At 46.6% G+C, this 57671-nt stretch carries 47 protein-coding genes and 1 pseudogene (2 of these 48 cut by a window edge); 11 read left to right on the top strand and 37 right to left on the bottom strand.

Features of this window, described 5'->3' with window-relative positions; genetic code table 11:
- From L5M38_RS10545 to gmk, 31 genes and pseudogenes are all read right to left on the bottom strand, one after another.
- Positions 1 to 656, bottom strand: a pseudogene (locus L5M38_RS10545) (IS256 family transposase) (it extends 369 nt beyond the left edge of the window).
- 544 nt (positions 657 to 1200) lie between these two features.
- Positions 1201 to 1944, bottom strand: coding sequence for a hypothetical protein (locus L5M38_RS10540; protein WP_263179057.1), 744 nt, complete (start codon positions 1942 to 1944; stop codon positions 1201 to 1203).
- A gap of 31 nt (positions 1945 to 1975) precedes the next feature.
- Positions 1976 to 3235, bottom strand: a complete 1260-nt coding sequence (locus L5M38_RS10535; protein ID WP_263179055.1) for a beta-ketoacyl-ACP synthase — start codon at positions 3233 to 3235, stop codon at positions 1976 to 1978.
- Positions 3236 to 3961, bottom strand: a complete 726-nt coding sequence (locus tag L5M38_RS10530) for a 3-ketoacyl-ACP reductase FabG2 (RefSeq protein WP_263179053.1) — start codon at positions 3959 to 3961, stop codon at positions 3236 to 3238.
- A gap of 111 nt (positions 3962 to 4072) precedes the next feature.
- Positions 4073 to 4606, bottom strand: a complete 534-nt coding sequence (locus L5M38_RS10525; RefSeq protein WP_263179052.1) for a hotdog family protein — start codon at positions 4604 to 4606, stop codon at positions 4073 to 4075.
- 4 nt (positions 4607 to 4610) lie between these two features.
- Positions 4611 to 5810, bottom strand: a complete 1200-nt coding sequence (locus tag L5M38_RS10520) for a beta-ketoacyl-[acyl-carrier-protein] synthase family protein (RefSeq protein WP_263179050.1) — start codon at positions 5808 to 5810, stop codon at positions 4611 to 4613.
- Positions 5811 to 5856: 46 nt separating this feature from the next.
- Complete coding sequence (locus tag L5M38_RS10515) at positions 5857 to 6621, bottom strand: DUF3261 domain-containing protein (RefSeq protein ID WP_263179048.1); 765 nt, start codon at positions 6619 to 6621, stop codon at positions 5857 to 5859.
- 4 nt (positions 6622 to 6625) lie between these two features.
- Positions 6626 to 7915 carry an NAD(P)/FAD-dependent oxidoreductase gene (locus tag L5M38_RS10510; RefSeq protein ID WP_263179046.1) on the bottom strand — a complete coding sequence of 430 codons (1290 nt, stop codon included), beginning with the start codon at positions 7913 to 7915 and terminating at the stop codon, positions 6626 to 6628.
- Between the two features lie 23 nt (positions 7916 to 7938).
- Positions 7939 to 10377, bottom strand: coding sequence for an MMPL family transporter (locus L5M38_RS10505; protein WP_263179045.1), 2439 nt, complete (start codon positions 10375 to 10377; stop codon positions 7939 to 7941).
- A 2-nt stretch (positions 10378 to 10379) separates the two neighbouring features.
- Positions 10380 to 11180 carry an outer membrane lipoprotein carrier protein LolA gene (locus L5M38_RS10500; protein ID WP_263179043.1) on the bottom strand — a complete coding sequence of 267 codons (801 nt, stop codon included), beginning with the start codon at positions 11178 to 11180 and terminating at the stop codon, positions 10380 to 10382.
- Entirely contained in the window at positions 11180 to 11611 is a 432-nt protein-coding gene (locus L5M38_RS10495) for an acyl-CoA thioesterase (protein WP_173497420.1), read from the bottom strand. The genes L5M38_RS10500 and L5M38_RS10495 overlap by 1 nt, the downstream gene beginning before the upstream one ends.
- Positions 11608 to 13182, bottom strand: a complete 1575-nt coding sequence (hutH, locus tag L5M38_RS10490; RefSeq protein ID WP_263179041.1) for a histidine ammonia-lyase — start codon at positions 13180 to 13182, stop codon at positions 11608 to 11610. Before hutH ends, L5M38_RS10495 begins: the two co-directional genes overlap by 4 nt.
- Positions 13179 to 15056 (bottom strand): glycosyltransferase family 2 protein, encoded by a 1878-nt coding sequence (locus L5M38_RS10485; RefSeq protein WP_263179039.1) that lies wholly within the window; start codon positions 15054 to 15056, stop codon positions 13179 to 13181. Before L5M38_RS10485 ends, hutH begins: the two co-directional genes overlap by 4 nt.
- Entirely contained in the window at positions 15050 to 15436 is a 387-nt protein-coding gene (locus L5M38_RS10480) for a thioester dehydrase (RefSeq protein ID WP_263168722.1), read from the bottom strand. The genes L5M38_RS10485 and L5M38_RS10480 overlap by 7 nt, the downstream gene beginning before the upstream one ends.
- Entirely contained in the window at positions 15429 to 16793 is a 1365-nt protein-coding gene (locus L5M38_RS10475) for an AMP-binding protein (RefSeq protein ID WP_263140738.1), read from the bottom strand. The genes L5M38_RS10480 and L5M38_RS10475 overlap by 8 nt, the downstream gene beginning before the upstream one ends.
- Entirely contained in the window at positions 16790 to 17338 is a 549-nt protein-coding gene (locus L5M38_RS10470; RefSeq protein WP_263179037.1) for a hypothetical protein, read from the bottom strand. The genes L5M38_RS10475 and L5M38_RS10470 overlap by 4 nt, the downstream gene beginning before the upstream one ends.
- Positions 17338 to 17586, bottom strand: coding sequence for an acyl carrier protein (locus L5M38_RS10465; protein WP_011787696.1), 249 nt, complete (start codon positions 17584 to 17586; stop codon positions 17338 to 17340). Before L5M38_RS10465 ends, L5M38_RS10470 begins: the two co-directional genes overlap by 1 nt.
- 9 nt (positions 17587 to 17595) lie before the next feature.
- The gene (locus tag L5M38_RS10460) at positions 17596 to 17850 is read right to left on the bottom strand and encodes a phosphopantetheine-binding protein (RefSeq protein WP_011787697.1); all 255 of its coding nucleotides are present in this window, start codon (positions 17848 to 17850) and stop codon (positions 17596 to 17598) included.
- On the bottom strand, positions 17834 to 18709 hold the full coding sequence (locus tag L5M38_RS10455) for a lysophospholipid acyltransferase family protein (RefSeq protein ID WP_263168719.1): 876 nt from the start codon (positions 18707 to 18709) through the stop codon (positions 17834 to 17836). Before L5M38_RS10455 ends, L5M38_RS10460 begins: the two co-directional genes overlap by 17 nt.
- Positions 18702 to 19439 (bottom strand): beta-ketoacyl synthase chain length factor, encoded by a 738-nt coding sequence (locus tag L5M38_RS10450; RefSeq protein WP_113941113.1) that lies wholly within the window; start codon positions 19437 to 19439, stop codon positions 18702 to 18704. Before L5M38_RS10450 ends, L5M38_RS10455 begins: the two co-directional genes overlap by 8 nt.
- Positions 19440 to 19776: 337 nt before the next feature.
- The gene (locus L5M38_RS10445) at positions 19777 to 20673 is read right to left on the bottom strand and encodes a DUF3014 domain-containing protein (RefSeq protein WP_219255063.1); all 897 of its coding nucleotides are present in this window, start codon (positions 20671 to 20673) and stop codon (positions 19777 to 19779) included.
- Positions 20674 to 20876: 203 nt separating this feature from the next.
- Positions 20877 to 22952, bottom strand: a complete 2076-nt coding sequence (gene recG, locus L5M38_RS10440; RefSeq protein ID WP_263168718.1) for an ATP-dependent DNA helicase RecG — start codon at positions 22950 to 22952, stop codon at positions 20877 to 20879.
- A gap of 191 nt (positions 22953 to 23143) precedes the next feature.
- Positions 23144 to 23740, bottom strand: coding sequence for a DNA-binding response regulator (locus L5M38_RS10435; protein WP_113941110.1), 597 nt, complete (start codon positions 23738 to 23740; stop codon positions 23144 to 23146).
- Positions 23740 to 24819, bottom strand: a complete 1080-nt coding sequence (locus L5M38_RS10430; RefSeq protein WP_263140726.1) for a sensor histidine kinase — start codon at positions 24817 to 24819, stop codon at positions 23740 to 23742. The genes L5M38_RS10435 and L5M38_RS10430 overlap by 1 nt, the downstream gene beginning before the upstream one ends.
- A 118-nt stretch (positions 24820 to 24937) precedes the next feature.
- Positions 24938 to 25642: a tetratricopeptide repeat protein gene (locus tag L5M38_RS10425; protein WP_263179036.1), complete on the bottom strand. Its 705-nt coding sequence runs from the start codon at positions 25640 to 25642 to the stop codon at positions 24938 to 24940.
- Between the two features lie 250 nt (positions 25643 to 25892).
- Positions 25893 to 26837: a calcium/sodium antiporter gene (locus L5M38_RS10420; RefSeq protein ID WP_105251158.1), complete on the bottom strand. Its 945-nt coding sequence runs from the start codon at positions 26835 to 26837 to the stop codon at positions 25893 to 25895.
- Positions 26838 to 27018: 181 nt separating this feature from the next.
- A complete protein-coding gene (locus L5M38_RS10415; RefSeq protein ID WP_263179035.1) occupies positions 27019 to 28683 on the bottom strand; it encodes an AMP-binding protein in 1665 nt (554 codons plus the stop codon).
- A 226-nt stretch (positions 28684 to 28909) separates the two neighbouring features.
- On the bottom strand, positions 28910 to 29293 hold the full coding sequence (locus tag L5M38_RS10410; RefSeq protein ID WP_006079838.1) for a RidA family protein: 384 nt from the start codon (positions 29291 to 29293) through the stop codon (positions 28910 to 28912).
- A gap of 25 nt (positions 29294 to 29318) precedes the next feature.
- Complete coding sequence (gene spoT, locus L5M38_RS10405; RefSeq protein WP_105251161.1) at positions 29319 to 31424, bottom strand: bifunctional GTP diphosphokinase/guanosine-3',5'-bis pyrophosphate 3'-pyrophosphohydrolase; 2106 nt, start codon at positions 31422 to 31424, stop codon at positions 29319 to 29321.
- A 42-nt stretch (positions 31425 to 31466) separates the two neighbouring features.
- Complete coding sequence (gene rpoZ, locus L5M38_RS10400; RefSeq protein WP_007651394.1) at positions 31467 to 31745, bottom strand: DNA-directed RNA polymerase subunit omega; 279 nt, start codon at positions 31743 to 31745, stop codon at positions 31467 to 31469.
- A 58-nt stretch (positions 31746 to 31803) separates the two neighbouring features.
- Positions 31804 to 32427, bottom strand: coding sequence for a guanylate kinase (gmk, locus tag L5M38_RS10395; RefSeq protein ID WP_105251162.1), 624 nt, complete (start codon positions 32425 to 32427; stop codon positions 31804 to 31806).
- 252 nt (positions 32428 to 32679) lie between these two features.
- Here gmk and L5M38_RS10390 point away from each other — a divergent pair, with 252 nt between their 5' ends.
- The 3 genes from L5M38_RS10390 to L5M38_RS10380 all read left to right on the top strand — a co-directional run bounded on the left by L5M38_RS10390 (position 32680) and on the right by L5M38_RS10380 (position 36488).
- Entirely contained in the window at positions 32680 to 34392 is a 1713-nt protein-coding gene (locus L5M38_RS10390; protein ID WP_263179034.1) for a hypothetical protein, read from the top strand.
- Positions 34393 to 34558: 166 nt separating this feature from the next.
- Positions 34559 to 35431 (top strand): NDP-sugar synthase, encoded by an 873-nt coding sequence (locus L5M38_RS10385; RefSeq protein ID WP_263179033.1) that lies wholly within the window; start codon positions 34559 to 34561, stop codon positions 35429 to 35431.
- A complete protein-coding gene (locus tag L5M38_RS10380) occupies positions 35424 to 36488 on the top strand; it encodes a phosphotransferase enzyme family protein (RefSeq protein WP_263179032.1) in 1065 nt (354 codons plus the stop codon). Before L5M38_RS10385 ends, L5M38_RS10380 begins: the two co-directional genes overlap by 8 nt.
- 48 nt (positions 36489 to 36536) lie before the next feature.
- On the opposite strand, the gene L5M38_RS10375 is transcribed toward L5M38_RS10380, so the two are convergent.
- Positions 36537 to 37370, bottom strand: a complete 834-nt coding sequence (locus L5M38_RS10375; RefSeq protein WP_173497406.1) for a sulfotransferase — start codon at positions 37368 to 37370, stop codon at positions 36537 to 36539.
- A gap of 409 nt (positions 37371 to 37779) precedes the next feature.
- On the opposite strand from L5M38_RS10375, the gene L5M38_RS10370 reads away from it, so the two are divergent.
- The 3 genes from L5M38_RS10370 (at position 37780) to L5M38_RS10360 (ending at position 41584) form a co-directional block, all read left to right on the top strand.
- On the top strand, positions 37780 to 38901 hold the full coding sequence (locus tag L5M38_RS10370) for a Fic family protein (RefSeq protein WP_263179031.1): 1122 nt from the start codon (positions 37780 to 37782) through the stop codon (positions 38899 to 38901).
- A 497-nt stretch (positions 38902 to 39398) separates the two neighbouring features.
- Complete coding sequence (locus L5M38_RS10365; protein ID WP_076497128.1) at positions 39399 to 39629, top strand: helix-turn-helix domain-containing protein; 231 nt, start codon at positions 39399 to 39401, stop codon at positions 39627 to 39629.
- Positions 39626 to 41584, top strand: coding sequence for a DUF2075 domain-containing protein (locus L5M38_RS10360; protein WP_263179030.1), 1959 nt, complete (start codon positions 39626 to 39628; stop codon positions 41582 to 41584). Before L5M38_RS10365 ends, L5M38_RS10360 begins: the two co-directional genes overlap by 4 nt.
- A 141-nt stretch (positions 41585 to 41725) precedes the next feature.
- Here the strand turns inward: L5M38_RS10360 and L5M38_RS10355 are convergent, their stop codons facing one another.
- Positions 41726 to 42637 (bottom strand): LysR family transcriptional regulator, encoded by a 912-nt coding sequence (locus L5M38_RS10355; RefSeq protein ID WP_263179029.1) that lies wholly within the window; start codon positions 42635 to 42637, stop codon positions 41726 to 41728.
- Positions 42638 to 42932: 295 nt separating this feature from the next.
- Between L5M38_RS10355 and yjjG the strand changes: the two genes are divergently transcribed.
- Positions 42933 to 43613: a pyrimidine 5'-nucleotidase gene (gene yjjG / locus L5M38_RS10350; protein ID WP_263179028.1), complete on the top strand. Its 681-nt coding sequence runs from the start codon at positions 42933 to 42935 to the stop codon at positions 43611 to 43613.
- Between the two features lie 316 nt (positions 43614 to 43929).
- On the opposite strand, the gene L5M38_RS10345 is transcribed toward yjjG, so the two are convergent.
- The 3 genes from L5M38_RS10345 to L5M38_RS10335 are packed head-to-tail and all read right to left on the bottom strand — an operon-like array spanning position 43930 to position 48627.
- A complete protein-coding gene (locus tag L5M38_RS10345) occupies positions 43930 to 44811 on the bottom strand; it encodes a hypothetical protein (protein ID WP_263168694.1) in 882 nt (293 codons plus the stop codon).
- A gap of 23 nt (positions 44812 to 44834) precedes the next feature.
- Positions 44835 to 46493 carry a VWA domain-containing protein gene (locus L5M38_RS10340; RefSeq protein ID WP_263168691.1) on the bottom strand — a complete coding sequence of 553 codons (1659 nt, stop codon included), beginning with the start codon at positions 46491 to 46493 and terminating at the stop codon, positions 44835 to 44837.
- 10 nt (positions 46494 to 46503) lie between these two features.
- On the bottom strand, positions 46504 to 48627 hold the full coding sequence (locus L5M38_RS10335) for an AAA family ATPase (RefSeq protein ID WP_263168689.1): 2124 nt from the start codon (positions 48625 to 48627) through the stop codon (positions 46504 to 46506).
- Between the two features lie 356 nt (positions 48628 to 48983).
- Here L5M38_RS10335 and hsdR point away from each other — a divergent pair, with 356 nt between their 5' ends.
- Genes hsdR through L5M38_RS10320 form a run of 3 tightly spaced genes read left to right on the top strand, consistent with a single transcriptional unit; the run spans position 48984 to position 56376 of the window.
- Entirely contained in the window at positions 48984 to 52556 is a 3573-nt protein-coding gene (gene hsdR / locus L5M38_RS10330; RefSeq protein WP_263168687.1) for a type I restriction-modification system endonuclease, read from the top strand.
- 6 nt (positions 52557 to 52562) lie between these two features.
- On the top strand, positions 52563 to 53399 hold the full coding sequence (locus L5M38_RS10325) for a glycosyltransferase family 2 protein (RefSeq protein WP_263168685.1): 837 nt from the start codon (positions 52563 to 52565) through the stop codon (positions 53397 to 53399).
- Positions 53377 to 56376 carry a glycosyltransferase family 2 protein gene (locus L5M38_RS10320; protein ID WP_263179027.1) on the top strand — a complete coding sequence of 1000 codons (3000 nt, stop codon included), beginning with the start codon at positions 53377 to 53379 and terminating at the stop codon, positions 56374 to 56376. Before L5M38_RS10325 ends, L5M38_RS10320 begins: the two co-directional genes overlap by 23 nt.
- On the opposite strand, the gene L5M38_RS10315 is transcribed toward L5M38_RS10320, so the two are convergent.
- Positions 56365 to 57156: a hypothetical protein gene (locus tag L5M38_RS10315; protein ID WP_263168681.1), complete on the bottom strand. Its 792-nt coding sequence runs from the start codon at positions 57154 to 57156 to the stop codon at positions 56365 to 56367. The genes L5M38_RS10320 and L5M38_RS10315 overlap by 12 nt on opposite strands.
- A gap of 69 nt (positions 57157 to 57225) precedes the next feature.
- On the opposite strand from L5M38_RS10315, the gene L5M38_RS10310 reads away from it, so the two are divergent.
- On the top strand, positions 57226 to 57671 hold the 5' portion of the coding sequence (locus L5M38_RS10310) for a radical SAM protein (RefSeq protein ID WP_263179025.1). The gene runs 454 nt beyond the window's last position; 446 of the gene's 900 nt are visible here — the first part of the coding sequence; the start codon lies at positions 57226 to 57228; its stop codon lies off the right edge, out of view.

Genomic DNA, 57671 nt, shown 5'->3' with positions numbered 1-57671 from the left:
TCGATACACAGGCTTTAAATCAGCCATAAATGCTTTCTGATTTTTTGAGGCGACATACTTCATTGAGTTGCGGATCTGGTGGATAACGCATAGCTGTGTTTCCGTATGAGGGAAGATACTGGCTATAGCCTCAGGGAAACCAGTCAAGCCGTCAACACAGGCGATAAGAATATCTTTTACGCCACGATTATTAAGATCGGTCAGTACGGATAGCCAGTAATTAGCGCCTTCATTTTCGGATAAGTGAAGCCCTAAAATTTCCTTTTTTCCTTTCATATTAAGCGCTAACAATGTGTAAACGGCTTTACTGACGTAACGCCCATCCTCTTTGACTTTATAATGTATCGCATCAAGCCAAACGATAGGATAATGGCTATCTAATGGGCGCTGTTGCCACGCTTTAAGTTCGGGGATGAGTTTGTCAGTGATAGCACTTACAGTTGCGTTAGACACATTGATCCCATAATGGTCTTAGGGGTTTTGCCATTTTTGCGATTAGGCTGAGGATCATGCGCTAAATGCTGCTCAAGCTCAGCCTGGAGAGCCGCTTCAGTGAGTTGCTTGATCAGTGGACCAAGAATGCTGTCTTTACCTGTAAGGCTTTTACCTGATTGCAGATCTTTAAGGGCTTGTTCGAAGTTAAAAGGTTGGGTCATGTGTCATTCCTGTTTTTGAATATTTTACTGAAATGACACAGAATTATGAACACTACCATGATAGTGTCAAACTTTTAACCGGAAGTGAGTTTGAGCAATATCTTCATCTTTTTAACGATTTCTCATAATAAAAATATAATAAGCCTCCTACCGTTTAGTATATTAGTTTTTAGTTATAACTGTTCTACTTTCAGATTATTAATGTGACTCTAGCTTTTTAAGCTTACAGATGTTGCCTGTGCTCGAAAGGCAAACCGTGGTGATTGGCGAGACGACCGTCCGCCCCATGGACGGGGCGGTCGAGCATCCAAGGATGGACTGGCTGCGGGTCGTCGAGCCAGTACCATGGTTGGCCTCACTCTGAACAATATCTATGTTTAACTGCCTCTTCGCCTTCGGTAACTCTCGTTTATCAACTTAGAGCCTCTAGGTTCTTTCACAGTGTAGTGAGTGATTACCATGGCAAGCCTGTATAGGCGAATATAAAAATGGCCGAGGATAAGCTCGGCCATGATTTGTTCGATTAAGCGTAAAACGGGTAGGTTTAGTAGTATTTCTTCAAATAACTCTCGGCGTAGTTTTTGAGTTTTTTGTTTGAGCTCGTGGTTGCCATATTTTCAATCACATCGCGGTAAGCGGTATTCCCTGAACTAGCTAGCGCTTTTGCCATGTTGGCATAGGTATCGATGGCGAGTTTGTCATTGGCCATTAAGCGTGGTGTTTTCAATTCGTTACTGAGTACGGCTAGGATAAAATCATCGTACTGGCGGTCATCCATGATGCGTTTAGCTGCGAGACGCATTAATTCTAAATCATTGCTGCGTAGGGCATTGGCAAAGGCATTATTTTGCTGACTTTGATCGGCAGTATATTGGTTTTTATCCGCAAGAATCGCATTCCATTTTTTATATATCGTTATGTTTTCTAAAGCTTGACCTGCGTATTTTTTGAGTTTTTTAGGATAATCACCATTAACAATCTTGTTGATGGTTTCGCTGTACCTATCATTGCCTGAATAAGCTAAGCCTTTGACTAACCAAGCACTGTAGTCAATGGCATTTTTTTCAGTGGCTTGGGGCAAAGATGCGAGTAGCTTTGCTTCGAGCGCATCAAAAATGGCAGGATCGGATAAACCAGCGATGGTGAGTGATTCAATGGCTTCTTTTTGCTTGAATTGGTTATCACCCTTAAAGATTTCTTGATAGGTTTCAACCGTATATTCCTGAGCCAATAAAGGCGAGCTTAATAAACTGATGCTAAGCAGCATACCTGCAAAGAGTGGTTTCATGGTGATGTCCTTATGTGGTTTTTATATGTCGTTATTGGGCCCAGCGTTTAAAAATCAGCGAGGTATTAATGCCGCCAAAGGCGAAATTATTACTCATCACATAATCTGTATCGATTGGGCGCGGCTCGCTGCGGATATAGTCCAAATCGGCGCATTGTGGGTCGATACTTTCAAGGTTGAGTGTCGGCGCAAACCAGCCCGCATTCATCATCTCAATACTCACCCAAGCTTCTAGTGCACCGCATGCGCCTAAGGTGTGGCCCGTGTAGCTTTTAAGGGATGAAATCGGCATGTTAGTGCCAAATACCGCATGGGTCGCGTGACTCTCGGCAATATCACCACGGTCGGTCGCCGTGCCGTGGGCGTTGACATAGCCTATGGCGCTAGGCTCAAGCTGTGCATCTTTGAGGGCTAATCTGATGGCGATTTCCATGGTTTGTGCGTTCGGTTGAGTGACATGTTGGCCATCTGAATTCGTGCCAAAACCGACTAACTCAGCGTAAATCTTGGCGCCACGCGCCTTGGCGTGTTCGAGCTCTTCGAGTACCAGCGTACAGGCACCTTCGCCAATCACGAGGCCATCACGGCTCGCATCGAAGGGGCGTGGCGCGAGTTCGGGTGTGCTGTTTTTAGTGCTGGTGGCAAATAAGGTATCGAATACGACGGCCTCTGTGGGGCAGAGTTCTTCACCGCCGCCCGCCAACATTAAGGTTTGATGACCGTATTTGATGGCTTCATAGGCGTAACCTATGCCTTGGCTCCCCGAGGTGCAGGCGCTGCTAGTGGTATGAATTCGGCCTTTTAAGCCGAAAAATACCCCCACATTCACCGCTGTGGTGTGTGCCATCATGCGGATATAACTCGTGGCGGTGACGCCCGACATATCACCGGTTTTCAACATATCGCCAAAGGCGATGATGGCATCGGTACTGCCAGTGGACGAGCCATAGGCGATACCCATTTCACCCGAGGACACGATAGGATCGTCTAACAATCCCGCATCGATTAATGCAAGTTCACTGGCGCGGGTTGCCATGATAGAAACCCGACCCATAGAACGAATTTTCTTGCGCGAATAATGGCTTGGCACTTCAAAGTCGGTAATGGGGGCGGCTAAGCGGGTATTGAGGCCATCGTATTTATCCCATTCGCCCATAGTGACAACACAGTTTTTCTGCGCCTTAAGGCTCGCCGCTATCGCCTCCCAATCATGGCCTAGGGCGGTAATGCCGCCAATGCCAGTGACAACCACTCGTTTCCCTAAGCGGGTTTGATTTGTCGCTTCGCTCATTTAGATCATGCCTCCATTGACCGATATCACTTGGCGAGTGATATAGGCGGCATCGTCAGACATTAAAAATGCGGCTAAGGCGGCGATTTCACTCGGTTTACCCATGCGGCGCATCGGCACTAATTGCTCGACCATATCCTTAGGAATATCGGCCACCATGTCGGTTTCAATCAAGCCGGGGGCGATACAGTTGACGGTGATTTTGCGTTTTGCCAGCTCTAATGACAATGCCTTAGTCGCACCGATAATACCCGCTTTTGAGGCGCTGTAATTGACTTGGCCACGGTTGCCCGCAATCCCAGAAACTGAGGCTAAGGTGATGATGCGCCCGCCCTTTCTACCTTGTACCATAGGCATGACACAGGGGTGGATGACATTATAAAAACCGTCCAAGTTAGTGTGGATCACGCTGTCCCACTCGCTTTCTGTCATGGCAGGAAAGGCGGTATCGCGGTTGATGCCAGCATTGAGGATCACGCCATAATAGGCACCATTGGCCTCGATATCGGTTTCGATGGCGCCTCTGACGGTTGCGCGGTCGGTGACATCAAATTTCAGCAGGCTCACATTCACCCCAAGCGCGCGGATTTGCGCGGCAGTGTCATCGGCAGCTGCTTGGTTACTGTGGTAATGCAGGGCGATATCGAAACCTGCAGCGGCGAGTTTTAGGGCGATGGCTTTACCAATACCGCGGCTCGAACCGGTAACTAATACTCTGTTATTCATCTGTTTTCTCCACCCCATTTTATCGTTATGTGTCGGTATGGGGTTTCATGTATTTATGGTAAAAAGGTCGCTTGTTAAGGCGCTTTAACGCTTTTTATCTACATCATTGCTTTAGTGCCCAAGGCTTCTATTTGCCGCGTCTTGATTGCCTGCAAGATAGGCTTGTGTGTCCTGAGGCTGGAACACATTCACATTGGCTTGGGCCACTAAGCTCTTTTCTAGCTCAGTGCCGGCTTCGGGCAGCAGATAAATTTGGCAATCGAATACCGCTAATCCCGATTCCTCTTGATAGAGGCGGCTGACTTGGGTGCGATAGGTGCGCCCGAGCTCATATTGCTTTGCATACAAGGTTAATTTGCGCGATCCCAATAGAAACCCGACGCGGATTTTATCATTGCGAAGCTTTGCCTCAACCCCTGCAAGGGCGGCAATACTTTGGGCCATATATTCGATACCCACATAATTGGGTACGGCTTGATATTTATCATTGAAATAGGGGCTCTTGGCCGTGATAGTGACTTCGGTCTCTAGGTTATCGCGCCGATAGCCAATGATTTTATCGAGCAAAATCATTGGTGCCCTATGGGGAATAAAATCGGCAATATTCTGTTCGGCAAAGGGTTGGTTAATCTTAAGTAACTGCATGGTACTAGGCCTCGTTACGGCAGAAAATTAGGCTGGCATTGCTGCCGCCAAAGGCGAAGGAATTGCTCATCACATAATTAAGCGCGCCCTTAGCGGCGACTTGATGGCGCTCGACCAAGGCAATGGACGGATCCTGTGGATCGACTTGTCCGTCCCATTGATGGGGCGGCAGGGCTTGGCGGTGATTATGTGCTGAAAGTAATAAATAACAGAAGGCGGCTTCAATGGCGCCAGCGGCACCTAAGGTATGGCCGACTAAGGGCTTGGTCGAGCTACAAGGGGGCGTGTTCACGCCAAACACTTCAACCACGGCGCGGCTTTCCATCGCATCATTTTTAGGCGTGGCTGTACCGTGTAAGTTTATGTAACCAATGTCTTTTGTTGCAATGTGTGCATCTTGCAACGCCGCGTGCATGGCTTTGATCGCGCCTTCGCCTTCGGGGTGTGGCGCCGACATATGGTGCGCATCGCTCGACTCTCCAATACCCGCTAGCATGACCTCTGACTCGCCCAACGTCAGGACAAAAAGCGCCGCGCCTTCGCCGATATTGATGCCATCACGGTTGATACTAAAAGGATTGCAGTGGCCTTTCGAGACAGATTCTAAGGCGTGAAAACCATTGACTGTGAGTTGGCATAAACTGTCGACACCGCCGACAATCACCATATCGCAGAGGTTAGCCTGTAATAGGCGTTTGGCACTGGCAAACACTTTGGCGCTGGATGAGCAGGCGGTTGAAATCGTGTAGCAAGGACCATCTAGCTCAAAATATTGGCGTAAAAAGTCGCTGGTGCTGCCGAGCTCCTGCTGGAAATAGTGGTAATCCGCGGGAAAGTATCCGTATTGATTGCGGTAGCTCAGCGCGGCTTCACCTTTTGAAATCCCTGACGTGCTTGTGCCTAGCACAACACCAATACGGGCATGACCAAAATCCCGTTTCGCTTGTTCAACTGTGGTCGCAATTTGCAGTGCGGCGCACAGCAGTAATTGGTTGTTACGGCAATCAAACTGAATGAGTTTTTCGGGAATGGTTGGTAGCGCTGCCGTCACGGGTGCAACTAAGGTTGGGTGCTCGAACAGGAGAGTGTCACTGCGTAGCATCGCACTGGTATCACCGGCGATCAGGCGGTCTAAAACCTGCTGGGGATCTTGCCCTAGCGGGGTACACAATCCAATCTGTGTAATAGCTACTCTGTTCATCATTGTGTGTCTTTTTACCATGGCACAGTTAAGTGCGGATGCTAACAGATTAAATAGGTTCGATTTCTAGCTCAAATTTAGCTTGTGGCATAGTTAAGCTGATGTGGGCTTGCCAAAGAGCATCGCCGATATTTTGTTGATAACGGATTTGCACCACATGGGTTTGCTGGCCGCTTTTACTGATCAAGGTATCTTGACTATAGATCTGGCGACAGGGGATTGTATTCACTCGGGTGCCTATAAGCGTATCGCCCTGATTTCCCCCAACCGTATCGCAAAGGCCTGTGACTAAATGACCACCTTCTAAATGGGCGCGAATACTCTGTTCAGGCCAATAGATCAGTTGCATCATCGCCATTAAATACTCAGCTTTAAAATTGTCCCCTAGCAGCACGCTTTGTTCACTGCTGAGTGTATTACCATCATAAACTAAGGTAAACAAAGCCTGTCCGAGTGGCGCTAAGCCAACGAGCGTCATGCGCTCATTCTCTAACTCTAATTGAGTGAGCAGCTCGTGGGATTTATCACCCACTTTAATGCTGACCTTTTGGCTAAAGGACTGGGGTGAGGATACGCCCGTTTTGCTCTCGGTTTGCGGGCTGCTAATGTCGGCAGGTTTGGCCGTCGGCTTAGTCAGAGGCTTATCGGCTGCGGGGGCAAAATCATGGGGCAGTGGCGCCAAGCAATAACGCATGTCTTTAGCGAGGCCGACACAGGTTTGCCTGAACAGCAGTTCGCTACATCCAGTCAGCCCTAGACTGATGATCAGTAGCGCGGGGAACACTCGCCATTTCGCGTTAAAGTTAAGCGACATGCGGTTACGCCTCTGCAAATTCAGGAATGGCAACTTGGTTTTGGCACAATTCGACCACCATGTTCAGGCGGCGCTCCGAGTCTTTAACGAAGGGATTATTGAGGTCCCAAGCGTAGCCAGCCAGAATCGAGCAAATCATTTGCTTGATGCGTGGATTCGGTTCTTCATAGAAGATCACATCCTGAAAGCGGCCATCATACCAAGCTTGCACATAGGTGCGGAAGGTATTCACCCCCTGCATTAAAGGCGCTGAGTAATCGGCTTGCCAGTCAACCGTTTCACCATTGAGTTGTTTAGTCACACATTTTGCTGCCATCGATGCCGATTGCATGGCGATAGTGACGCCGGAGGAAAATACCGGATCAAGGAACTCGCCGGCATTACCCAGTAGGGCGAACTTGTCGGTCGCAAGCCGTGACACATTGGCTGAATAACCCTTGAGTGTGGCGCATTCTTGCACCACCTTAGCGTTTGCCAGTAGGGCTTTTAGTCCTGGTTCTTCATTGACTATGTTCATCAATTGTTGCTCAAGCGAACCTTGTAAACGCGCAAGTAATTGCGGTTCGGCAACCACGCCGAGTGAGCAACGGCCATTGCTAAAGGGAATGAGCCAATACCAAATGTCTTTATGCTCTGGGTGGACGCTGATTAAAATTTTATTTCGATCAAAGTTAGGATCGCTGATGTTGTCTTCCACATGGGTAAAGATGGCGCTACGCGGTGGTAGGCAAGACGGACTTTCTAAGTCGAGCAAGCGGGGTAACACACGGCCAAAACCACTGGCATCAAGCACATATTGGGCGCTGATTTGATAAAGCTCGCCCTGTTCATTGCGCACCATTAAGCATGGATTCTCGGTTAAATCTATCGCCTCGACGGTTTCGCCATAGCGGATGTCGACCCCTTGGCTTTGGGCGGTATCGGCTAACAGTTTATCAAAACTGGCGCGCTGCACTTGGAATGTGGTGCCCGGCCCTGGGGTAAATTTATCGGTAAAATCGAAGGTAGTGTAAGTGCCATTGCGACGAAAGGCGGCGCCATTTTTATGCTGGAATCCAGCGGCATTGAGTGCGTCTAACATGCCGGCTTCTTCGATGAATTGCATGCAGCAGGGCAGTAAACTTTCACCGATGGAAAAACGGGGGAAATGTTGTTTTTCTAACACCAGCACGCGCTTGCCTTGTTGGTGTAGCAAGCTGGCGGCAATGGCGCCTGAAGGTCCTGCGCCGATAATAGCCACATTGACGGCAAGTGAATTTGGCATAGCTGATAAATCGTGAGCGGGTGTAGTCATGTAAAGTACGTTCCTTGTCGTTATCAGGACTTTTTAGTCGTTAAAATCAGTGGCGAAAGTAAAAAGGTTAAACCTATACCTAGTGACAGGGTTAAACCAAAATAATGAATCGCTTGGGTCTGGCTAAAGGCGAGTAAACCAAAGGCTAATAGGGTCGAGCAGGCGGACATAAATACCGCCATCATCACTGCCTTGCCGTGGTTTTGAGCAGAGGCAAAGAACAAGCTGTAGTCTATCCCAATCCCGAAAACTAAAATGAGCGCGAGTGCATGGAACAGACTCAGCGGCGAGCCTGTTAAGCCTAAGGTTGCAAGCGTTAGCAAGGCCGCAAGGGCTGGAACGGCAACCACAACCGTGGCTTTTTTAATGCCAAAATTCAGGCTAAACAACAAGAGTGCGATACCAAGTGCGAGCGCTAACAGCTTTAGGGTTAACAGTCGGTAATGGCCCATGACGGCGGAGATATCCGCGACTTTATCGATAAGTTGTACGCTTTGATCATTGGCAAAGCGCGCCTTGATCGCGTCGATCTGTTTAATGCCGCCAAGCAAGACAATTGCACCATACTCAGCGCTCGCCCCATCATTTAGAACGTCATAGTCGGTGGCCTTGCCATTTGGTGCTAGCCACAGCGGTGCGAGTTGCTTGCCTGCCTCTTGCGTAAAGAAATCTGCTGGACTGATATATTGCTCTTTAGCTGCTAAGTAGCTTGCTTGCAGCTCTGGCTTTAAGTTCTCATCCAACCCAAGGCTTGTGAGCACAGTATCTATCTGAGTTTGATAGATTTCACCCTGTAAGCGATAAGCCGTGTCTTGCCTTTGATGGCTGGGAAGATATCGGCTGAGGCTGACGTAGTTGCCTAACTCTTGATTCGCAATAGCGGCATCGAGTAGTGGCGACACTCGCTCAAGTTGTTGTAGTAGTGCTTCTTCATTCGCGGCGCGTACCAGTAAGAATTGATTATCTGTGCCGCCGCTGAGTAGCTGCCTGAGCTTATTTTCAGGTTCAGTCACGCTCGCGGGGCTTTGCTGTAAATGGCGAATATCGTCATCGACGGTTAACTTGGTTACGCCAACCAGACACCACATTACTATCACTAAAGCAAACATGCTCATGCCTAAAGGCGTGGTCAATCTGTTGGATAACTGAGTGAGGTTGGCAAGGTACTTCCCCGCTAACGCTAATGGGCGGGAGCCAGATGGCAAACGACTTCCCGCTAACAGTGGGTAGGCGAGAATGAGGGTGAGATAAGCCCCGAGCAGCCCCGCGGCGCAGAAAATCGCCACTTGCTGCATTCCTGGAAACGGCGCTAAACCTATGCCCACATAAGCTAAGGCACTGGTGATAAAGGCAAGTGTCACTGTGGGGAAGATATACGCGACCGTCGCCTGAGCGCTCCGTTCGGTATCGCTTAAGCGCTCGCAGTAAAAATGAAAGCTGTAGTCGATGGCAATGCCAATCAAGCTAGTACCAAACACTAAGGTGAGTAAATGCAGCTCGCCAAATACGCTTAAGGTAAAAGTCACTGCCAGTAACAAGCCGCTGGAAATGGTAACGATGGCCAACAGTAGTGGCATTACGGAGCGAAACGCCAGCCAGACTAGGGCTATGACCCCAAGTAAGGATGCAAGACCAAGAATCGAGATTTCACTCTTAGCCGTTTGGGTCGCTGCAATCGCGTGAAACAGGGCACCAGCCTTAAGCAGGGTAATATCGGGATAGCTTTGTTTAACCGCATCCAATCCTAGGTTTAATGCCGTCATCTGCGCCAATTGCGCATTGGGGTTAAAAGCACTTTCTTGGCCCTTTGCCATAACAACCGCAGCGACATTATCGCCTTGATTAGCCAGCAGAATACCTTGGCTGACCCTGACTTTTGAACTCGGCGTGAGGGCGAGTAAATTGGCGGGGAATAACAGCAGCGGATCTTGGGCAAGCAAGTTGCTATTGGCATAACCAAAAGCGTTGTAAAGCTGCGCTGTGGCCGCTTCAATCAGATTTCCAATGTCTTTCGTTGCTAACGCCTCAACTTGTGGCGCTGTCAGTAATTTAAATCTGTGGGGGAAATAATATTGCCCCAATGCTTCACCGAGCTGCATATCGGCGCTGCGAATATCTGTAAGTGCAGCATTTTTTCCAGTAGCAACAAGGTCAGTTTCAAGCTTTTGCATCAAGAGCTTAGCCGCAGCGATTGCCGTGGTTTCATCCTTGGCGACGAGCGCAATATAGACTTGATCGGCGAGCGTCGCTTCAACTTGGTTAAGGGCGCGCTCTGTGAGTTTATCCTGCTGTAAATGCGGCAGCATGGCGAGAATATCGCTCTGCACCCTTGCGCCGTTTTGCCAGAGTTGCAACGTCCATAGACTGGCAGACAGCATCAATAGCAACCAAATGGCGAGGCGCCATTTAGGGGATGATTGTATTAGCGCTTGATTGGCGCGCGCGGTGAAATTGGCGGCCATGGTTAAGGTTTATTCGCCTCTATCGCCACAGCATACTGCGTCAATTCGGTTTCGCTGAGTTTACCTTGGGAAAGCGCACTAAAGTCGATGCGGGTCATATCCTGCGGGCTCACACTCGGCGCGGCGCTCAGCAGCACTAAGGATTGCAACACATCGCTACCTTCTAACACCATATTGGCGATGGCTTTTTTCATTAAGGGATCTTTGGGCGTTAGCCCTAATTGCCATTGGCCGTCTGTGCTCAAGCCTTCTATTTTTAACCTGTCTGTGATGAGGAAGTGCAGCTCGAAGTTTTCGCTTAAACCGGAAATATCGCCGCCGAGCATAGCGCGCACTAGGCTGGGCAATAAATCGCCCATAGCGGCGGCGCTCGCCGATGCATCAGCCTTGCTGACTTGTACTCGACCTTGACTATCGCGCTGAATAAGCTGCTTATCTTTTAAAATAAGCAGGGATTCGAAGGGCTTTATCTGTTGCCATATCAGCCCTTGGGTCTGATCGAAGATAAACTGGCCTTGGCTGATTAACGGCTTTTTGAGCACCTTTAATTGCCGATATTGCACAAACTGGCCTCGCACCGTTTCGCCCAAGTTAAGTTTTTGGCTCAGGGCGACAAGCTGCGCGGTATCCGCACTTTGGCTAAAGAGTGTTTGATAAGCGCCGGGCTCTGCTAAGGTTTCTGCCTTGAGTGGCAGGGTTATCAAAGCACAAGCCAAGCCGCAAGCAAGGCAGAGGAGTAATGCACACTTTGCCAGCACAGGATTATTCGCCAGCACAGAGCTCTTCGCGAGTACTGAGTTCATTAGTCTTCAACCTTAGCGAGCAGGATGGCTATTTTGTTACGGAACACCTCTGGGGTAACAAAGCACAATTCTTGGGTGCTCATATCGACCGCTGCCTGAATGGTATAACCCTTAGTGATGCGCGCACCCGTTTCAACGTCGCGAATTTGATAATTGATCTTTAAGCGGTTTTCCCACTCGACTAACTCGGCGCGCACTGTGATTTTTTGCTCGAAGGTGCTGGCTTTGACGTATTTAATCTGTAAATCGATAATAGGCCATGCATAGTTAGATGCTTGCATTTGGCGGTAGTTGTAGCCCAGCTCATCGAGCAGTTTACAGCGGGCAATTTCGAAATAACGCAGGTAATTGCCATGCCAAGTGATTCCCATGGAATCCACATCGTGGAAGGGAATTTGCATTTCCATATCGATAGTGAGCAATGATTTCATCGGCACACTTCCCATTCGCCCGCTTGGATTTTAGCTATGGTTTGGCGCAGCACGGCTTCAAGCGGTCGGTCTTCGATTAAGGTTTCAAAATCGGCGCGCACTTGAGCGAGGGTTTTCGCCAATGAAGGCGTGAGCGAGGCTTCGTTCAGCTCATTCTGTGCGATACGCAGGCCAATACCTTGGGTCATGGCAAGCAAGGCGGCCGCGGCGACTTGCTCGGTTAATTGCAGCACACGCATACAGTCGCGGGCGGCGATAGTGCCCATGCTCACCTTGTCTTGGTTGTGGCATTCGGTCGAGCGTGAGAATACGCTGGCGGGCATAGTGTGCTTGAGCGCTTCTGCCGTCCACGCCGACACACCAATTTGCACCGCTTTAAAGCCATGATTAATCGCGCGGCGTGGGCCAGTTGAGCCGGATAAGTTGGCAGGTAAGCCATTGTTAAACTTAGGGTCCATCACTAGCGCCATTTGGCGATCGATAAGATCGGCTAAGTTAGCCACAGTATTCTTAAGTGAATCCATCGCAAAGGCGATATGGCCGCCGTAAAAATGGCCACCGTGGAGAATATGCTCGCCTTCGCCGTCGACAATCGGGTTGTCGTTGGCGCTGTTGACTTCGGTTTCGATAAACTGACGCATAAACGGCAGCGCATCCTGCAACACGCCGATAATGTGCGGCGCGCAGCGGATGGAATATCTGTCCTGCAGCCTGTCAGAATTACGTGGATGTTCGTGGTGATTTAAATCTTCCCGTATCCAAGTGGCGATTTGGTTTTGCCCCGGATGCGGTTTAGCGGCAAATAAGATTTCATCAAAATGGTTCGAGTTGCCTTTTAGCGTTAACGAAGCCATAGCGGTAATGCGGCTACTTAAGCGGGCAAGATATTGGGCGCGATCAAAGGCTAAACAGGCCAAGGCCGTCATTACAGCCGTGCCGTTCATCAGGGCTAAGCCTTCTTTTGGACGCAGGACATGCGGGATAATGTTGAGCTTAGCGTACACAGCTTGAGTCGCTTGGCGCTCACCTTGGTAAATCACTTCGCGCTCGCCGACTAACACGGCGGCTAAATATGACAGCGGCGTTAAATCACCGCTGGCACCGACCGAACCTTCTTCTGGGATTACAGGGACTATGTTGAGATTGAGCAAAGTTTCGATGCGCTTTAATAGCTCATAGGTCACGCCAGATTTGCCAATGGCTAAGGAGTTTAAACGGCAAGCCATCACAGCGCGGGCCTGCATTATGCTTAAGGTCTCGCCTAAACCGCAGCCGTGAAAGCGGGTTAAATGCAGTGGCAATTCGTGGACCAGATCTAAGCTCACATTGACTGTGCAAGAGTCGCCATAACCTGTGGTTACACCATAAACCACGCCTTCTTCGTGCAGCAGGCTATCGATAAAGCGCGCACCTTTTTGAATGTATTCTTGATAATCCGCATCATCACAGAGCTTAACTGGTGCGCCCTTGGCGACGGCAACCACTTGTTCTAAGGTAAGAAATTGACGGCCGAACTCAATAGTCTTTAAGTCTGATTGATTCTTTGAGTCGGCGGCTTGGGTGTGGCTCATGAATGACTAGTCCTGTCTGTCTTATGATCCTGCTCTGGGATCTGCGGTGATGTTGACTCTGCTGTTACAGCATCGGCTTGTACTGAATTGGCTGATACGCGTTCTAACTCGCTGTCTTTACGCCAAAAATCGAAGAAGTTAAACCATTGCAAAGGCTCGCGTCTGGCAAAGTATTCTAAACGTTCGCTGTAGCGATTTACCGCCTGCTGTAATCTGTCCATTCTGCCCGCCCTTGGGCCTTTAAGTGTTTCGGCGAAGTGCTCTAAATGCACCCGATAACGGCCCTGTTCCCGCAGGCAAAACATTAAAAATACAGGGCAATCGAGTAAACCTGCCAAAATAAACGGCCCTTGGGGAAACGCTGCGTCTTGCCCCATAAAGGGCGCGTACAGGACGCGACCTTGGGTATTCGGTGAGGTTCTATCGCCCGCTATCACCACCAGTTCACCGTCTTCTATTTTTTGCTGCAACAGCATAGACGTCGCGGGGTTAAGCTCGGTCACTTGAATAAGATTAAGCGTGCTATCTGGATTTAACTGTTTGAGTACCTTATTGAAATTTTCCGCATGGCTCGTTAACACCATGACATTCACTTTGACTTTGCGCTGGTGGATCGAAATGGCGCGGCAGAGTTCTAAATTGCCAAGGTGCGACACCAATAACACGGCGCCTTTACCGCTTTCGAGTTGGTCGGCCAGCACTTGGCGATCGGGGAAATCCACTTGGCTCAATTGGATGCGATCGCACCATGCATCGATTCTATCGAGTGCGGCATTTCCAAAGGCTAAAAAGTGATTCAGGCTATCGCGCCAGCCTATGGGCTGATTGAGCTTAGGGTGTTGCGGCTCAAGCATTTGCACGCGGCGCAGGAAATCTAACGAGGCTTCGCGGGTGACTTTGCCCGTGAGAAAGAAATAGCAAATCACCGGATACATAATGGCGCGGCACAACCAATGGCCGCCAATACGATAGCTCTCGGCGAGGAGTTTGATGCCCCAGTAACTGCCGCGCTCCTTCATGCCCGACCAATGGGTGGCTGAAGTTGATGATGTTGCTGAAGTCGATGATGTTGCTGACGAGCAATGGGAGTTTTGCGCGGCTTGTCGCTGTGATTTACGCTTCAATAGCCAAGGCAGGCGTTTGAGCATGCCGAAAAACAACTTGGTATGCAGTTTAGTGATGCGCACATTGTCGGCCACACCTTGAAAGTGACTAACACCACCTTCGGGATAAATCACTTTAGTCGGCTGGAATAAAATTTCCACCCCTTGCCAGTAGAGTTTGACGAGGATTTCAATATCAAAATCCATTCGCTCCGTTAAGGCTTGCTGGCACAGTAATCGCTCGGTGGCGGCGAGGGGATAAACGCGAAAGCCACACATAGAATCTTGAATATCAAAGCTTAAGGTTTCGACCCACACCCAAAAATGGGTGATATAACGGCCATAAAGCCTGCCCTTAGGCACGGATTCATCGTACTCGGGTTTGCCTGAAATCAGCGCATCGGGTTTAGCCTGCGCCTTGGCTACCATAGCTGGAATATCGGCCAGATTGTGTTGACCATCGGCATCGACCTGCAGTGCATGACTAAAGCCATCGCGGTAGGCTCGGCGTAGGCCCGTCATCACAGCAGCGCCTTTACCACGGTTGTAAGGATGCAGCAGCAAAGTCACCCAAGGATAGGTTTGGGCTAAGGATTGCAGCAGATAACGGGTTTCATCATTGCTGCCATCATCAATTAAATAACAGGGCAGATTAAATTGGGCGAGTTCGGCCAAGGTCTGGGCAATTGCGGCACTGTGATTGTAATTGGGGATCACTAAGGCGAGCTTAATGGGCGCCGACTCAACTAAGTCGCTGGGAGGTGTTAGCACTGGCTCGCCCCATCGCTGCTGTTAACTGGCGAGATATCGAAGGCGATACGACCTGAGGCGTAGCGGTTTTCACCATCGCTATAGGCGAAGGTGAGTTTCCCCTTAGCCGCATTATTGCTAATGCTTAGGGTGACTTCTTGCCCCGGCAGTATGAGTTGCTGAAACTTAAGCACTTCTAAGTTAGCAACCGCCTCTGAATAACCAAAATATTGGCAGCCTAAACGCACCGCCCAATCTAATTGCGTCACGCCTGGCAGTACGGCTTGCTCGGGAAAATGTCCCTTAAAAGATTCAAGGTCGGCCGCCACTAACAGACGTAATTCAATATTATCCATGCCGATATTGGAATGCAGGATCGGCGGTAAACTCGATTTAATCATGATCAAATAACTCGACTAACTGGGCAGTGACACGCTTACCCTGAGTGTTCAGCGGCAAAATATCGGGATAACGCCAGCGGCGTGGCAGCGTGACTCGCTCAAATTGCGTCAGTAAATGTGCTTTTAACGCATTGTTGATACTGAGTTTTCCCTGCTCTTGATGCACACTGCGGCCAAGTGCGGAGAGGGTCACTACCGCGCCCAGTTGGGATTTAAACTGCGGCAATACGACAAGTGCCGCTTGCTCAACATAGGCGTGACTGCAGAGCAGCGTTTCCATTTGTGCCAGTGATAGACGTTTTTCCTCTATCTTAACAATGCGATCGAGTCGGCCCTTGAGTCTAAACTGGCCATTTTCGGTTGGTTCGATTTTATCTTCGCAGCGCAGCCATTCATCGTCGGCCAAATAGGGTGATTTAAGTAGCAAGGCTCCATCGCTAGGATCTTGATCTATCGATATTCTGTCAAACACTTGCCAAGGTTCATCGGCCTCATGCTGACGGCGATAGGCGATGCCGCCCGTTTCTGTGCTACCAAAAATTTCGATGGGCAAGTGACCATAGCATTGGCTGATCCCTTGAGCCGCCGCAAAACTTAAGGGCCCGCCAGAGCTAAACACTAAGCTAGGTGAGCGCAGCTGCCGCTCGTGCTCTAAAGCCTTAGGTAAACGCGATAACTGGGCAGGGCTACTGATCAAACACAGGTTTGGCAGTAAGGCAGTGTAATAGCTTAAGGTTTCTGGGTATTCAATCTGTTCACTTAAAAACGGCCGGCTGGCGGCGAGTGGCCACAAAATCTTGAATAACAGGCCATAGATATGCTGGTGGGAAACCGTGGAAACCACACTGCAATGGGGTAAATGTTCGGCAAAGGTATGTTCGAGCACTGAGACTTCAACGTCTAATTGCTGAAGTGTTTTACGGATCGCCTTAGGTTCGCCGCTGCTGCCGGAGGTAAATAGCACAAGTTCGCCGATAGCCTCGCTCGCCGGCCAAGGTTTACTCGGCAGGCTCAGCTCTTTTCTCAGTAGAATAAAGGCCTGACTTTCACACAATGGCTTGTCCGACAATATACCTTCAAACTGGTGGGTTAATTCGCTCAGCGTGCCCGTTTGGGTGTTGGCTGGTAAGATAATTTCCTTGCCTGCTAACAGCGCCGCACATAAACCCACAGCAAACAGATCGCTGGTATCACTCGCGAGCAGCCATTTTTTCTCTGGCGCTGCTAGCAGTTGCTCGTAAAAATACGCCACCTGATTGGTAAATAAGGCACCTGTGACTATGTCGTGGTGATTAAAGCTGATCAGTTGTTGGGCAAAGGGCCCTTGGGTTAACCAGTTTTTGAGTAGCTGTGTCATGTTTTCTTCAACCAAAAGCTGCGATATAACCACTCCCCACCGAGGAGCAGTCCCATGAGTACGTATGCAATCAAACCGTTATACAAGGTCCAGGTTGCTAAGCTAGTAAAGCCAGCGGTGTAAGCCGCCATAGTGCCATTGAAGATAAATAAGCCGCACCAAAGTAGCGTGACTTTTTTAAGATACCCAGTGGCTTCATCCGGTAAATCGGGTTCTTTCAAACGGGCTAAACGTTCGATCATGCTAGGGCCAGTGTGCAGTGAATAACTGAACAGCGCCAGCATAGTGAGATTTATCACTACTGGGTAATACAGCAGCCAGTCACTGCGCTTGGCAAGATAACTGCCTGCCGTGAGCACAATCCCCACCAATAGTGGTAAAACTAATGTCTTAACCTTTTGCTTTTGTAGCATTAGCCGCATTATCAGCAATAAACACAGCACGAGCGCTAAGGTGCCAGCAGGCAAGTAACTGAGCCCTAAATACACGGCAACGGGGTAGGCCAGCAAAGTTAGGGCGGTTAAGACCTGTAGCAAGGCTCGCATTAGGTTTTAACTAAACCTTCGATAGCATTAATCACATCGTTGATTGTGCGAACTGATTTAAATTCATCGGGTTGGATCTTTTTACCTGTCAGTTGCTGCAGTTTTATCACTAAGTCGACTGCATCAATACTGTCGAGATCGAGCTCTTCATACAGGTTGGCCTCAGGCGTAATCGCCTCGGCATCAATTTCGAATTCGTCCACTAAAATAGTGGTCAGCATAGCGAGGATTTGTTCACGATTTTGCATATTCCTCTCCTATGGACGCTGTGATTCGATAAAGCGAGCTAAGCTGGCAACACTGTGGAAATGGGCCTTAGTGGCATCCGAATTGGCTTCGATTTTGACATCAAATTTTTTCTTGATGGCTAAGCCGAGCTCGAGGGCGTCGATAGAATCTAAGCCTAAACCTTCGCCAAATAGCGGTGCATCGGTTTCAATATCATCAATGCTGACGTCTTCTAGATCGAGACAGTCGATGATTAACTGCTTTATTTCATTGTTTAAGTTCATAATTATTTTCGAGTTGTTGTTTATAGTAATGTTCAAGATCCCGCGTCAGCTGCCGGGCCATTTTTGCATGCTCACCTAAAGCCGCTTGGTACTTCTGGTAAGAAACGATTGTGCCGATTTCAACGGCCATTCCCATGGTTTGCCTTGGGATTTCATACCAAGGTTGCTCCTTTGTCAAACCACGCACATTGGTACGTAGTACCACAGGTAAAATATCCGCTTCGGCCCTTAAGGCGATATTGGCAGCGCCGCGGGCAAAGTGGTTAATGGTCGCGCCGACAACCGTGCGCGTCCCCTCGGGGAAGATAATCAAATTGGTGCCTCTTGCGAGCACTTCGCGGCAATCCTCTAGCATGAGTTCGGCGCCGCGATTGGGAATATAACCCGCGCAGGACACCACACCACGCAAAAATGGATTACGCCACAAAGCTTGTTTGACTATGCAGCCCGCATTGGGCATGAGACTTATCAATACCACCACATCCACTAAACTGGGGTGGTTGGCAATGACGATAACGCCTTTGGCATCATGTAATTTTTGGGCATCGTGGCTGCTGACCTTAATCACACCAGCCCAAGTGAGCATGGCGACAAAGCCTTTGAACATTAAATGCACGGCCTTTTGTACCCGAATAATCCGCGCCTCTGGTGTGCCTGGCCAAAAACGTAGTAGCGGCAGAATGGTCAAGGAGCTTAATAAGCCGCCTAAGCCAAAGGCGATATAACAACTCACGCCACCTAGCCAACGTGGCACATAATTCAGCCCTTTGCGGCGAGTTTCCGGCAAGGTATAAGCGGCATTGAGCATTGAATCTTGATGATCCTTAGCGGCGTCATGGCTGTGGGCTACATCAAACATGCTCAAGTCTCCAATGCCATTGGGATAAGCAGCCTGAAATATTTTGTGCCGTCGCTAGGGCGTGGATAAATGCACCATAGGTCAGCGGATTTAAAGCTGTTGCTTTAGAAATGCGGCTCACCGTGAGCTTGGCCGAAGCGGGTGTATCGAAGGGCGCGAGCTGTAGGCCTAGGGCCAAAGGTAATTCAAATTCTTGGGTAAACTCATCGTACACAGGAGGCACTGGATCATCACCGAACACCAATAACAATGGTTCTGGCGATTGATGTAATTGGGCGAAGGCTTCGACCATAGCTTGGGACAGGGTTTCTGTGCCCGCCGCAACTGAAGTTGAAGGCGCTGTATTGGCCGCCACTATGCCAAAAATGCCGCTGGCGGTGTTGTGCACCGACTGACTAAAACCTAAGGGCGATAAGGGCTGTTTGGCGATAATGTCTTCGAGCAGGCCAATGGTGCGCTGCAACTCTCCATGGCGCGAGGCAAAAATAGAGCGACAATTTGCAGGCATTTCGCACTGAAAACTCACCTCTAACATCATCTTAGTCAAGCGACTAAAACGGCGGCGCTGCATGGCGGGAATTTGTTTGAGTGCGGGAGCGGTGGTATCCGACTGTGGTGGCGTATCGAGATTGAGCTCAGCCGAACTCTCGCACCAAGTTTGCCAACTTTGATGGTGCTGATATTGGGGGGCCCAAGCGCCCCAAGAGAGAATGCTGAATGTTAGTTGCACTACTTTGCCTCGACACTAAATTTAAGCTGTCTTAGTTATCCCTAACTAAGTTAGAACATTAATGGATTGTCATACCATAGTGAGGAGTATACGCGTTAGAAGAATGACGCTCGAAATGCCCTCTACAGCGTGGTCATTCTACACTATGCCCCTTCTTTTTATGAAGCCATTTGCATTGTGCGGGTTAACGGAATGGGATCAAGTGCTGTGATTTACAGCACTTATTCGACATTGAGTAACAAATATCGCAGTGGCTATCTGATTTCGCATACACTTTAACTTACAGGTTAAAATGAAAAAAGGCGCACTGAGCGCCTTTTGGCATGAGCTTGATAACCTATTGCGACAATTGATTCTCGATTTTACGCAGCGCTACTTTCAACTTGCGAGTATTTTCTGGACCCATACGGATCAACAGTTTTTGGGCACTGGGTAGTGCCTCTAAGTTAGGGTCAACGAATTGATAGTTAACGCTAATTGAATTCAGCTCAATCGGATCTTCAATAATAGGTGCTGCGAGTAACATTTTAATCGCTTGCAGCATTCTGTCGTTAAATTTGGCGTTGCTGTAGCCGAGTTCGGTAAAGGCTTCCTCTAGGAGCGGCGTCAGTTGCTTGTAAGTTGTGATTAAGCTCTGTTCGTCCATTTTGGCAATCGAGTCAACATAGGCGTCGTATCTGTGGAACCCCTCAGGATTTAAATACACTTTGTTGGTGATTTCTGAGACTGAGAACAGCTTCTCTGGTCCTTTAAGTGGGCTAACTTTACGGGTTAATTCACCCTGAGCTAGGTTATCCACGAATACCACAAATTGGCGGACGAGATCTTGCTGCACTAACGAAGAACTCAACACATTGTTATTGATCATGGCGAGGGCTTTTTGTTGCACAAATGCATCACTTTCAGCCAGCACAGGCACAGGTTCTACGACAACTTCAGGCTCTGCCACTGCAGTGGTTTCAGTGCTATTGGTGTTCGTTTCTGTAACGGCAGGCGTCGTCTCAGTGGTTTCAGGCTCTGGCGCACTTTCGAGCGTCATAGGTTCAGATGGCGGTGTTTCAGGCAATACAATAGGGGCGTTAGGAATGAGTTTAGGTGAGTCAGAATCACCGCTGTAGTAATAATATCCTCCGGCAGAAAGTAGCACGACGAGCACTATCGCAAAAAGCGCAAAGCGATTGCTGCTAGAAGACGTCTCTTGAGGTGTTATTCTATCATCTTGATTAACTTGCATTTTACATCCTTCGCTTGAGTGTCAAGGTAACTTGGTGAATACATGCAGCTAACATTAAAGTGCAAGAGCGGGCTATTTGAAGGCCGCAGGTTCATTTTGCAAGTTTCCATGCGCTTGTCTATAGCGCTTAGCTGAACATAAACAATTTATTTCGAGTAAAGGCTGATGTTACGCCTCGTTCTTTACCCTTTAATATTTGCGGCCTAAGCCTGCACATAGTGCTGTCTGTGCCCGAGCCAACGTAAAATAATTGCATCGACTTTTTCGGGAGCTTGCGCCATTACATGGCTCGCTAATTTCTGAATGTGTGGGATCAAAGCTTGATCGCGCACCAGATCGGCAATTTTGAGCTCAGCCAGTCCTGTTTGCTTAGTGCCAAGCACTTCACCCGGGCCACGAATTTCTAAATCTTTCTGCGCTATGATGAAACCATCATTGCTTTGTCTGAGTACGCTCAGTCTTTGGGTGGCGGTATGGCTCAACGGCGCCTTGTAGAGTAACACACAATGGCTTGCGATGGCGCCTCGACCGACTCGTCCGCGCAGTTGATGTAGTTGTGCTAGACCTAAACGTTCAGGGTTTTCAATGATCATCAGGCTGGCATTAGGCACGTCGACGCCCACTTCAATCACGGTTGTCGCTACCAGTAGATGAATAATGCCTGCCTTAAAGTCGGCCATGATTTGCTGTTTCTCGGCGCTCTTTAATCTGCCATGCACTAGGCCAATATTGAGCTCGGGCAGGGCGAGGCGCAGTTCTTCGGCCGTGTCTTCGGCGGCTTGGCATTCGAGCACTTCGGATTCTTCAATCAGAGTACACACCCAATAGGCCTGACGTTTATCTGTGATGACGGCGTTACGCACCCGTTCAAGCACTTCGTTGCGGCGTGAATCGGCAATCGCCACTGTGGTTACTGGAGTTCGTCCCGGCGGCAATTCATCGATAATGGACGTGTCGAGATCCGCATAGGCTGTCATCGCTAGCGTGCGCGGGATCGGCGTTGCCGTCATGATCAATTGATGCGGATGGAAACCTTGGCTCACGCCCTTTTCCCGCAGACCTAAGCGTTGGTGTACGCCGAATCTGTGCTGCTCATCTATGATAATTAACGCGAGTTTATTAAAGACCACATGCTGCTGGAAGATGGCATGGGTGCCAATCACCATTTGGGCTGCGCCGGATTCAATATCCGCAAGGGATTGCGCTCTTGCCTTGCCTTTAAGTTTACCCGCTAGCCAACCGACTTTAAGCCCGAGTGGTTCAAACCAAGCGGCAAAGTTAGTTGCATGCTGTTCGGCCAATAGCTCGGTCGGCGCCATCATGGCGACTTGATAACCGTTTTCAATCGCTTGCAGCGCAGCCATCGCCGCGACTAAGGTTTTACCCGAGCCCACATCCCCTTGCACTAAGCGCATCATAGGGTGCGGCTTTTCTAAATCTTTGCCTATATCGGCCACCACTCTTTGCTGGGCGCCTGTGGGCTTAAAGGGCAAAGCGGCAAGGAAGGGATTGAGCAACTGCCCCGTGGCCTGCATGGTCACTGCTGCATCTAAATTACTGCGCTGCCTTAGGCGTAGCATGCTGAGATTATGGGCGAGCAACTCTTCCTGCACCAGTCGCTGCTGGGCTGGGTGTTGGCCTAACTCTAAATCGAACTGAGAGCTCCCCGCAGGAGGTCGATGTAGCGTCTGCAGCGCTTGTTTAAGGCTGATGTTATTCGGTTGCAACTGAGGTGGTAGCAGCTCAGTTAAACCGCCATCTTCCAGTAATGCCAAAGCTTGCTCGGTCAGCTTTAGCCAACTCGCCTGTTTTAAGCCCTCAGTCGTGGGATAAATCGGCGTTAGGGTATCGCTTAGGTGAACATCTTCACCGGGATAGACGACTTTATATTCTGGATGCACTATCTCAGCTTGATGACTACCACGGCGCACTTCACCATAGGCTCGGATCATTAAACCATTTTGCATGGCATTACGCTGGGCGACAGAAAAGTTAAAGAAGCGCAGACTTAAGCTGCCCGTATCGTCGCGCACATTGCAGACCAGCATGCGCTTGCGGCCTTGGATGATTTGTGTCGATTGGATTTCAGCTTCTATAGTGCCATAACCGCCTAGGCTGAGGGCGGCAATGGGATAGATTTGGGTTCTGTCTTCGTAGCGCAGGGGTAAGTGAAACAGCAGATCTTGTACTGTTGTGATGCCGAGCTTTGCGAGTTTCTCCGCGACCTTTTTGGCGACGCCTTTGAGGTCGGTGATCGGAACAAGATCCAATTGCTGCAAGTCGTTAGCACTCAATCACTGTGAATTTATACATATATTAACAGAGAATAAGCGTAAGGCAATCTCAAGGGGAATTAGGGTGTTATCAAATTTTGTTTGGAAGCATAGCTAATATCCTTCTGTGGCCTTAAGACCACAAAATTGTTGATAAGATATCGTTAGGCTGAAAGCGTGGTTAACAGTGAGTGTTATTACAACCAGCCTTTTTGCTTGGCAATGCGGGCTGCATCGATTCGATTACTGGCATTGAGTTTGGCTATGGCTTCAGAGAGGTAGTTGCGAACAGTCCCTTCGGCGATAAAAAGAGTTTCGGCGATGTCGGAGGTGGATTTGCCTTCGCTAGCGAGGCGAAGAGCGCGGCGTTCTTTGTCGTTGAGTGGGTCGACATCGCCAATCGCCATCATCGCAAGTTCAGGATCGATCACTCGTTTTCCCGCCATTACTTGTTGAATCGCGTTGACTAAGGTTTCCGAGGGCGCATCTTTAAGCAAAAAGCCGCCCACACCCGCTTCGATGGCACGTTTTATATAGCCTGCACGGCCGAAGGTGGTAATGACCACTATCTTGGTTTGGCTATGTTGCTCCTTTAACCATGTGGCCAGCTCTAAACCTGTGCGGCCGGGCATCTCGATATCTGTTAGTAAGAGATCAAAACTTTGCTGTTTGAGTAAGCTTAGAGCTTCGTCGCCGTCACTCGCTTGGGTGATACTAAAACCCCCTGCAAGCGTAAGGAGTGCGGCGAGTGCTCCTCGCACCATGGCTTGATCTTCCGCCAATAAAATCTTCATTAATGTGTTGCTCCCTGCAAAGGTAAACTGACGGTAAATCTATATCCCTGTTCGAGATTATAGCTCAAGCTGCCGCCTAAACTGTCGAGACGCTCGCGTATACCAGTGAGGCCATTACCCTCTATAAAAGGTTTGGCCGCGGCATTGTCTTTGACTTCTAGCAGCAGGCGGTCTGATTGCTTAGAAAAGTGGATAGAGCATTCACTTGCACCGCTATGGCGAAGAATATTATTAATGAGTTCGGTGAGGATCAAACTCAGTTGGCTTTCTGTGCTTGCACCTAGCTTGGGTAGCTCACCACTGAGCTCGACACTTAAGCCTTTATCCCTTAAGGATTTACAAAGCTGCGTCACGCAACTCTCTAGGCCCTTGTGTTTGTAGTCTGACACGGTGTGGCGGATCTGGCTTAAACTTTCCCTCGCAATTTGTCCTAGCTCAGTCAATTGGGTTGATGCGAGTTCATATTCTTGTTTTGCGATTAGCTTTTCGGCTAGCTCAGCCTTAAGGGCGATGGAAGATAGGCTATGCCCCATAATGTCGTGTAGATCCCGCGCGATACGTTCACGCTCAAGCATAGTGGCCAAGGTGGTAATTTCTTGGGCACTTTGCTGTTCTTTCAATTTATGCCGATAACGTCTGCGTTCGGCGACACCAAACATGCCCACGCCGAGCACTAATCCCGAGCCGTAAAGCGGAAAGTAGTAACTGTTAAAGTGGTAAATCTCATTGAGGGCAAACAGCAGGCCGATGAGGGCTGCAATAGCCAACAGACAGGTCCGGAGAGGATAAAAAAAGCCAATGAAGAAAGCGGCAAAGGTAAATAGCGAGATAGAGCCTGGGTTGATTGGTGTGATCGCTATTGCTATGGCCACCATAATGAGAATGGGCAGATAGGCGCTACGGCTATTGCACTTATAGGTCCAAAAATAACTGGCAATAAAAGGGATTAACACGGCAAAACTGAGGGCGATTTTCCAGCTTGGATAGGGATTTATGGCAAGTGGGATCAGATAAAACACTAAGTTTATCAAATACACCCAAGCAAGTTTTCGTTCGAGCTGAAGCGGAGTGCTTATCATGATGCCTCTGTGTCACTGAGTTGGTTGTTGAATGCCCACCGATGGCATCTGTTTTAATTTATTCTTTTTAGGGATTGGCGCTATCGTCAGCGCCATAGATCCCCGTTAACAACTTTGTCTATTTTGCACTTAATTGCTGATTTTGTTGAAGCAAAAATTTTGCCCAACCGTAATCTGCTTGTACTTTGATCGCTTGTTGCCAATCTTCAATCGCGCCTTGGCTATCGCCTAATTCCTGTTTAGCGAGCCCGCGCCACGTGTAGGCTTCGGCTTCACCCCAGCAAATGTTGTCGCAAGGCTGGGCGAATCTTTCTATGGCCGTAGTGGCTAAGGTCTTAGCATTTTGCATGCTGCCGCCAAACATAGCTGGCGTGTTATAGGCGGCGATGGCTTTAACCAATGCGACCCGTGGATTTTGTGGTTCTAATTGTTCGGCACTGGCAATCGCCTTGGCGGATTTCATGCCGAGCGTTGCACCTTTACTATTATCTAAGGCGATTTGCATGCCATAAACCGACGATAACAGGGCAAGGGATTCTGCATTCGCTTGGCTGGTTTCGAGTGCTTCTAATGTGGTTTGCGCTGTAGTCAGTGCGCTGCTAGCGAGTGTTTTCTGCCCCATTACATTGGCACTGATGGCTAAGCGATAGTTCGCATAGGCTTTATCATAATCTTGAGTGCTACCGCTCAGTTGTTGTAATTGCGTTAGATTCATCGCATTCGAGGCCGCGTCTACATTGGTGATGTTAGTGTTTGATGACGTTGCTGCAAACGAGTGAGTACTGATAAGCAAAAAGCTGGAGGCGAGGAGTAATGTTTTCATGGTATTTCCTTATTGAGTGAGTTTCCCAATGTTTGGGTACGGGCTCATTATCAGAAATTCGATAGAAGAACTGCAGACACAAAGGTCATGGCTTTGGCATGACAAATGTCATCAGTTGAGTTGTGTGCTTATATTCTTTATTAGGTGTGCTTTAAAGAAGGTGCGTGATGAATAAAGGACAGCAATACCTAGAGAGCAAAACACCGGAGAGGCTCCGGTGTTTTTTTTATCGCAAATGATCAGCTAAGTGTTATACCACAGCTTGAGTGCTCGCTTGGTTTATTAGGTAGCCCAAGTAACCTAAGTAGCACAGTAGTAATACTGAACCTTCGCGGCGGCCAATACGAAATCCTGTCCAAGCGAAAGGTAAAATCATGATGGCAAATGCCAACATCACTATGAAATCAAAGGGTTGGAAGCCAAGTGATGATACTGGCTGTACTATTGCAGTAATACCTAAAATACCCAAAATATTGAATATGTTAGAACCGACAACGTTACCTATGGCTATGTCACTCTGACCTTTCAGTGCCGCTAGAACAGAAGTTACTAACTCTGGCATACTGGTACCAATCGCCACGATCGTTAAGCCGATAATGACTTCACTGATACCGAAGGTCTTGGCTAAATCTACCGCGCCGTTGACAAACAAAATACCGCCACCGACTAACATACCAATACCGACTAAGATAAATAGGGCTGAAAGTAGCGGATTATTTGGACCTGCTTCAATCTCTTCCTCTTCATTACCATTTTTCGAGCTGATGTAACTAAAGGCTAAATAACCGAACAGTAGTGACAGTAATATCACACCGTCAATTAGGCTGAGCTCGCCATCTAACAAGAGTGCCCAGAACAACATGGAAGCCAATATCATCAAAGGGATATCACGCTTTACGACTTGAGATTGCACTTGAATAGGGCGGATAAGTGCCGTGATGGCTAAAATCAAACCTATGTTAGCAATGTTAGAGCCAATAACGTTACCTAAGGCGATACCGCTGTTTCCTGCTAGAGCAGACTTTACACTCACAGCCAGTTCTGGTGCACTAGTACCAAAGGCTACAATAGTTAAGCCTATGATAAGTGGCGTAATACCTAAACGTAGAGCGATTGAACTCGCGCCACGAACTAGGGCTTCTGCGCCTAAGGTTAAAATAATAAAACCGCCAATAATCGATAGTGTAATTAGCATCGTTAGACTCTGTTAAACCTAATATTGAATGGAAAAGTACAAGGGAATTGCCCCTTGGCCGACTGGCGCACATGATACGTGGTTTTATCGGATTTTGACAGAATATGTCATAAAAAAGCACACCCTAGGTGTGCTTAGTTTTAGCTGATGACCATACTCGCCAACTGATTGTTTGGCCTAGTTATTTTTGAGTCAATTCATCTTCCCAGCGGACTTGGGCGCCACGAATGCCGTCAACTCGTTCGCTAAAGGCTTTTTCAAGCACATGGCGTTTGATTTTGAGGGTAGGCGTGAGCGCATCATTCTCAATCGTCCAAGGATCACTGACCACGACAATCGCATCGACATGTTCGTGTGACTCTAAGTGCGGATTAACGCTATCGAGTGTCGCTTTGAGTGAGGTGCGGACTTCTTCGCGGGCTTGTAGATTGGCCCCTTCGGATAACTGCACTAGTGCGATGGGATGTGGCAGACCAGAACCAATCACGCAGATCAGTTCAACATGGGGATCCTGTGCCAGTTTACGTTCGATAGGCACGGGCGCTACATATTTGCCCTTGGCGGTTTTAAAGTTGTCTTTCACTCGGCCAGTAATAGTGACACAACCATCGGCATCAATTGAGCACAGATCGCCTGTGTGGAAGAAACCATCAGCATCGAATGCCGCTGCGGTAGCTTCTGGCTGCAGATAATAAGCAGTCATTAATCCCGGACTCTTAAGCAGTAGCTCACCATCCTCGCCTTGGCGGATCTGGCAATCCTCAACTGGGCGGCCAACAGTGCCAATTTTACGCGCATCAAAAGGATAGTTGATGATCGAATAGGCACAGTTTTCTGTCATACCCCAAGCTTCGCAGATATTAAGACCAATACTGTGATACCAGTGGATCAGTGATGGTGGAATTGGCGCCGAGCCAGAGCCGAGTAGACGACAATGGTTCAAGCCTAAACCCTTATGGATTTTGTATTTCACAAAGCTGCTAAGCAGTGGGATTTTCAACAATAGATTAAGTTTACTGACCCCAATTTTGTCGATAATGTTTTTCTGAAACAGGCTCCATAAACGTGGTACCGAGAAGAATACCGTTGGTTTTGCCCGTTGAACATCGACAACGAAGGAGTCGAGACTTTCAACGAAAGCCACCACACTACCTGAGTAGAAGGATGAGCCTTCAATCGCAACGCGCTCTGTGATATGGGCTAAGGGTAAATAGGATAACAGTCTATCGTCGCCATCGGTGCGCAGGTCACGCACTACCGCTTGGCAAGTCCAGCCATAGCTGGCGAAGGTTTGAATCGCGCCCTTAGGTTGGCCAGTCGAGCCAGAGGTATAGATGAGTGTCATCACTTGATCTGGAGTAGGCAGCGGGGCGTTAACTAAGGGATAGCCTAGCTTAAGCAATTGTTCCCATTGATATTGTGCTGGCATCGTATCATAGGGCATGGCAAGGCGTAGTAGCTCGCCACCGACACCTGCCTCTTGGTCAGCCCAATGGTCAAGTTTGCCGAGAAAAATGGCTTTTGCGCCACTGTGTTGCAGCACATAGCGAATAGTATCTGTGTTGGCGGTAGGGTAAATAGGTACGCTGACATAGCCGCCGTGCATCAACGCGAGGTCGGTGATAAACCATTCGGCACAGTTTTTAGAGAGAACGGCAATTTTATCACCACGCTCTAAGCCTAAGTGATGTAAGGCACCGGCAAGTTGTTGAACTTTTTCTTGAACTTCAGCCCAAGTAAAATCAAGGAATTGACCCTTGATCGGTTGGCGTAAATAGACTTGGTCCCCCTGAGTCTTAGCCCAGTGCGCCAGCATTTCAATTGGCGTCTTAATCGCTGTATCCATTGGCAATTCCCTGTTATTTATTGTTCTTTTGGCTGTACCCAGTATGGCGAGTTTTGTGAGCCCGCGCAAATAGTTTACAGGATTGTAAAATATGAGAATGGAGCCAAAGCCTACAAGCTGAGTATGAAAATAAGATGAAGAGAATAGTAAGCTGGAAAGAGGAGGGTGGCGGCAACAAAAAAGGCGCCGCAGCGCCTTTTTGTTGGTTGAAGGGCAATGTGAGAGCTTACAGCTCCATCACGCCATCCATTTCAACTTGAGAATCCTTCGGCAATTGCTTCACGCCGATAGCTGCACGGGCAGGGTAGGGCTGGCTGAAGTAACGGCTCATGATTTCATTCACTTTTGCAAAGTGGCTTAAATCAATCAGGAAGATGTTGAGCTTAACGATATCGTTGATTGAACCGCCCGCAGCAGTACAAACGGCTGTTAGGTTTTCAAATACTTGCACCACTTGCGCTTCAAAATCATCGCTGACAATTTGCATTGTGCTTGGCACAAGCGGAATTTGGCCGGATAAATACACTGTGCTGCCGACTTTGACGGCCTGTGAATACGTGCCGATGGCCGCAGGGGCGTTTTCGGTCGCTATGATGATTTTTTCTGCCATGACGCTCTCTCTAATGTTGAGTTAATTAACGATTACGGGACGTACGCAGCACTTCGGGCAGTACCCTAATTCGGCGCATCACGTTGGCTAAATGGATCCTGTCTTTCACCGAAATCCGCAGATTGATCAAATACACGCGACCATCACGTTCTTCAGTGCTGAGGTTGTGAATGTTTGAACCTTCGGCGGCAATGATCGAGGTGATCTTCGCCAGTGCACCTTGGTGGTTAACGATTTCGACCCGCAGATTGGCTTGGTAATCAACGCCTTCAACATTATCCCATTGTACGGGAATATACTTGTCTGGCTCGCCTTGATAACCACGAATATTGGCGCAGTTTTCCATGTGTACCACTAAGCCCTTACCTTGGCTCACGTGGGCAATCACGGCATCACCTGGGATAGGGCGGCAACAGTTCGCGAAGGTAACGAGCATGCCTTCGGCGCCACGAATTGGCATCATGTGGCCGTCGCGGCTCTCTTGATTCTCAAGATTATCGCCAATCAAACGCTGGGCGATAACAATACTCATGGCATTGCCAAGACCGATATCGGCGAGCAGCGAATCGAGCGTCGTATGTTTAGTATCGCGGATCACTTTTTCAATCTGCTCAGGCGCAATGCTGTCGAGTTTAGTTTTGCCTAGCGCATGGTTGAGCAGGCGGCGACCGAGTGCAATCGCATCATCACCTTTAAGGCTTTTCAGCACTTGGCGGATTTTAGCGCGGGCCTTACCGGTTACCACAAAGTTCAGCCAAGCGGCATTAGGACGCGCGCCTTTAGCGGTAATGATTTCAACGGTTTGGCCTGAAATTAACGGTTGGCTAAGCGGATACGCTTGGCGGTTAACACGGGCGCCGACGCAAGTATTACCTACGTCCGTATGCACTTCGTAGGCAAAGTCTACCGCGGTGGCATTGACGGGTAATTCCAGAATGCGACCTTCGGGGGTGAACACATAAATCTCTTCAGGGAAGAGTTCCGTCTTCACGTTTTCAACGAATTCGAATGAGGTGCTAGCGCTTTGTTGTAGCTCCAACAAGCTTTGCATCCACTTACGGGCACGCACTTGAGTCGTCGTGCCTTGGCCTGTTTGTGCACCGCCTTTGTAGGCCCAGTGTGCGGCAACCCCTTTGTCGGCCATCTGATCCATATCTTCGGTACGAATTTGGATCTCAACGGGCACGCCATGTGGACCAAATAAAGAGGTATGGAGTGACTGATAACCGTTGGCTTTAGGGATAGCTATATAATCTTTGAAACGACCGGGACGAGGCTTGTACAGTCCATGCATGGCGCCGAGTACGCGATAACAAGTGTCGATGGAATCGACTATCACCCTAAAGGCGTAGATATCCATCACTTCTTGGAATTGCAGCTCTTTACTCTGCATCTTGTTATAGATGGAGTAGAGGTTTTTCTCGCGACCTTTGACTTTTCCTGGAATACCCGCATCGTTTAAGCGCGTATACACAGCGGCTTCGATGCCTTGGATCAATTCTTTGCGATTGCCACGGGCGGCTTTAACGACTTCTTTAAGCACTCGATATCGCATGGGATAATAAGCTTGGAAACCTAAGTCTTCTAACTCTGTCTTGATGTTATGGATACCAAGACGGTTAGCGATGGGCGCGTAGATTTCTAAGGTTTCGCGGGCGATACGGCGACGTTTGTCGGGACGCAGTGCGCCTAAGGTACGCATGTTGTGGGTTCTATCGGCAAGCTTGATGAGGATAACGCGGATATCCTGCGTCATCGCCATCATCATTTTACGGAAGTTTTCAGCCTGAGCTTCTTTCTTGTCGCGAAATTTAAGCTTATCGAGTTTTGACACGCCTTCGACGAGTTCGGCCACCGCGACACCGAATAATTCGGCTAAATCGTCTTTGGTGACATGGGTATCTTCGATAGTGTCGTGGAGCAGTGCTGCCATCAGCGTCTCATGATCAAGACGCATGTCAGCAAGGATGCGGGCAACCGCAACCGGATGAGTAATATAAGGTTCGCCACTCGTGCGCATTTGCCCTTCGTGGGCATCGCGCGCAATCTGGTACGCCTGCTTGAGCAATTCTACCTGTTCAGGTTCTAAGTAACCGGAAGCAGACTCCTTTAGACCTTCAAACAGATACAAGTGGCAGCTCTCCTTTTACCTAAATAGGTTTTTACTCAAAAACTATAATGAACGACCTTCAGCAATGGCTGCAACCGCTGCAATTTCAGCGGCTTCACGTTCACGCACCGTTTGACGCTCATCGGCATCTAAGGTGTGAGCATTAACTAAACCTAGTTCGATTTCACGCAGGGCGATAACCGTGGGTTTGTCGTTCATCTCTTCAACCATAGGGTCTTTACCCTGCACGGCGATTTGGCGAGCACGACGCGCCGCAACCAAGATCATATCAAAACGGTTGCCGATTTGTTCTACGGCGTCTTCTACAGTTACGCGAGCCATGTGTTGAAACTCCAGTTTATCTAGGGAAAAAATGACGCAAAATTGTACACTATGACAGCTATCCTGCCAACAGATCGTGAAGCATATCATTTTGCGCGTGGATCTGACTAGCACCTGTTAAGCGCTGACTGCGAATGATGGCACGCAAATCGGCTAAGGCAGTGTCAAAATCGTCGTTGACGATAATAAAATCATATTCTTTATAGTGGGACATTTCCGATACGGCTTGTGCCATACGGCTGGCGATAACATCGCTACTGTCTTGTCCGCGACCTGTGAGGCGGCGCTCTAGCTCGGCTTTAGAGGGTGGTAGAATAAACACACCAACGGCCTCTGGCATCACGGCTTTAACTTGTTCGGCACCTTGCCAGTCGATATCGAGGAAAACATCGATACCTTGGGTGAGCGTATGTTCGATCACATGGCGCGAGGTACCATAGTAATTGCCGAACACTTCTGCCCATTCAAAAAAGGCATTTTCAGCAATTAAGGCTTTGAATTGCTCAACATTAACGAAGTGATAGTGTTGACCATCAACTTCACCTGGGCGTGGTGCGCGGGTGGTATGAGATACCGAAACCTGCATGTCGGCTGGCTTGTCTTTAAGCAAGGCTGAAATCAACGAGGATTTACCTGCGCCACTTGGCGCCGACACAATAAATAAATTTCCGCGTGCGGTCATGAGCTAAATATCCAATGGGTTAACGCAAGAAGGGCCCAGAAAGCCGAGTATTATACCGATTTTGACCATAGAAATACTAGGGCTTGTTGGCTGGCAATTTAAGCCTATTTTAGATTTACTTCGATATTATGTGCATTTTTATCCGACTTGGGTCGTAGGCACTGACAATTGCGGGTAAATTGGTTACGCTCGTGCGAATAAGGCAATGAGTGTCTTTTTGTATCTCGTTTTTACAACAATAAAGGAAGGGTCGTGCTGTTAAAATCTCTTTTCTGCCTTCACGGGCGTGATTCTCGTCCCCGTTTTGTCGCAATCAGTGTTGGCGTTTACGTCTGTATTGCATTTGCAGCCGCTGCTTTTGGGGCTAATTTTCTGATGTATTTGCTGGCATTGTTGGGTCTACCTTTATTAGGGCTCACCAGTTTGCGTCGTTTGGCCGATGCCGATAAGTCAAAAGGCTTGATTGGCGTATTTCTATTGCCGTTAATAATTTTCATCGGCCTGTTAGCGGCCGGTGTGCATATTGTCTTAATTGGATTGAGTTTAGTGTTAGCCGCGGGACTGACATTTTGGGGCTGGCGCTTTCCTGCACCAACGATAGTGGATTATCGCTACGGTTATTTCGGTCCTGAGCTGGATGCACCAACATCACAGGCAATGCCTAGGCGCCGTGTGGAACCGACTATCGTTCCTAAAACCATCGCACCTAAAACCATAGATCCTAAAATCGTAGATCCTAACACTATAGACCCTAAAGCCATGGCATCTAAAACTGCCATAGATCCTAACATCATTGACCCTAAACCTATTGTTGCTCAAGACGTTGCCGTAAGACAATCGGCAAAATCTACCTCTCATATTCAAGCACAACCTCAAGCTGAAAGGCATGAGCCGCATGTTGAGCAGCTTCATGCCCAAACCATTAGCGCTGAGACTGTGTCTGAGCCAGAGGTCGATTTATCGACCCATGTTGAATCTGTTTTAACATCGCCGAGGGTTGAGCCGAGTGTTAGCGCGGCGGAGGCAGAGCGAGAGGCGTTGCGTCAAGATGAACTGCGCTTCGATGCCCTTACTCGGATGACGCAGAATCCTGCCGATTTTGTGGTGCCAGACAGTCATGCAGATTTCCGTCCTGCTAATACTAGCCGCGTTGAACAGACCCACATTGAGTTGGTCGATGTCGATGTGGACAATGTTGATTTGAAACATGTCGACTTTACTGCGGCGCAATTAGATCCTGCCGAGCGTAGTGCTGAACCCGGTTGGCGTTTTACCGCCGAAGAAGATGACGAGCCTGACAGCTTTAACGATCGAGATCATGCCGAAGAAGTGCGTCAACGCCGCGCCGAAGCGAAAGATTCTGGCTCGATGACTGAGCTATTTCGCGGTTTATTTGAGTTTTTGGCGCCACTAAAGCGTTTCTTGGTGTTGCCTAAGATTAAACTGCCGAAAGTGGAACGCCGTTATTGGCGCCCAGCAGGAATTGGCTGTGGCGTGGTGCTCTTGATTGCCTTGGTGTGGGGCCTTTGGCCAAATGGCGACGCAGAAACGGGTGATGGTGCAGAAGTTGTCACGGTTAACGCGATTGCGCCCTATGCGGGTGAGCGGGTGACGCTCGCGTTACCGGACGGTTTTTCTGTGGCGCTGGAGGATGACATCTTGATCATGCGTTGGCTCGGTGAGAAAGGTAAAGCACAAAATCTGTGGTCCTTAGCGACGGCAAAGGGAGATAAAACTTGCAGCGTCTTATCCTTTAACAATGGCACTGACTATCGCCCTGTGACTGTAGATCTGAAAGCGGATTCCGCTTCAGAGGCGCGATTCTCACCACTCGATACTCAGGCCATCATTATTGATCTCGCCCGTCGAGGTAATATTAGCCTGTGTGGTTATAAGTTCAGTCTTAAGGGCAGCCAAGCGATATTGGAACAAAATCGCACCTTTGGCGATTATATTGCTCGTTAAAAAAGTCTGCAGCTAAGTCGATAAAAATTCTGCTTAAATGCTAGTCACAATTAGAGGGGTAGATTACACTTTTGCTCCTCTTTTTCTCAAACCGTACTTTAGGTTGTTTAGGTCGATGCGGTTTGGGGAAACACCTTTAAATTTGAACTGAATATATCAATCCAGCATGAATACAGAATTGACCTTAGTCATTATGGCTGCGGGGCTAGGTAGTCGTTTCGGCGGCGATAAGCAATTGGCGGCACTCGGCCCCGCGGGTGAACCCATGTTGGTGCTATCAATCATGTCGGCCATTCGCAGTGGTTTTCAGCGTGCTGTGCTGGTGATCCGCCCAGAGTTAGAAAGTGAATTAACTGAGATCCTGACACGATTTCTGCCAGCCGATTTTGAATATCATTTTTGCTATCAAGTCTTAACGGATTTACCCGAAACGGCGCAGTTGGCGGATCTTAGCCACAGGCTTAAACCTTGGGGGACGGCCCATGCACTCTGGAGTGCGCGCCATCTTGTTAAAGGGCCAATGGCCGTTATCAATGCAGATGATTTTTATGGTGATAGTGCTTTTGCTTCCTTAGCCAAAGGCTTAAGCATGAGGCCAACTGAGTGGATGATGGTGGCCTATCCCATAGAACTCACGTTGTCGGAACACGGTGGTGTTAACCGTGGTCTGTGTCAGGTTGAAAATGGTCAGCTTAAATCGGTCGCCGAATGGCTCAATATCGCCGAGCAAGCAGGCCACTTAATGGGTGATGGCCCGCAGGGTCATGCTAATTTGCCGGCGCAGTCCTTGGTCTCTATGACATGCTGGGGCTTCTCCCCAAACATATTTGATGTTATTAAACGTGAATTAACCGAATTTATCGGGCAACAGGGGCAACAACCTAAGTCTGAATGCTATTTACCCGCCATAGTACAAGCGGGAATTGAGCAAGGTTTGCCTGTGTATGTCGATGTTGCCTGTGAGCCATGGCTTGGCGTGACTTATCCGCAGGACACTGTCTGGGTAAAACAAAAATTAACGGAGTTATTGAGTGATTAAACTCATCAGGCAGTCAGTGTTGCCTCATTTTGGTATTGAATCTGCCGAGGCAAAAATTTCTGCCCTCGGTAATGGCCACATCAATGACACCCTTTTGGTGCGCTGGCCTGCGGGCGAATTAGTATTGCAGCGAATTAATACTGAGGTATTTAAAACTCCCAACGCTTTGGTCTGCAATGCCTATAAAATTAGCCATCATTTATGCGCTAAGTCGTTGCAGCAACAATACGGCCTTAAAGTCGTTAGCCCATGTTTAACCCAAGAGGGTGAGCTGGCTATCGATTTAGGCGAGCAAGGATTTTGGCGTGCTATCAGTTACTTGCCCCATAGTCTTAGCATTGAAGTGGTTAAGTCGGAACAAGAAGCGGAAATGGCGGCTAAGGCCTTTGGGCATTTTGCCTCTGCCTTGAGTGATTTTGATGCGACAGAGCTTGAAGATGTGATCCCTCAATTTCACCATTTACCGGGACGCATGGCCTTACTAAAGCAGGCCGCTGAACTCGATAGTCAACATCGCTTAGCGCTCTGCCGTCATTGGGTCGATTACGCGTTATCTCAGCAGGCTTTGCTGGATGAACTTGCAGAAATATCACCAAAGCTGCCGCTACGAATTTGTCATAACGACACTAAAATCAATAACATGCTTTTTGATAAACGTGACATGTCCAGCATGGCGATTATCGATTTAGATACCTGTATGAAAGGTCATCTTATGTATGACTTCGGCGACATGGTACGCACTTTCTGCTCGCCAGAGGAGGAAGACTCTACGGCCTTGGATAAAGTCCAAGTTCGCCAAGACATCTTCGCCGCAATTTGCCGTGGCTACTTGAGCGAGTTGGGTGACGTTTTAACGGAAGACGAAAAGTGCAGTCTGTGGCTCGGTGCTCGGGTGATTTGTTTGATGATAGGTGTGCGTTTTTTAACGGATTATCTTAACGGTGATGTGTATTTCCACATCCACCGCGAAGGCCATAATTTAGACCGCGCCGCCAACCAGTTTACCTTGTACCAAAGCTTGCTCGACCAAGAGACTGTGCTTAAAGCTAATTTCTAATTCAGCGCTTGGATATCTGTGTATTGGTATCTGTGTACTGATCCAATGTTAAAGCGTGTAGTCGAAAAATTTACGGCTTTGTGGGCCTGCGCTATTGGTGTTGACCTTGTTGGGGTGTTTATATTCGCCCCAACTTGCCACGTTGCGGCCCACGTTAAGTTTAGGGAAACTCAGCGGCTCACTTAAACCTAATGCGACATCGCTATTCTCCGCGTTTGCTTCCATTCCCAAAAATTGCAGTAACTGACTCAAGCTTCCTGCATGGCTAACATCGATTGAAATAAAGTCTTCCCGCCCATTAAAGTAAGCAAACACTTCTTGCTGATGCTTTTGATAACAAGCAATTAAGTGCTCACTGCTGGCAGGTTCCGCCACTTTATCTATGGCGAAAGTATGCCTAAAACTGCGCTTTAATATTGGATGGAAGCGGCCCGTTTTTTCATCCAAATGGGGCGCCATTTTACCAAGTAACATCTGCATCGAAGGCAACCAAGTATTGATATCGCGGTCGAGATAGACAAACACAGCCTCGGGAAATAATAAATCCAACTGCTGATAATCGCTGAAACAAGGCGTGTCAGACACTGCATCGGCCAGCATAAATGCCTGTTTAGTAAAGGCCATGTGCGCCACTTTTAGCCCTTGCTCCAATAGCGCCACACTCACACTCGTGGTGCCCGTGCGTGGCAAACCTATGATAAAGACCTTCTGCTTTTTCACCTTTATCTGTTCGTCACTGAGCGCATTCGACTGGGCTGGATGCATTGTATCTGGCGTAGCAATCTGTGAATTACCAGTAGGTTGAACATTGCCGATACGCTGTGCATTAGCAGTACATTGTACGTGAGTAGAGGTTGGTGAATTGTTGGTGTTATCAGGCATAGGTTAGGCTCAGAATGTGTGTCAGCGGTGCGGTAAAGCCGTAAGTTTTCACTTCGGCGTTTCACATTGGCGTGTCAAATCAGCGGCGGTATTATATCTCAGCGCGAAGGCTTTGTCGGTGGCTATACATAAAAGTCACGCGCAACGCCAATGCACCACAGTAAAGGCGCCACTAAGTTGTATGATAGCTGCACTGTAGCTGCACAATAATAGCAAGTGGCTGACCGCAAGGCTTAGAAACAGAGCTCCCGGATTACCAACAAGGCTCATTTCCCTGCATTGCATAGCCATGTTGGTATTGATGAGGCGATTATTAGTGCTATTCGACTCATAAAGTGAGTCGAATAGGTTTGTTAATCGCCTCATTATTTGAGTAGAATAGGCTTGTTATTCGACTCATGGGGTAGATATGTGGATTTGGCAGCAAGCCGATTGGCCTAAGTTTCATTGGAACACCAGCAGCATTGATGCCTTGCTGCGTCAGGTCTATTTCAATCAGGGCCAGTTGCTTGGCAAGCAAATGCTAAGTCACGACGATAGCTTATTAACTTCAGACGCTGCACTCGACACCTTACTCGCTAACATTATCCATTCCAGTGCCATCGAAGGTGAAACGCTCAATGCGGCTTCGGTGCGCTCATCCTTAGCTAAAAAACTCGGCGTGACTGAAGATAAACCGTATCCGACAACAGCGCAAACCGATGGTTTGGCTGACATTATGCTCGATGCCTTAAAAAATTTAGATACAGAGTTAACCCTTGAGCGGATATTAGGTTGGCATAAACAGTTATTTCCCCAGGGTTATACGCTGTTTAACCCTGTTATTGGCGGAGCGCTGCGTGGCGATACACCTATGCAGGTTGTCTCTGGCCGCATTGATAAACCAACGGTACATTTTGAGGCACCCTCTAGAGCGTCATTGGATGCTGAACTCTCGCAGTTTATCGAATGGTTTAATGCTTCACGGCAAGCGCAGGTTTTAGATCCGCTTATCCGTGCGGCGATAACACATCTTTGGTTTGTTACTCTTCATCCACTTGATGATGGTAATGGGCGCATCACGCGCATATTGACTGATTTAGCTCTGGCGCAAGCGGAGAAACGCTCGATTCGTTTTTACGCTATGTCGGTCAGTATTCTTGCCCGTCGCCAAACCTACTATGACATTTTAGAGTCCACTCAAAGGGGTGATGTAGATATTACTCCTTGGTTAGTTTGGTTTTTTGAAACCCTCAATGACTGCTTACTCAATGCGATGGCAGATGTGAGCAGAACGCTGTCGAAAATTCAGTATTGGCAAAATCTCGATCAATCCTTATTGAGTCAGGAGCAAGCCAAAGTGCTCAATCGGATGTTAGATGGCGATTTTGAACTAGGGATTAATAGTAGCCAGTATCAAAAAGTCGCGAAGGTGAGCCGCGCCACCGCCACCCGTCATCTTGCGCAAATGGTCGAACAGCGCTTTTTAGTAAAAGCCGACGCCGGCGGCCGAAGTACCAGATACTTATTGCCACTCAGTATGAAAAAATGAAGGTTAGGCATGTTATCAAGCACTTGTATTCCAGTGACTCGGTGAATAGAAACCTAGGGTTTCTAAGTTTATGAACGAGAGCCATGGAAGGCGAACTGGCAGTTAAATAGGGAATGTTCAAGTCCCAGGATGCTCAACCGTGACGTCCTGTCACGGATAGTCACTTCCATGTTAGTGCCTAATCCTGTTAGCCTTCGCGCATATCTGTTAGCCAGTAGAACCAATCGCTTAATAGAAATTTGAGATAGATACTGGCCCAAAGCCGACGTCGGCGGCCGAAGTACAAGGTACTTATTGCCGAGTGGTTGGTAAGTAGATTGCGGAATTTGCCGTCTAAATGTAATCAGCGGCAACAATCATTTTGCATTTTGTGAGTGATTACCCTGTGCGATGTTATGTCCAAATCATTAAGTGCTAGGCATTTAATGTGACTCATAGTCCGTAGACGTATTGTCTACAAGTAAAGATCATCATGAAAACTCTTCAAAGGATTATTCATGGAAGATCATTTGCTTACCTCATTCGGTACTCATCTAAAAAGTTTGCGACTTGAGAGATCTTTTTCTCAGGAGCAGCTTGCATTAAAAGCTGACATGGACAGAACCTATGTCAGCGGCATTGAACGTGGGCAACGCAATGTTAGTTTGATTAATCTTTTTAAGCTTGCCAGTGCTTTAGATATCCCGGCGAAACAACTTCTTGATTTTACCGTTGAGGGATCATTATGACTCAACGAGCATTTTATTCGGCGAGTTTTAAAGATTTTCTATCTGCTGAGCCCGATGCGATTACCGGGCAGATATCACGTTTCCATACTCAGCATTTATTGCATACACAAACTCGTGCTTGGTGTGCTGAAATTGAAGTTCTCAAACGCTCCTTGGCCGAGAGCGTTGAGCGAGAAGGGCATATTTTCATTGAGTTTATGATCCCACGAATGGGACGACGTGCGGATGTCGTGATGATATTTAAAGGAATTGTTTTTGTTGTAGAGTTTAAAGTTGGCGCAAAAGTATTTACCGCTGCAGATATGAGGCAAACTCATGGATACGCCTTAGATTTAAAGAACTTTCATCGCGGTAGTCATGATAAATTTCTAGTCCCTCTGCTTGTCGCCACCAAAGCGACGAGCCAATCGAAAGATCCAGTATTCGCAGGCGATAATGTTGCTTCTACCTTGTGTATTTCACCCGGTGAATTGTTTCCAAGAATGCGCCTAATTGCTGAGCGGTTTAATCAACCTACTTTTGATTCAAACTTGTGGGCTGATTCTGGTTATTTGCCAACACCAACTATTATCGAAGCGGCGCAAGCGCTATATGCGCAGCATAAAGTCGAAGATATTGCTCGTAGTGAAGCCGACACTCAAAATCTTGGACACACGAGCCAGCAATTACTTCAGTTGATTCACAATGCTCGGATCAATAAGCGAAAAATCATTTGTTTCGTTACCGGCGTTCCGGGTGCGGGCAAAACCCTTGTAGGGCTTAATATTGCGAGTGCGCATTCTAATGCTGACGAAAAGGAATATGCAGTATTTTTAAGCGGAAATGGCCCTTTAGTCTCTGTTTTGCAAGAAGCTCTGGCGCGAGATAGACGTGATCGCACTAAAGAGAAAATTGGCGATTGTCGACGACATACTGAGCAATTTATTCAGAATATCCATAAGTTTAGGGATGACTCGCTTACATCGAACAAACCCCCAGTAGAGCAAGTAGCTATCTTTGACGAAGCTCAGCGTGCTTGGAATGTTGAGCAGACTAGCAAATTCATGCAGACCAAGCGTAATCAAGCTGGATTCAATAAGTCTGAGCCAGAATATCTTATCGAAGTGATGGACCGCCATGAAGATTGGGCTGTAATTATTGCGTTGATCGGCGGTGGACAAGAAATCAACACCGGCGAGGTTGGGCTTTTTGGATGGTTGGATGCACTTGGCAACCGATTTACTCACTGGGATGCTTATTATTCTACGGATTTACTTAATGGTGAGTATGTGTCTACGGGTTTAACGACTCGCGACTTTTCAAAAGGTACTTTGTTACCTTGTTTACATTTGGCGACATCGATGCGTTCATTTCGAGCCGAAAAGTTGTCAAATTTTATCCACCATTTAGTTAATGGTAACAGTGGCATGGCTTTGAATGTTTTGGCGACTTTTAAGCAAAAATATCCAATTAAAGTTACCCGAGACTTAACGGCTGCTAAATGTTGGATGAAATCTCAAGTGCGTGGGACTGAAACAATGGGAATGCTAGCCTCGTCAAATGGTATTCGATTAAAAGCTGAAGGCATTTTCGTCAAAAACAAAATTGAGCATAAAGATTGGTTTTTGGGGCCGATAGAGGATATTCGTTCTTCACATTTTCTTGAAGATGTCGCCACAGAGTTTGATGTTCAAGGGCTTGAGCTTGATTGGTGTTTGGTTGCTTGGGAGGCTGATTTTAGATTCGGTCATGCAGGTTTTGAGCATATGCAGTTTCGAGGCTCAAGCTGGGAACAACGACAACGGGAAGAAAAATGCAGGTATCTTGAAAATGCCTATCGAGTCTTACTGACGCGAGCGAGGCAAGGAATGGTGATTTTCGTCCCTAAAGGCGATGAGTTAGATATTACTAGAAAACCGGCTTTTTATGATTCGACTTATCAATTTCTAAAAGCGTGTGGAATCGAAGAGCTTTGAACTTTTGAGTGAGACACGAACTAACTTTATTATCCTATTTGCAATATCAACTTTACCCATTGGATAGATAGAGTTGCTCCGCTTTTACAGGTATCGAGCATATCTCTCATTCAACATATGGGTAAAGTAGGGATGTAATTCCTAGTCGCTTACAAGTTGAAACTTATCTGAACTCGCCAGCTTCTCCATCAAAAATTCAATCAATACATTCACCTTAGTCGGCAAATGTTTTCGCTGTGGATAAACCGCGTAAATGCCATGTTCGGGGAGGGGATGATCTGCGAGCAAGGCTTGTAGGCGGCCTGCTTGTAAGTCGGCGTCGACCATGAAACGCGGCAGGTTGGCTATGCCTAAACCATCGAGTGTGGCTTGGTGGATGGCATCACTATTGTTGACTTGATAGTTACCGTTCGGCTGGATGCGAGTGGGGCCCTGCGTGCTTAAGAAGGTCCATTCAACACCATCACGAAAATATGAGTAGAACAAACAGTTATGTTGGCTGAGTTGCTGCGGCGTTTGTGGTGCAGCGTGGCGAGCAAGATATTCGGGTGAGGCGCAAATGACACTTAAACAAGGGGCGATTTTACGGGCAATAAGGCTTGAATCTGGTAGCTCGCCTATACGAATTGCCAGATCGAATCCGCCAGCAATTAAATCGGTTGTCTTATCATCCATCTGCATTTGCAGCTGTATTTTCGGGTAACGGCGCAGAAACTCGGGGATTAAAGGGGCGATATGCAAGCGGCCAAATACCATAGGAACTGCGATGCGAAGATTGCCCTGAGGCGCTTGTTGTAGCTCAGAAATGGCGTCTAACCCTTCCTCTGCGAGTTTAACGGCAGGACGAACATAGTCAAAATAGCGGGCGCCCGCTTCGGTAAGACTTAAGCTGCGAGTGGTACGGTGCAAAAGTTGAATACCCAGACTTTGTTCTAATAGGGTAATGCGTTTACTCACAGCCGATTTACTCAGTCCAAGCTTTTGACCAGCCAATGAAAAGCTACCGCATTCCACGACAGTGACAAAGATAGGTAATGCCGAAAAGTGCTCCATGGTGTCCTTAGATTATCGCGTTCCCCTGCCATTATTGTTGATGATACCTCAACAGTCAGTTTTTATTATCGTGGTTATCATTGCCCTTGATGCAAGGTAGACTAATGCACTTGCTGATTGCGGGTGTCGACTGTGAAGCCTAGTTATTTTCGGGCTCATCGCTCATGTTTATCGCTTATCTTGATTACTGCTAGGCAGCTAGCCACAGCATTGCCGCAATCGCCGATGTACCATTCTCGATGCCACTGAACGGCATGGGATGGGTCTTAGCTATTTTGTCAGAAAGAGAGTTCCTATGTCCTTGCCTTACCAATGGATTTTGTTCGATGCCGATGAAACCCTATTTTATTTCGATGCTTTAAAAGGGCTTAAGTTGATGTTTAGTGAGTTTGGGGTCGATTTTACCCAAGCCGATTTTGACGAGTATCAGTTAGTTAACAAACCACTTTGGGTTGATTATCAAGATGGCAAGATAACTGCCGCCGAGTTGCAAACCATACGTTTCGAACCTTGGGCAGCCAAATTATCTGTCACGGCCATGACGCTCAATAGTGCATTTTTATCAGCAATGGTCGAAATTTGTTCGCCGCTACCTGGTGCTCGCGAGTTATTAGCCGCGCTGCAAGGTAAAGCTAAACTAGGCATCATCACCAACGGTTTCACTGAACTACAAACCGTGCGATTAGAGCGTACAGGCTTGCAGCATCATTTTGATATTTTAGTGATTTCAGAAAAAGTCGGCATAGCTAAACCCGATGTAGGTATCTTCGAGCACGCCTTCGAACTCATGGGCCATCCTGAGCGCGATGCTGTGCTCATGGTCGGCGATAACCCGCATTCAGATATCCAAGGCGGCATCAATGCCGGTATTCATACTTGTTGGTATAACGTCCACGGCCACGATGTGCCCGCCGGTATCGTCCCGCACTATCAAGTGAGCTCGCACCAAGAGCTGCAAAAAATCCTGTTACCGTAAACAATTGTTCACTGAGCCTCGCTCAGCACTTCGCACTCGATATTAGTGAATCAGAGTGAGTGCTTTAACTGATATTCTCTCAGTGTCATAAAATACAAAAAGCCCTTATATTAAGGGCTTTTTGGTATCTAAAACACGTTAACTATCATCACTCTACGTTTTGGATCTGAATGTTGATTGGTAATTTTATTTTATTTAAAATCAATAATTTGATTATATTTTTACGTTTGTTTTTTGGTTTTAGTAACCGATTTAGTAACCACTTTGTTGTCGTTAACATGCTTGATTCTAAATAATGCGGCTTAATATATAGGTTCTAATAAACAACCCCATATACGCCCGTAGCACAACTTTGGCAGATATCATCATCGAACATATGCCCTGCATTCATAGACTCATTACAGTGCTTACACTTTCCACGGGCAATCTTACTATCGTGGATAGCTTTTGCTGCAGACTTAACCTGTCGCGGTGTAGAACTAAGAGCCATTTTCCGTTGAATAACCCATTCAAAGCTCGGTTCATGCGGATGCGGCCAAGTGATTAAACCAATGGAGATGGCTATGTAATCGTCAAATATATCGATACTTATATCTTTATTATATAAGGAGCTTGTGACTTTATCGGATAGAACATCAAAGTGTTGTTCCACAAACCTGCCGCAAGCGCTGTAGGCACATGTGGCCGTTCCATCTTGAGACTTAAAATTGGCATCAATTAATTTATTGCACTTAGTGCAGATAAAGAATGCTGGTGACTGGTCTATTGCCCGCGTTACCGCTTTTAGACTGTGCGTTAACCTTTTAGGGTTCACGCCAATTTTGTGGTGGATTAGCTTATCAAAATAACCATTATTACACCGGACATGTGCTGTTACGATGAAATCCTCATCAAGATGAACGGTATAAATAGGTCTATTAGGTAACGTAATCGAACCCTTTAGAGAAAGGTCATTGCAATCTAGTGTTGGAGACTCTCTCACTTTGCTGTTCTTCGTTTCAGAGCCGTAAATGTGATACGAATTCCACTCAAAAGATTTGAAAGGGCTGCCTATTTCATCAAGCAGTGCCATCGTTTCTATTGGTATTATTAAATCCATTAAAACCAGATAGCGGTCAATTAAATCCGGACGCCCAGTAAAGCAGATGGCGTTTTGCTCTAGCAGTGATTCAATAGTTGGAATGCAATCGAGATCCATGGCAGCGCCTCTTAAAAATTAACCTACAACAGAATAATCTCATCACTGAAATTATCTTCGACCCTTTTCCCATCGCATAATACTGAGTAGATAGAACAATCTAACAGATTTTTCTCAGTATCTAGGGAACCAATAAATTCTGTCGATAAAATGCAGTCGCCATCAGAAATCATCAGGATATCTGCCTTAATAAAGTCTTCATCATTCTTGATTATTTCCAACGCACGTTTTAATGGTGTCTCAAAATCAGTGCCGCCACCAAAACTTTGTTGTAAGAAGCTCAGTAAACCAGACGAGTTGTTTACTTCATTCATTGAAAACTCTTTTAACTCACCATTTGAGCCAAAAAGCAGTACATGGAGTGATCGTTGCTCTTGCTTGAGAATGTTCGCTATGGCCAGCAATGAGGCTTTAGCTTTTAATAATGGCGCACCAGCCATGCTGCCCGAAGTATCTAAACAAGCCACAACTGGGCCCGTTCTTTTTTGACTAGTTTGTTGCTCTTCACCATTAATATAAGTGACGCCTTGAAGTTCGTAAGTTAGTAAGTTGTGTTCCAACAGTCTTGCATAAAACAGTACTTCTAACGTTTCATCTTCAAGGTTTACCAGCTCACTTGGGAGCATTCGCATCAAATCATTGCTTCTATGAGTACCATGAACTTCGTTTTTACTCGCCTCTGGGATTTTAGTCGCTTTCTTTTTCTCTTCCGAAATATAGATTCGCCCCATTTTATGAGCAAGGTCTTTAATTCGTTGATTATCATGTAATAGTCTAGCTAATACAGTGAAATCATCCTGACTATTAATAATGTCTGTATAGGAAAAATTAGCGCCTGGGCATTTAGCTAGAAACTCTTTAACCTCCTCGTATTTATCAGAAATCTGCGTCAGAGTGCTATTGAGTGAAGTTAGCTTGTTTGTGATGTGTTGAGGTATATTTTCGTCTTCCAATTCGCTTTGGTAATCTTGTAGCTCATTGAGTTCAGAGCGGATAAGTTCAATACTTTTTTCATTCAGCGGCAGATGTTGGAAATACTGTTCTTGTGTTGGCCAATCAGGTTCAGTCACTGGATTTTTAGCTAGAGAGTTGTCCCAATCCCATAAGCGCCACTTCGTCGCGCCTAATTGCTTGCGTGCGGTATTTTTAAGCTCTGCGAGGGTCGGTTCCCATGTTTCAATTGGCACTAGCGATGTGATAGCACTAAAGCCCTTTTCTATAAGGCTACTGTCTTGTAGCACTTGGTCAGCATAATTTACACATTTAGCCGAAAACTGATGGCAGTTTTTAAACACAAGGCCATAAAAGGCTCTCTCACTAATATGAAGATCTGCTCCATGAGCCACGCTTGAATGCCCAACAGCACCATATTTATTACAGGAAACATAAATTTTACGGCCTAATGTACTCTTAGATGTAAAATCGGCTGCGTCACTATAACTAACAGAGCTTTCCGCTATACCATCGACGATGATATTAGATATCTTCCCATCATCGACATAAATGCCAGAATGCTCTATTGCGACCCATAAGTCGCAATACAAAGCACTTCCTGGCACAGGGATAATGGAGTCTCTAAATGTGCTATCGACAAAATACTTAATTGCCTTTACGACAATCGAAAAATTGGCTTTTCGCATATTATACAGGCAGTTAAGCGTGTCATAAACAGCATTAAGCATTGCAGCTCCTTTATAGCCAAATATTGGCTTTGACCTGAATAGTGAGTAAATCTAAGTTGCTAATTGCGCTCCCGCTTTCAGAGTTCGATAAAATTTCAGCATTGATACCAACTTTTCGTAGAAATGGTAAGTTAGTGTCTTCATCCCATTGCCATACTTGTTCAAAGTCCCAATTTAAGGTGTGCTCAAAGAAATATTGGTTAAATTGCGTGGCTGAGACAGCTCTTCCATCCTTGCCATCAAGATCATTTTTTCTGTTGTATATTTCAACACTATCAATAGAGGCATTAGAATTTACGATACTTCTATAGTCTAAAGAGCTATATATACCTGAGTTAATTTGTATATTGTCACTTATCTCTACAGGGCCTAGGGCGCAAGCTGTAATTTGGCTACAACAAAGTTCATCTGCTAATCCATTGAAATGCCAATCCCCTCCTAGTTCGTTAGGACGCCTTAATTTCCCCGTGACCAAGCAGCGTGTGACTTCACAGCCATCGAGAGTATAAGCTAAACCGCACTTAGCCGGAGACTCGCAATAATTATATTGATAGTCAACTAGTATTAAACAGTCTGAAATTTTGCATCCTCTAATACTATTGGTTAGCAAGTCATCACTTTGTTCGATTAGAAATGAACCTGTTAGGCACTGTGTAATAAAGCAATTATCAGCAAATTCCCCGATTAAGCTTGATCCCGTTCTGCAAGTATTAAAATGACAATCTCTCGCATCACCTCCAATAAAGTTTTTGATACTTTCTGATGATTCAAACTCACAAGATATAGCATTATTCATTACCATTTTTTGATTTGTTTTACAGTTTTTCACCTTGCTTTCTTTAATGTTTTCTGTCAACGCCATCCCGAGCAAAGTTAATTCCTTCACACTGGATGATGACGTTATTTCCAGAAAAAGTGCTGCATCATTTCCTTTAACGAGATTAAGTCCGCCGTCATAGTGGCCTATTAATGAAATCGGAGTCCAGGTATTGAAGTCCGTACAGTCAATGTCTTTTGTTTGCTTAAAATAATAGCCTTTCAGACCAATCTCAGGACGTAATAACCCTAGCAATTCATCAGGGTTGTGAATCAATAATGGATCACTTTCAGTACCGCAACCTTTATACCCTTTTATTATATTTATATTACTTGGTGGTAGAGTTTTTTTGGTTTCTTCTCTATCTATACTTTTGGGGTTATTCTTTTTCTCTCCTAAAAAATTATGTAACTTTAATGCCTCTAGGACTATTTTTCGTATTTTTTCAGCATTATCCGGATGATTCCATAAACAATCTTTAAGGAGTAATAAATCAGAAAGATCTACTTCACTTCGGTCATTGGTTGCGGCAGATACTCGGAGTAACTTGATAACTTTGGTAAAACGACGATCTGACAATACTTCACGGCGGTCTTCTTTAAAAGTGTCTTTATGTTTTTCCCAGATTTCTAATATGGCCTTTCTAATTTCAGCAGAAATAGTGATGTTTTTAATGGTATCATTCAGCCAATTTAAATCTTCTTGGGTGAGCGGGTCCTGAATTTCTACTTCTTCAATTAAATCAAAAAAGTGCAGTAACTTATTAGCACTAATATAATCAACAAAGCTTCTGATTAAAAATCTATCGTAGAGAGCACTAAGCTCTTCTTGCCCTGTAGGTAGTTCATTTGATGCAGCGATTAATGCTCTCAACGGGACTTTTACTGCTTCAGTACCATTATGATAAATACGCTCATTCATGATGGTGAGGAGTGCATTGAGAATGGATGAGCTGGCTTTAAACACTTCGTCCAGAAAGGCTATTTTCACCGAAGGTAAATACCCATCTGTATTACGCTTAAATCGGTCAGCTTTTAACTCGCTTATTGAGAGAGGGCCAAATATTTCTTCAGGTGTAGAAAACTTAGTTAACAGATATTCAAAGTAGGTTGTTGTATCTGCTAGATTATTTTCATTAAAAATTTTAGATATGCGTCTAGCTACAAGGCTTTTTGCGGTGCCAGGAGGGCCAATCAACAAGATGTTTTCGCCCGCTAGGATGGAAAGTAAAGCTGATTTCATTGTCGCTTCACGGTCAACTAATCCATGATTAAGTTGCTCTAAAAGTAATGCTAATTTGGCTTTTATCTTTGTCATATCAATGACATCCATGTAATGAAAACAAAAAATGGGGATTTAACTGTTTTGTATTGACGATGCTAACACGGGCAACAAATATCGACCAGTGGCCAATCTTATTTAATACCTTGCTAAACAACCATTTACAGGTTTTACGAGTTGGAGGTCTTGATTACTCAGTTCACTACTTTTTGGACGAATAGAAAAGCGGCTTGGCTGTAGCCTTTTACAGGACAGCCTCATTCGCTTGAATATTAGAATCTTATCTTTTTGATCTCTATATACATCTTCGTTAACAATCCACGTGATTGTTCATTTTTGGCAAGGTATGATGGCTGTCTAAAGAAGAATTGCAGTAGCGCTACGAGGGAATGATGGCATTAGACACACAAAGTCAGAGTACTGAAAAGGACTCTGCTAACTTTAGTTTTCTCAAACCATACGACCCTATTTTTATCGATTTAGCCAGCAGTGCTGAACGTGCGTTTACCAGCGATCCCAACACCACCTTAATTAAGCTGCGCCAGTTAGGGGAAGCGATGGCGCAAGATATTGCGGCTCGGTGCGGCATAGAGTTTGATGACAAAACGACTCAAGCAGATTTACTCTTCAAAATTAATCGTGAGTTAACCTTAGAGCCTGTGGTCCGCCAGTTATTTCATGCCTTAAGGATTGAAGGCAATAAAGCAACTCACCAATTTCGAACCCAACATAAAGAAGCATTAGAAGGCTTAAAGCTAGCTCGTAGCCTAGCGATTTGGTTCCATCATACATTTGGCGATCAAAAGACCGCATTTAAAGCTGGCCCGTTTGTCCCACCTGAAGATCCCAGTAAGCAACTGCAAGAGTTACAAACTCAAATTGAATTATTGCGTAGCGAACTTAACGATAACCACCAGCAATTAGCAGATAATCAGCAATTAACAACATTACTGGCCCGTGAGAAAGAAGAGTACGCGGTATTAGCTGAGCAAATGGATGCAGAGGCGCGAGCGTTGTCAAAGTTGGCCGCGCAGCATGAGCAAGCTCTCGTAGAGCAAAAGCATCAATTCGAATTACGCATTAAAGCGCTACAAGCTGAATTAGTACTGCTTGCTCAAGTCGATAACCAAGCGGCGACAAAAAACAAGAAACAACTTAGTCAGCAAGCGAGTAAAGCGGGTAATCACATTGAGTTAAGCGAAGAGTTAACTCGAGTGCTGATTGATCAGCAACTAAATGAGGCCAAGTGGATAGCGGATACCCAAAGGTTGGATTACCGCAAAGGCGCTCGGCCTGAAAAAGGTAAAAACCTCGCGATTGCAGAGTGGCCAACATGGCATAAAGGCCAGCAAGGCCGCGCTGATTATGTCCTATTTTGCGGCTTAGTCCCCGTTGCAGTGGTGGAAGCAAAAAAAGAAAACACCAACGTTGCCGGTAAAATTTCCCAAGCCGAGCGTTACTCCAAAGGCTATAAACTGATAGCGCCTCAACAAGGTGCATGGGAAATTGAGGGACGCACCGTTGCATGGGCCGATGACGAAGACGGCCATTACCATATACCCTTTGTCTACTCCTGTAATGGCCGCGAGTTTAGTAAGCAACTGGCGGAGTTATCAGGCACTTGGTTTCGCGATACCCGTAAACCCAGTAACACCAAGCGGGCGCTGCAACAGTTTCACTCGCCCGATGGCCTGCTTGATAAGCTAAAGCGCAGCCGCGAAGCCGCCGAGCAAAAACTGCAACAGGAAGGCTTTGATTACCTCGGCCTGCGCGATTACCAGCAAAAAGCTATCGCAGCTGTAGAGTCGGCTTTAGCGCAAGATAACACTCAATGTCTGCTGGCAATGGCCACAGGTACAGGCAAAACCCGCACTATTATTGGTTTGATGTATCGATTTTTAAAGACCGAGCGTTTTAGGCGTATCTTGTTTCTTGTTGATAGAACCGCCTTGGGTGAGCAAGCGTGCGACTCCTTTGACGAAGCCAAGCTTGAACAAAACAAAGTGCTGTCGTCTATCTACAATATTGCCGAGCTTGGCGATATGAAAAGTGCAGCCGAAACTCGCATTCAAGTCGCGACAGTACAAGCCATGGTCAAACGGATTTGTATGTCGGATAACCGGCCGCCGCTGGACGAGTTTGACTGCATTATTGTCGATGAAGCGCATAGAGGTTATGCCCTAGATCAGCAAATGACCGAAGGTGAACTTGCCACTCGCGATGCCAGCCAATATCTGTCCAGTTACCGGCGGGTACTCGATTACTTTGATGCGGTGCGTATCGGCTTAACCGCAACGCCTGCCAAGCATACAAGTGAGATTTTCGGTAAACCAGTTTATACCTACAGCTATCGCGAAGCGGTTGCCGACGATTGGCTCATCGACCATGAGCCACCGATCCGCTATGAAACGCTGTTAAACAAACACGGCATTAAGTTTGAAAAAGGCGAAACCGTCACCTCCATCAACACCCAAACTGGTGAAATTGAAACGGCCGATTTAGAAGACGAATTAAAGTTCGATGTTGAATCCTTTAATAAAAGGGTGATAACTGAGTCGTTTAATGAGGTCATCTGCCAAGAATTAATCAAAGAGTTAGACCCTTTTGGCGATGAGAAAACCATGATTTTTTGTGCAACCGATGTGCATGCAGACATGGTAAAACGCTTATTAGATAAAGCCTTTCTTGATATGTATGGCGATGACTACAATCAAGCGGCAGTGGCTAAAATCACCGGTCAAAGTGATAAAGTCAGCCAGTTGATACGCCAATATAAAAACGAGCGTTACCCTAATATCGCCATTACTGTTGACCTATTATCAACCGGTATCGATGTGCCTAAGATTTGTCATTTAGTGTTTTTACGTCGAGTCAAATCACGCATTCTGTACGAGCAAATGATGGGCCGTGCCACTCGCCGCTGTGACGACATAGGTAAAACGGCTTTTAAGATTTACGATCCGGTTGATATTTACAGCGCGCTTGAAGCCGTTAACACTATGAAGCCGATAGTTAAAGATCCCAACATCACCCTTGAGCAGCTGGTGGACGAGTTAAGTGACGATTCTTTTTTAGAACGCGCACTTAATACCCCAGGTGAACAAGTCGGTTCTGGTGCAGATGCAGATAGTCACACCAATAGCCATGCCCACGACGTGCTTAATCAACTTGGGCAGAAAGTGATGCGGGTGATGCGAAAAGCGACCAAAAAAGCCGAAAATAAGCCAGAGCTTAAAGCCAAGCTCGAGCAACTTGAAGAGTTATGGGGCGTAGCACCAGAGAAACTCCACCAGCATCTACATCAAATTGGCCCCAGAGAAGCGGCACAATTTTTTAAGCAGCACCAAAGTTTGATTAATCAGTTAGCCGAAGTCCGTTATCTGGTGGGCAGCGACAATATGCCGATCATCTATGAAGGGCGTGATGAGTTCATAGAGCGTCAGCAAAATTACGGTGTACACGAAAAGCCCGCTGATTACCTTGAAAGCTTCAGTCACTTCATTAAGCAAAATATTAACCAATCAGCAGCCTTGTCCGTGGTGGTAAATCGACCTAAAGATCTCACCCGAGCTCAGCTAAAAGAGGTCAAATTACTGCTTGATGAGGCTGGCTATAGCGAAGCCCACCTGCAAAGTGCGTGGCGTAAAAACACTAACCAAGATATCGCCGCCAGTATTATCGGTTATATTCGCCAAGCCGCATTGGATGAAGCCTTAGTCCCCTTTGCCCAGCGGGTGAATAACGCCATGCAACGCATTTACAGCGAACATGATTGGAACCCAAACCAACGTAAGTGGCTAGACCGCCTAGCAAAACAATTGGTGCATGAGGCTGTGATTGATAAAGCCTTTGTGAATAATCGTTTTGCCAGTGACGGTGGTGCCAAACGCTTTAACAGCGTGCTGAATGACCAACTCGATACCATTTTGGACGAGCTTAACAATTACCTGTGGCAAGTGGGCTAGCGCTTGATGGACATCGTTGTATTAATCGCGTCAATTCCGCGCTTTGAATCACTTATAACTGTCTCATTGCCTTCAGTTATAGCGCAAACTTATCAACCGAATAAAATCGTACTAGTAACTGATAAATTAGCCTTAACAGAGCAAGAGCTTGCCGCCGTTAAGGTCGTGGTTGCACCTTTTCACATTACAGTTCTTGTGAATCAGCGCGCCCAAGGCGCAGCTGGTGCTTGGAATACCGGGTTAACCTACATTGATCAACATTTCGAAGATTGCTATGTCGCTATATTAGATGACGATGATTATTGGCATCCAAACCACTTAGAAAAATGCATTAATCACTCTAAGGAGGGGCGAGCTGATGTTGTGTTATCAGGCATTTCTGTTGTTCGAGATGAAAAATTTGTTTCCGCTAACATTCCTAATAATGTTCAGCGGAGTGACTTCTTAGTTGGTAACCCTGGCTGGCAAGGTTCAAATACTTTTTGTCGATTGAAACTTTTAAAGAACGTCGGAGGCTTCAGTGATGGTCTGGTGAGCAGCAATGATAAAGATTTAGCCATCAGGATATTGGCATTGCCAGAAGTTGAAATGACCTATACACAGGCAGTTACAGTCGCTTGGAGTGTTGGTGTTCACACTAGTGCGTTATCCGCTAAGGGGTCTCTACAAAAACTAATCGGTTGTGCTCAGTTCATGGCGCTTCATGGTTATCTCATGGATGAAAATCAAAAACATCAGTATTTTGAAAGAGTGTCATCGATGTTCGATATCACAGAGCAAACAATATTGAATGAAATAAACACTAATAAGGATATTAGAATTGTTGCTGGAACATTCTCTTAAAACTACTCGCAAGTCATCGGTCGGTTTAGTATTACGTCAAATCGTAAAGCATAAATTATGCGCCCCAGAATATGTTAATGCGCCGATTATAATAGGTATAGGCTTACACAATCAGGCAGATACTCTAGCAAGAGCATTAATAAGTGCGATATCTCAAACCGTCGTTATTGAACGCAAAGCACGAATCATTATCGTGGACGACCAATCAACAGATAACTGGCAGAGCTGTTGTGCAGAACTGCGATCTCATCCTTCGGTAACGGTAATAAGTGCTTTTTGTGGTTCACCAGCGAGGATGAGGAATCAAATACTTGATTATGCAGCAACGTCCAAGGCGAAATGGGTTGCTAGACTTGATGCCGATGATGCCTTCGACAATCTCAAAAGTGTTGAGTCATTATGGGTCAAAGGAGAGGCGAAACAGGTTGATTTCGTCTTGGGGAGTAATAGATTAATCCTCGATGGGAAGACATTACCTCAGATAAACATAGCTGACCCAGAGTTGCTATTAAATCCTCACAAACTTGTCGCTTTTATCGACGACTTTTGCCGGGGGAAAGTGAGCAATGAACTCCCTTCATGTAACTTACTCATCAGCACCAAGGTCACTGAGCGCTATCCAAATATTCGCAGTGCTGAGGATCATTGGTTTGTTACTAGATTGTTGTTATTACCTCAGTTTACGGGTGAAGTTGTCAGTTATCCTTGCTATGCGATATATACTTTGGGGGGGACTGATACCCAAAGTAATAAGAAAAAAGATCTTTGGAAAGAGCAACGCCAGCGTTTGGCTTATGTTGCAAAGCAATGGTTGTTAGCGATAGAGTCCAATGACGACTATTTAGGCTCAGGGCAAGAAGGGATTGTGATTCAAAATGGGAATAAAATAGAGAAACAGTTTTATCCATGGGCGATTAATGATGAGCACGTCGCTTGGCTTAAACAGGCATTACCCAACAATAGCCTTGTACCGCAAGTCGAGTGGAGAAAGCACCAGGAATGCTGGAGCTACAGTACACCAGATTTAGGCTCTACAGAACTCAAACTGCCCTTGTCCTCTGTTGTGATTGGCCAATTTCTGCAGGGAATGTACACCGCAGGGATCTGCGGTATGAATATTAAAAGAGATAATATTCGTCAACTACCGGATGGTAGCCTTCACTATATTGATATAGGCAGTGACATTCAGCCCCTAACATCAAGTAAGTTTCTGGACATGGCGGCGCGCCTGTATGCGATTGCCATATTACAACTACCCGATGAAGAATTAGTCAGGCGCGAATCATATATTGCTCAAGATAAAACATTGCAGCAACTGACAGGTTTTTCAGACTTCTATTTGGCACTGATTGAGGCGTTGCATCCTCATGTTCACCTAGTAAACACCCAAGCGTTGACAGGGTTCAAAGCTTGCCACGACAAAGAGACCACTCTACTCATTAAAGCCTGTGCGCAAGATGCTGAGATATTATTCTCACAAGTCAGTCATATTGTTACTCAGCTCAACTACCCCTTGAGATTTAAACGAGTCATCTTACTGCTCGATAGTTATCGGGGGCCTTTTTTACGCCAGTTTCACCCCGGTAATTTCAATACACTGAATCTTGCTGCCAACACACTACTTAGGGAGCAGCTTATTGATGAGATTCTTGTTGCGCCAACTTGCAAGTCACAAATACAGGAGACTTACGGCCAATGGTTTGGAACCTCTAAGATCACCCACTCTCACACAGAGAAACTAGCGCCTCTTTTTTCTCAACTGTGGGCTTTTGATCAAATTGAAACGCGTTATGTTTTGCAGTGTGATTGTGACGTACTAGTGGGGCGAAAAGATTGGCAACATAATTACTTGGCAGAAATGAAAACCGAATTACTAGACCCAAAAGTGATTAGTGTCGGCTTCAATATACCTAAGTCAACGGATAACTTTTTACCTTATTTCGGGCAAAGCGGGGAGTTTGCACCCGAAGTGAGAATGGGATTGTTGGATCTCGAAAAAGTGAAAGCGCTACAGCCGATAGCCAACCCAATTGCTAATGGCAAATATACCTTAACTTGGCATAGAGCATTGCAAGCTAGGCAGCAGCTAGATGACTTGTGTTCGTTACGTGGCGGTGATCCTAACGCTTTCTACATTCACCCTCGCAATGAAGACAAGGCATTTATTGATTTTGCTGTTGTTCGAGATTGTATAGCTCAAGGTTTATATCCAAACACACAACAAGAACAGTTTGACTTAGTTGCCAATGCCGATTGGCGGTACCCGCCGAGAAATGAACCCGTTATCTTTTTAGTAAAGGGGCGGTATACCGCTATTGAAAAGCTGGTACGATGCCTTGATAGCTTAAGAGCGCAGACACTTCAGTCGTTCGGCATTGTGTTAATCGATGATGCTAGTGGCTATGTTAACAATTGGCACTACCCGCTAGTTCTGGGCTCATTGAAGTCTAAAACGACCCTCATTCGTCGCGAAAAACACCAAGGACGTATACCTAACTTTGTCTACGCCATATCTGAAATATGCACCAACGATGACAGCATGATAGTGATCTTAGATCAAGATGATTGCTTAATGCGTAAAGACGTAGTGCAAAATATCTATAACGCCGCGAATCAGGGGGCCGATCTAGTGCATATGCCGATGTTTAGGCCAAATAAACCGTTAAAGCTGTACAAACCTGAATATACCGAAGTGAGGTATAAAGGTGGTGGTAACGTTTGGGCCCATCAACGAGCTTTTAAAAAGTCATTATTTGATAAAGTCCCTCTCACTTACTTTAAGAACGGTAACGAATGGATATCATCAGTAACGGATTATGCGACTATGTTGCCGATGACTGAATTGGCAAAAGTCCCTATGTTCGTGGACCAGGGCTATACATACTTTCACCAGCGAGTCGAATACCCCAAAGCATTGAAGGTCGAGCAAGTCAAACTACTCGAAGAGATCTTTGCGAAAGCGCCCTTAGGTACTTAGCAAAAGGGATTGTTGACACCATGCAAGAGTATATTGAATCCGAGCGATTTCGAAAGATGCTTCATGGTTGAATAGCCACCAGTTTTTGGAACGATGTGATTTACGATCTAAATGGAATAAGGGCTCAAGTGCAGTCAATGTGTCTATGGAGAGGTGCTCTAACCAGCATTTTGCAGAGATAGTTGATAGCCGAACAAGTGCTTTGGTATTGGCAGGCTGTTGCTGTAATTCGAGTAATAAGCGATCAGGATTTGCAATCCAATCATGCCCTATAGGATTCGATTTAAGCGTTAAGTCTGGCCATGTAATGGGAAACTGTTGGCATAGATTAAGGGCAATGCGACGTTCACCTAGCCAATTATGGTAATGGCTTGGGACAACTTGATTAGGTGCCCAACAGGTTGTTTTCACTAACGACGGAAGTAATGTCATACCAATGACATTAATATATTTTTCTGATGTCTGAGTGAGCGCATGCAGTGTAGTTAGTCCAACCGATGCTATTTGCTTCAAAGCAGAACTTAACTCTAGATAGCTTTGTGCTAATTGCATTGAAAATGATTTGGTTGCCAGAATGCCATTTATACAACGAGGAGAATCGGATTTCGCTAGCATTGCATTATAAATGCGACTTGCGGTGGTCAGCTCTTCAAAGCCATGGTTAAACACCACTACGTTAGTATGAAATTGTAATGACGACGTATGAAAAGTGTCATTCTTAGGCCCATTTCCAATGAGTTGCCAAGGCATTGATGGTTGGTAGTCATTTCTGTTGGGCATGATCAATCGCGAGTTTCAATTTACGTAACTCACATAGTATGAGTTACAAGCAAGGAGCAAAAGTACATCGTGAAAATTTGGAATTTACAAAAGAGCAATCAAACAACTTTTCGATACCCGAAAGATTACCCAACTAAGTATATTGCATTGGTTCGCGCTAAGTTTGCAGTGAAAAAAATACTACGTTGGTTGAGGATTCAAAAGCTTTCCACAATGATGCTGGGAGGGCAATATCATACCTCGCATGAGTTAATTGAAATCGATATTACATATCAATGTAACTTAAAATGTAATAACTGCAATCGTTCCTCCGCCCAAGCACCTGATAATATTCATATAAATTTAAGCCAGATAGTTAATTTTGTTGAGCAATCATTACAACGAAAAACACCATGGAAACGCATTAGGATCTTAGGTGGCGAGCCGACTTTACACCCAGAGTTTCAATCCATAATTGAACAACTATTAGTTCTGAAAACCTATCATCCTGACACGGTTATTGAGTTGGTCACAAA

The sequence above is a fragment of the Shewanella sp. SM101 genome (assembly GCF_025654465.1).
Classification (GTDB): domain Bacteria; phylum Pseudomonadota; class Gammaproteobacteria; order Enterobacterales; family Shewanellaceae; genus Shewanella; species Shewanella oncorhynchi.
The sequence above is the reverse complement of the archived record's forward strand: the minus strand, read 5'-3'. Positions and strand labels throughout refer to the sequence as shown.

What these genes read in the sequence shown, in the direction of transcription:
- L5M38_RS10540 (WP_263179057.1), bottom strand. Translation starts at nt 1,944, where the DNA reads ATGAAACCACTCTTTGCAGGTATGCTGCTTAGCATCAGTTTATTAAGC.
- L5M38_RS10535 (WP_263179055.1), bottom strand. Translation starts at nt 3,235, where the DNA reads ATGAGCGAAGCGACAAATCAAACCCGCTTAGGGAAACGAGTGGTTGTC.
- L5M38_RS10530 (WP_263179053.1), bottom strand. Translation starts at nt 3,961, where the DNA reads ATGAATAACAGAGTATTAGTTACCGGTTCGAGCCGCGGTATTGGTAAA.
- L5M38_RS10525 (WP_263179052.1), bottom strand. Translation starts at nt 4,606, where the DNA reads ATGCAGTTACTTAAGATTAACCAACCCTTTGCCGAACAGAATATTGCC.
- L5M38_RS10520 (WP_263179050.1), bottom strand. Translation starts at nt 5,810, where the DNA reads ATGATGAACAGAGTAGCTATTACACAGATTGGATTGTGTACCCCGCTA.
- L5M38_RS10515 (WP_263179048.1), bottom strand. Translation starts at nt 6,621, where the DNA reads ATGTCGCTTAACTTTAACGCGAAATGGCGAGTGTTCCCCGCGCTACTG.
- L5M38_RS10510 (WP_263179046.1), bottom strand. Translation starts at nt 7,915, where the DNA reads ATGACTACACCCGCTCACGATTTATCAGCTATGCCAAATTCACTTGCC.
- L5M38_RS10505 (WP_263179045.1), bottom strand. Translation starts at nt 10,377, where the DNA reads ATGGCCGCCAATTTCACCGCGCGCGCCAATCAAGCGCTAATACAATCA.
- L5M38_RS10500 (WP_263179043.1), bottom strand. Translation starts at nt 11,180, where the DNA reads ATGAACTCAGTACTCGCGAAGAGCTCTGTGCTGGCGAATAATCCTGTG.
- L5M38_RS10495 (WP_173497420.1), bottom strand. Translation starts at nt 11,611, where the DNA reads ATGAAATCATTGCTCACTATCGATATGGAAATGCAAATTCCCTTCCAC.
- hutH (WP_263179041.1), bottom strand. Translation starts at nt 13,182, where the DNA reads ATGAGCCACACCCAAGCCGCCGACTCAAAGAATCAATCAGACTTAAAG.
- L5M38_RS10480 (WP_263168722.1), bottom strand. Translation starts at nt 15,436, where the DNA reads ATGATTAAATCGAGTTTACCGCCGATCCTGCATTCCAATATCGGCATG.
- L5M38_RS10475 (WP_263140738.1), bottom strand. Translation starts at nt 16,793, where the DNA reads ATGACACAGCTACTCAAAAACTGGTTAACCCAAGGGCCCTTTGCCCAA.
- L5M38_RS10470 (WP_263179037.1), bottom strand. Translation starts at nt 17,338, where the DNA reads ATGCGAGCCTTGCTACAGGTCTTAACCGCCCTAACTTTGCTGGCCTAC.
- L5M38_RS10465 (WP_011787696.1), bottom strand. Translation starts at nt 17,586, where the DNA reads ATGCAAAATCGTGAACAAATCCTCGCTATGCTGACCACTATTTTAGTG.
- L5M38_RS10460 (WP_011787697.1), bottom strand. Translation starts at nt 17,850, where the DNA reads ATGAACTTAAACAATGAAATAAAGCAGTTAATCATCGACTGTCTCGAT.
- L5M38_RS10455 (WP_263168719.1), bottom strand. Translation starts at nt 18,709, where the DNA reads ATGTTTGATGTAGCCCACAGCCATGACGCCGCTAAGGATCATCAAGAT.
- L5M38_RS10445 (WP_219255063.1), bottom strand. Translation starts at nt 20,673, where the DNA reads ATGCAAGTTAATCAAGATGATAGAATAACACCTCAAGAGACGTCTTCT.
- L5M38_RS10435 (WP_113941110.1), bottom strand. Translation starts at nt 23,740, where the DNA reads ATGAAGATTTTATTGGCGGAAGATCAAGCCATGGTGCGAGGAGCACTC.
- L5M38_RS10430 (WP_263140726.1), bottom strand. Translation starts at nt 24,819, where the DNA reads ATGATAAGCACTCCGCTTCAGCTCGAACGAAAACTTGCTTGGGTGTAT.
- L5M38_RS10425 (WP_263179036.1), bottom strand. Translation starts at nt 25,642, where the DNA reads ATGAAAACATTACTCCTCGCCTCCAGCTTTTTGCTTATCAGTACTCAC.
- L5M38_RS10420 (WP_105251158.1), bottom strand. Translation starts at nt 26,837, where the DNA reads ATGCTAATTACACTATCGATTATTGGCGGTTTTATTATTTTAACCTTA.
- L5M38_RS10415 (WP_263179035.1), bottom strand. Translation starts at nt 28,683, where the DNA reads ATGGATACAGCGATTAAGACGCCAATTGAAATGCTGGCGCACTGGGCT.
- L5M38_RS10410 (WP_006079838.1), bottom strand. Translation starts at nt 29,293, where the DNA reads ATGGCAGAAAAAATCATCATAGCGACCGAAAACGCCCCTGCGGCCATC.
- rpoZ (WP_007651394.1), bottom strand. Translation starts at nt 31,745, where the DNA reads ATGGCTCGCGTAACTGTAGAAGACGCCGTAGAACAAATCGGCAACCGT.
- gmk (WP_105251162.1), bottom strand. Translation starts at nt 32,427, where the DNA reads ATGACCGCACGCGGAAATTTATTTATTGTGTCGGCGCCAAGTGGCGCA.
- L5M38_RS10385 (WP_263179033.1), top strand. Translation starts at nt 34,559, where the DNA reads ATGAATACAGAATTGACCTTAGTCATTATGGCTGCGGGGCTAGGTAGT.
- L5M38_RS10375 (WP_173497406.1), bottom strand. Translation starts at nt 37,370, where the DNA reads ATGCCTGATAACACCAACAATTCACCAACCTCTACTCACGTACAATGT.
- L5M38_RS10370 (WP_263179031.1), top strand. Translation starts at nt 37,780, where the DNA reads ATGTGGATTTGGCAGCAAGCCGATTGGCCTAAGTTTCATTGGAACACC.
- L5M38_RS10365 (WP_076497128.1), top strand. Translation starts at nt 39,399, where the DNA reads ATGGAAGATCATTTGCTTACCTCATTCGGTACTCATCTAAAAAGTTTG.
- L5M38_RS10360 (WP_263179030.1), top strand. Translation starts at nt 39,626, where the DNA reads ATGACTCAACGAGCATTTTATTCGGCGAGTTTTAAAGATTTTCTATCT.
- L5M38_RS10355 (WP_263179029.1), bottom strand. Translation starts at nt 42,637, where the DNA reads ATGGAGCACTTTTCGGCATTACCTATCTTTGTCACTGTCGTGGAATGC.
- yjjG (WP_263179028.1), top strand. Translation starts at nt 42,933, where the DNA reads ATGTCCTTGCCTTACCAATGGATTTTGTTCGATGCCGATGAAACCCTA.
- L5M38_RS10345 (WP_263168694.1), bottom strand. Translation starts at nt 44,811, where the DNA reads ATGGATCTCGATTGCATTCCAACTATTGAATCACTGCTAGAGCAAAAC.
- L5M38_RS10340 (WP_263168691.1), bottom strand. Translation starts at nt 46,493, where the DNA reads ATGCTTAATGCTGTTTATGACACGCTTAACTGCCTGTATAATATGCGA.
- L5M38_RS10335 (WP_263168689.1), bottom strand. Translation starts at nt 48,627, where the DNA reads ATGACAAAGATAAAAGCCAAATTAGCATTACTTTTAGAGCAACTTAAT.
- hsdR (WP_263168687.1), top strand. Translation starts at nt 48,984, where the DNA reads ATGGCATTAGACACACAAAGTCAGAGTACTGAAAAGGACTCTGCTAAC.
- L5M38_RS10325 (WP_263168685.1), top strand. Translation starts at nt 52,563, where the DNA reads ATGGACATCGTTGTATTAATCGCGTCAATTCCGCGCTTTGAATCACTT.
- L5M38_RS10315 (WP_263168681.1), bottom strand. Translation starts at nt 57,156, where the DNA reads ATGCCCAACAGAAATGACTACCAACCATCAATGCCTTGGCAACTCATT.